The organism is Sphingomonas sp. BK580, assembly GCF_014194975.1.
Taxonomy (GTDB): domain Bacteria; phylum Pseudomonadota; class Alphaproteobacteria; order Sphingomonadales; family Sphingomonadaceae; genus Sphingomonas.
Window position 1 is genome coordinate 396,488 of record NZ_JACIAY010000001.1, and the last position, 55,590, is coordinate 452,077.

General features: G+C 71.2%; 55 protein-coding genes (2 of these 55 only partly in view). 34 read left to right on the plus strand and 21 right to left on the minus strand.

Translation table 11 applies throughout. The features are described from left to right. On the plus strand, window positions 1-169 hold the 3' portion of the coding sequence (locus FHY05_RS01840) for a hypothetical protein (RefSeq protein WP_183942691.1). 95 nt of this gene lie to the left of the window's left edge; only the last 169 of its 264 coding nucleotides appear in the window; the start codon falls outside the window, past its left edge; it ends in the stop codon at window positions 167-169. 137 nt (window positions 170-306) lie between these two features. Here the strand turns inward: FHY05_RS01840 and FHY05_RS01845 are convergent, their stop codons facing one another. Next, window positions 307-1,512 carry an MFS transporter gene (locus FHY05_RS01845; protein ID WP_183942692.1) on the minus strand — a complete coding sequence of 402 codons (1,206 nt, stop codon included), beginning with the start codon at window positions 1,510-1,512 and terminating at the stop codon, window positions 307-309. A 278-nt stretch (window positions 1,513-1,790) separates the two neighbouring features. On the opposite strand from FHY05_RS01845, the gene rimP reads away from it, so the two are divergent. The 14 genes from rimP (at window position 1,791) to pnp (ending at window position 14,987) form a co-directional block, all read left to right on the plus strand. Next, the gene (gene rimP, locus FHY05_RS01850; protein WP_183942693.1) at window positions 1,791-2,429 is read left to right on the plus strand and encodes a ribosome maturation protein RimP; all 639 of its coding nucleotides are present in this window, start codon (window positions 1,791-1,793) and stop codon (window positions 2,427-2,429) included. Beyond that, on the plus strand, window positions 2,429-4,090 hold the full coding sequence (gene nusA / locus FHY05_RS01855) for a transcription termination factor NusA (RefSeq protein ID WP_183942694.1): 1,662 nt from the start codon (window positions 2,429-2,431) through the stop codon (window positions 4,088-4,090). The genes rimP and nusA overlap by 1 nt, the downstream gene beginning before the upstream one ends. Continuing rightward, window positions 4,090-4,338 (plus strand): 4-oxalocrotonate tautomerase family protein, encoded by a 249-nt coding sequence (locus tag FHY05_RS01860; RefSeq protein ID WP_183942695.1) that lies wholly within the window; start codon window positions 4,090-4,092, stop codon window positions 4,336-4,338. Before nusA ends, FHY05_RS01860 begins: the two co-directional genes overlap by 1 nt. Window positions 4,339-4,500: 162 nt before the next feature. Continuing rightward, window positions 4,501-5,208, plus strand: coding sequence for a DUF448 domain-containing protein (locus FHY05_RS01865; protein WP_183942696.1), 708 nt, complete (start codon window positions 4,501-4,503; stop codon window positions 5,206-5,208). Further along, complete coding sequence (gene infB / locus FHY05_RS01870) at window positions 5,205-7,952, plus strand: translation initiation factor IF-2 (protein ID WP_183942697.1); 2,748 nt, start codon at window positions 5,205-5,207, stop codon at window positions 7,950-7,952. The genes FHY05_RS01865 and infB overlap by 4 nt, the downstream gene beginning before the upstream one ends. Before the next feature lie 200 nt (window positions 7,953-8,152). Next, window positions 8,153-8,548, plus strand: coding sequence for a 30S ribosome-binding factor RbfA (gene rbfA / locus FHY05_RS01875; RefSeq protein WP_183942698.1), 396 nt, complete (start codon window positions 8,153-8,155; stop codon window positions 8,546-8,548). 31 nt (window positions 8,549-8,579) lie between these two features. Further along, window positions 8,580-8,855 (plus strand): AbrB/MazE/SpoVT family DNA-binding domain-containing protein, encoded by a 276-nt coding sequence (locus FHY05_RS01880; protein ID WP_183942699.1) that lies wholly within the window; start codon window positions 8,580-8,582, stop codon window positions 8,853-8,855. A gap of 31 nt (window positions 8,856-8,886) precedes the next feature. Continuing rightward, a complete protein-coding gene (locus FHY05_RS01885; RefSeq protein WP_183942700.1) occupies window positions 8,887-9,246 on the plus strand; it encodes a type II toxin-antitoxin system VapC family toxin in 360 nt (119 codons plus the stop codon). Next, a complete protein-coding gene (locus FHY05_RS01890; protein ID WP_183942701.1) occupies window positions 9,246-9,827 on the plus strand; it encodes a thymidine kinase in 582 nt (193 codons plus the stop codon). The genes FHY05_RS01885 and FHY05_RS01890 overlap by 1 nt, the downstream gene beginning before the upstream one ends. Before the next feature lie 20 nt (window positions 9,828-9,847). After that, a complete protein-coding gene (locus FHY05_RS01895; protein ID WP_183942955.1) occupies window positions 9,848-10,288 on the plus strand; it encodes a VOC family protein in 441 nt (146 codons plus the stop codon). Window positions 10,289-10,435: 147 nt separating this feature from the next. After that, on the plus strand, window positions 10,436-11,128 hold the full coding sequence (locus FHY05_RS01900) for a site-2 protease family protein (protein WP_183942702.1): 693 nt from the start codon (window positions 10,436-10,438) through the stop codon (window positions 11,126-11,128). A gap of 4 nt (window positions 11,129-11,132) precedes the next feature. Beyond that, on the plus strand, window positions 11,133-12,143 hold the full coding sequence (truB, locus tag FHY05_RS01905) for a tRNA pseudouridine(55) synthase TruB (RefSeq protein ID WP_183942703.1): 1,011 nt from the start codon (window positions 11,133-11,135) through the stop codon (window positions 12,141-12,143). 25 nt (window positions 12,144-12,168) lie between these two features. After that, entirely contained in the window at window positions 12,169-12,438 is a 270-nt protein-coding gene (gene rpsO / locus FHY05_RS01910) for a 30S ribosomal protein S15 (RefSeq protein ID WP_132910206.1), read from the plus strand. Window positions 12,439-12,635: 197 nt separating this feature from the next. Then, window positions 12,636-14,987, plus strand: coding sequence for a polyribonucleotide nucleotidyltransferase (gene pnp / locus FHY05_RS01915; RefSeq protein WP_183942704.1), 2,352 nt, complete (start codon window positions 12,636-12,638; stop codon window positions 14,985-14,987). Window positions 14,988-15,170: 183 nt separating this feature from the next. Here pnp and egtD read toward each other — a convergent pair whose 3' ends face one another. The 6 genes from egtD to FHY05_RS01945 form a co-directional block, all read right to left on the minus strand. Then, the gene (gene egtD, locus FHY05_RS01920; RefSeq protein WP_183942705.1) at window positions 15,171-16,148 is read right to left on the minus strand and encodes an L-histidine N(alpha)-methyltransferase; all 978 of its coding nucleotides are present in this window, start codon (window positions 16,146-16,148) and stop codon (window positions 15,171-15,173) included. Window position 16,149: 1 nt separating this feature from the next. Further along, window positions 16,150-17,409, minus strand: coding sequence for an ergothioneine biosynthesis protein EgtB (egtB, locus tag FHY05_RS01925; protein ID WP_183942706.1), 1,260 nt, complete (start codon window positions 17,407-17,409; stop codon window positions 16,150-16,152). Window positions 17,410-17,475: 66 nt separating this feature from the next. Further along, on the minus strand, window positions 17,476-18,033 hold the full coding sequence (locus tag FHY05_RS01930) for a cob(I)yrinic acid a,c-diamide adenosyltransferase (protein WP_183942707.1): 558 nt from the start codon (window positions 18,031-18,033) through the stop codon (window positions 17,476-17,478). A 9-nt stretch (window positions 18,034-18,042) separates the two neighbouring features. Further along, window positions 18,043-18,276, minus strand: a complete 234-nt coding sequence (locus FHY05_RS01935; RefSeq protein ID WP_183942708.1) for a twin transmembrane helix small protein — start codon at window positions 18,274-18,276, stop codon at window positions 18,043-18,045. Continuing rightward, window positions 18,273-19,118, minus strand: a complete 846-nt coding sequence (gluQRS, locus tag FHY05_RS01940) for a tRNA glutamyl-Q(34) synthetase GluQRS (RefSeq protein WP_183942709.1) — start codon at window positions 19,116-19,118, stop codon at window positions 18,273-18,275. The genes FHY05_RS01935 and gluQRS overlap by 4 nt, the downstream gene beginning before the upstream one ends. A 107-nt stretch (window positions 19,119-19,225) precedes the next feature. Next, window positions 19,226-22,426 (minus strand): TonB-dependent receptor domain-containing protein, encoded by a 3,201-nt coding sequence (locus FHY05_RS01945; protein WP_183942710.1) that lies wholly within the window; start codon window positions 22,424-22,426, stop codon window positions 19,226-19,228. 221 nt (window positions 22,427-22,647) lie between these two features. On the opposite strand from FHY05_RS01945, the gene FHY05_RS01950 reads away from it, so the two are divergent. After that, window positions 22,648-23,181 (plus strand): hypothetical protein, encoded by a 534-nt coding sequence (locus FHY05_RS01950; RefSeq protein WP_183942711.1) that lies wholly within the window; start codon window positions 22,648-22,650, stop codon window positions 23,179-23,181. A 1-nt stretch (window position 23,182) separates the two neighbouring features. On the opposite strand, the gene FHY05_RS01955 is transcribed toward FHY05_RS01950, so the two are convergent. From FHY05_RS01955 to xseA, 3 genes are read right to left on the minus strand one after another with little or no spacing between them, the layout of a single operon-like run. After that, window positions 23,183-24,112, minus strand: coding sequence for a M23 family metallopeptidase (locus FHY05_RS01955; RefSeq protein ID WP_311732342.1), 930 nt, complete (start codon window positions 24,110-24,112; stop codon window positions 23,183-23,185). Then, window positions 24,109-24,309, minus strand: a complete 201-nt coding sequence (locus FHY05_RS01960) for a DUF2093 domain-containing protein (protein ID WP_183921222.1) — start codon at window positions 24,307-24,309, stop codon at window positions 24,109-24,111. The genes FHY05_RS01955 and FHY05_RS01960 overlap by 4 nt, the downstream gene beginning before the upstream one ends. An 11-nt stretch (window positions 24,310-24,320) precedes the next feature. Next, complete coding sequence (xseA, locus tag FHY05_RS01965) at window positions 24,321-25,730, minus strand: exodeoxyribonuclease VII large subunit (RefSeq protein ID WP_183942712.1); 1,410 nt, start codon at window positions 25,728-25,730, stop codon at window positions 24,321-24,323. Between xseA and purD the strand changes: the two genes are divergently transcribed. Genes purD through FHY05_RS01980 form a run of 3 tightly spaced genes read left to right on the plus strand, consistent with a single transcriptional unit; the run spans window position 25,729 to window position 28,169 of the window. Continuing rightward, on the plus strand, window positions 25,729-26,988 hold the full coding sequence (purD, locus tag FHY05_RS01970) for a phosphoribosylamine--glycine ligase (protein WP_183942713.1): 1,260 nt from the start codon (window positions 25,729-25,731) through the stop codon (window positions 26,986-26,988). The genes xseA and purD overlap by 2 nt on opposite strands. Before the next feature lie 33 nt (window positions 26,989-27,021). Further along, window positions 27,022-27,717 (plus strand): hypothetical protein, encoded by a 696-nt coding sequence (locus FHY05_RS01975; RefSeq protein WP_183942714.1) that lies wholly within the window; start codon window positions 27,022-27,024, stop codon window positions 27,715-27,717. Beyond that, the gene (locus FHY05_RS01980; protein WP_183942715.1) at window positions 27,714-28,169 is read left to right on the plus strand and encodes a GreA/GreB family elongation factor; all 456 of its coding nucleotides are present in this window, start codon (window positions 27,714-27,716) and stop codon (window positions 28,167-28,169) included. The genes FHY05_RS01975 and FHY05_RS01980 overlap by 4 nt, the downstream gene beginning before the upstream one ends. A gap of 485 nt (window positions 28,170-28,654) precedes the next feature. On the opposite strand, the gene FHY05_RS01985 is transcribed toward FHY05_RS01980, so the two are convergent. Then, the gene (locus FHY05_RS01985; RefSeq protein WP_183942716.1) at window positions 28,655-29,950 is read right to left on the minus strand and encodes a hemolysin family protein; all 1,296 of its coding nucleotides are present in this window, start codon (window positions 29,948-29,950) and stop codon (window positions 28,655-28,657) included. Between the two features lie 145 nt (window positions 29,951-30,095). Between FHY05_RS01985 and FHY05_RS01990 the strand changes: the two genes are divergently transcribed. Continuing rightward, on the plus strand, window positions 30,096-30,779 hold the full coding sequence (locus tag FHY05_RS01990; protein ID WP_183942717.1) for an OmpA family protein: 684 nt from the start codon (window positions 30,096-30,098) through the stop codon (window positions 30,777-30,779). 328 nt (window positions 30,780-31,107) lie between these two features. On the opposite strand, the gene FHY05_RS01995 is transcribed toward FHY05_RS01990, so the two are convergent. Next, complete coding sequence (locus FHY05_RS01995; protein ID WP_183942718.1) at window positions 31,108-31,770, minus strand: hypothetical protein; 663 nt, start codon at window positions 31,768-31,770, stop codon at window positions 31,108-31,110. Window positions 31,771-31,978: 208 nt separating this feature from the next. On the opposite strand from FHY05_RS01995, the gene FHY05_RS02000 reads away from it, so the two are divergent. After that, window positions 31,979-34,492 (plus strand): beta-glucosidase, encoded by a 2,514-nt coding sequence (locus FHY05_RS02000; RefSeq protein WP_221190933.1) that lies wholly within the window; start codon window positions 31,979-31,981, stop codon window positions 34,490-34,492. Between the two features lie 88 nt (window positions 34,493-34,580). Here FHY05_RS02000 and FHY05_RS02005 read toward each other — a convergent pair whose 3' ends face one another. After that, on the minus strand, window positions 34,581-35,138 hold the full coding sequence (locus tag FHY05_RS02005; RefSeq protein ID WP_183942719.1) for an FxDxF family PEP-CTERM protein: 558 nt from the start codon (window positions 35,136-35,138) through the stop codon (window positions 34,581-34,583). A gap of 620 nt (window positions 35,139-35,758) precedes the next feature. Between FHY05_RS02005 and FHY05_RS02010 the strand changes: the two genes are divergently transcribed. From FHY05_RS02010 to FHY05_RS02030, 5 genes are all read left to right on the plus strand, one after another. After that, window positions 35,759-36,505 carry an N-acyl amino acid synthase FeeM domain-containing protein gene (locus FHY05_RS02010; RefSeq protein ID WP_183942720.1) on the plus strand — a complete coding sequence of 249 codons (747 nt, stop codon included), beginning with the start codon at window positions 35,759-35,761 and terminating at the stop codon, window positions 36,503-36,505. Between the two features lie 152 nt (window positions 36,506-36,657). After that, entirely contained in the window at window positions 36,658-37,287 is a 630-nt protein-coding gene (locus FHY05_RS02015) for a LysE family translocator (protein ID WP_183942721.1), read from the plus strand. A gap of 46 nt (window positions 37,288-37,333) precedes the next feature. After that, entirely contained in the window at window positions 37,334-38,362 is a 1,029-nt protein-coding gene (locus tag FHY05_RS02020; protein WP_183942722.1) for an oxidoreductase, read from the plus strand. 60 nt (window positions 38,363-38,422) lie between these two features. After that, window positions 38,423-39,361 carry an esterase family protein gene (locus FHY05_RS02025; RefSeq protein ID WP_183942723.1) on the plus strand — a complete coding sequence of 313 codons (939 nt, stop codon included), beginning with the start codon at window positions 38,423-38,425 and terminating at the stop codon, window positions 39,359-39,361. Window positions 39,362-39,443: 82 nt separating this feature from the next. After that, on the plus strand, window positions 39,444-40,217 hold the full coding sequence (locus FHY05_RS02030; RefSeq protein WP_183942724.1) for an SDR family oxidoreductase: 774 nt from the start codon (window positions 39,444-39,446) through the stop codon (window positions 40,215-40,217). 28 nt (window positions 40,218-40,245) lie between these two features. On the opposite strand, the gene FHY05_RS02035 is transcribed toward FHY05_RS02030, so the two are convergent. Genes FHY05_RS02035 through FHY05_RS02045 form a run of 3 tightly spaced genes read right to left on the minus strand, consistent with a single transcriptional unit; the run spans window position 40,246 to window position 42,835 of the window. Beyond that, a complete protein-coding gene (locus FHY05_RS02035; protein WP_183942725.1) occupies window positions 40,246-40,740 on the minus strand; it encodes a DUF427 domain-containing protein in 495 nt (164 codons plus the stop codon). Beyond that, complete coding sequence (locus FHY05_RS02040) at window positions 40,737-41,090, minus strand: thiol-disulfide oxidoreductase DCC family protein (RefSeq protein ID WP_183942726.1); 354 nt, start codon at window positions 41,088-41,090, stop codon at window positions 40,737-40,739. Before FHY05_RS02040 ends, FHY05_RS02035 begins: the two co-directional genes overlap by 4 nt. Next, a complete protein-coding gene (locus tag FHY05_RS02045) occupies window positions 41,087-42,835 on the minus strand; it encodes a tryptophan-rich sensory protein (RefSeq protein ID WP_183942727.1) in 1,749 nt (582 codons plus the stop codon). The genes FHY05_RS02040 and FHY05_RS02045 overlap by 4 nt, the downstream gene beginning before the upstream one ends. Window positions 42,836-42,970: 135 nt before the next feature. Here FHY05_RS02045 and FHY05_RS02050 point away from each other — a divergent pair, with 135 nt between their 5' ends. Beyond that, the gene (locus FHY05_RS02050; protein ID WP_183942728.1) at window positions 42,971-43,279 is read left to right on the plus strand and encodes a hypothetical protein; all 309 of its coding nucleotides are present in this window, start codon (window positions 42,971-42,973) and stop codon (window positions 43,277-43,279) included. Here FHY05_RS02050 and FHY05_RS02055 read toward each other — a convergent pair. Beyond that, window positions 43,177-44,703, minus strand: a complete 1,527-nt coding sequence (locus FHY05_RS02055) for a sensor histidine kinase (RefSeq protein WP_183942729.1) — start codon at window positions 44,701-44,703, stop codon at window positions 43,177-43,179. The genes FHY05_RS02050 and FHY05_RS02055 overlap by 103 nt on opposite strands. Further along, window positions 44,693-45,358: a response regulator transcription factor gene (locus tag FHY05_RS02060; protein ID WP_183942730.1), complete on the minus strand. Its 666-nt coding sequence runs from the start codon at window positions 45,356-45,358 to the stop codon at window positions 44,693-44,695. Before FHY05_RS02060 ends, FHY05_RS02055 begins: the two co-directional genes overlap by 11 nt. Window positions 45,359-45,459: 101 nt before the next feature. On the opposite strand from FHY05_RS02060, the gene FHY05_RS02065 reads away from it, so the two are divergent. The 4 genes from FHY05_RS02065 to FHY05_RS02080 are packed head-to-tail and all read left to right on the plus strand — an operon-like array spanning window position 45,460 to window position 50,035. Further along, window positions 45,460-46,527, plus strand: coding sequence for an ABC transporter substrate-binding protein (locus FHY05_RS02065; protein WP_183942731.1), 1,068 nt, complete (start codon window positions 45,460-45,462; stop codon window positions 46,525-46,527). Further along, complete coding sequence (locus FHY05_RS02070) at window positions 46,524-48,014, plus strand: OprO/OprP family phosphate-selective porin (RefSeq protein WP_183942732.1); 1,491 nt, start codon at window positions 46,524-46,526, stop codon at window positions 48,012-48,014. The genes FHY05_RS02065 and FHY05_RS02070 overlap by 4 nt, the downstream gene beginning before the upstream one ends. Window positions 48,015-48,041: 27 nt before the next feature. Further along, window positions 48,042-49,343, plus strand: coding sequence for a CitMHS family transporter (locus FHY05_RS02075; RefSeq protein WP_183942733.1), 1,302 nt, complete (start codon window positions 48,042-48,044; stop codon window positions 49,341-49,343). Window positions 49,344-49,378: 35 nt separating this feature from the next. Next, entirely contained in the window at window positions 49,379-50,035 is a 657-nt protein-coding gene (locus tag FHY05_RS02080; RefSeq protein ID WP_183942734.1) for an alpha/beta fold hydrolase, read from the plus strand. Here FHY05_RS02080 and FHY05_RS02085 read toward each other — a convergent pair. Genes FHY05_RS02085 through FHY05_RS02095 form a run of 3 tightly spaced genes read right to left on the minus strand, consistent with a single transcriptional unit; the run spans window position 50,032 to window position 51,189 of the window. After that, a complete protein-coding gene (locus FHY05_RS02085; protein ID WP_260181142.1) occupies window positions 50,032-50,316 on the minus strand; it encodes a helix-turn-helix domain-containing protein in 285 nt (94 codons plus the stop codon). The genes FHY05_RS02080 and FHY05_RS02085 overlap by 4 nt on opposite strands. 58 nt (window positions 50,317-50,374) lie before the next feature. Next, complete coding sequence (locus FHY05_RS02090; RefSeq protein WP_183942736.1) at window positions 50,375-50,902, minus strand: hypothetical protein; 528 nt, start codon at window positions 50,900-50,902, stop codon at window positions 50,375-50,377. Between the two features lie 17 nt (window positions 50,903-50,919). After that, window positions 50,920-51,189 carry a GlsB/YeaQ/YmgE family stress response membrane protein gene (locus tag FHY05_RS02095; RefSeq protein ID WP_183942737.1) on the minus strand — a complete coding sequence of 90 codons (270 nt, stop codon included), beginning with the start codon at window positions 51,187-51,189 and terminating at the stop codon, window positions 50,920-50,922. 158 nt (window positions 51,190-51,347) lie between these two features. Here FHY05_RS02095 and FHY05_RS02100 point away from each other — a divergent pair, with 158 nt between their 5' ends. From FHY05_RS02100 to FHY05_RS02110, 3 genes are all read left to right on the plus strand, one after another. Continuing rightward, window positions 51,348-52,814: a PAS domain S-box protein gene (locus FHY05_RS02100; RefSeq protein WP_183942738.1), complete on the plus strand. Its 1,467-nt coding sequence runs from the start codon at window positions 51,348-51,350 to the stop codon at window positions 52,812-52,814. Beyond that, complete coding sequence (locus FHY05_RS02105) at window positions 52,811-53,143, plus strand: hypothetical protein (protein WP_183942739.1); 333 nt, start codon at window positions 52,811-52,813, stop codon at window positions 53,141-53,143. Before FHY05_RS02100 ends, FHY05_RS02105 begins: the two co-directional genes overlap by 4 nt. A gap of 391 nt (window positions 53,144-53,534) precedes the next feature. Next, a protein-coding gene (locus FHY05_RS02110; RefSeq protein ID WP_183942740.1) for a bifunctional diguanylate cyclase/phosphodiesterase crosses the window boundary here: on the plus strand, window positions 53,535-55,590 show its 5' portion. It continues 119 nt past the right edge of the window; the window shows 2,056 of its 2,175 coding nt (coding positions 1-2,056); its start codon is at window positions 53,535-53,537; its stop codon lies off the right edge, out of view.

Below are 55,590 nucleotides of genomic sequence, written 5' to 3' on the forward strand. Positions count from 1 at the left end.
CTCGGCGCAGGTCGAGGCGACATGGAAGGACTATCGCGACGACGCGATCGCGGTGCTCCACACCCTGCGCGCGCCGAGTCCGGCGATGGCGGCGGCAGGGGACGTCGCGGTGTGGGAGCGGATGGTGCTCGCCGCGATCGCGGAGGCGAAGCCGGGTATCGTGATGTGAGATCGAGGCGGTGCCGAGCAGCCTGGGCGTGAGCAGGCGGACGTCGGTGGCCATCGCCGCGTCCGCTGATCCGACCCGTGGCGACGTGCTCGCGGGCGACGCCGCCGGACCGCGAGACGGCGCTCGCCAGCCGGCGCTCAGATACGTACAGGCTGCGCCCGGGGTGACGATCGCTCGACCGCGACGGACGCGGCCAGCACCGCCAGCCCGCACAGCGCCAGCACCGCGCCGACATAGCCGGTCGATGTCCAGCCATAGCCCGCCGCGATCACCATTCCCCCGAGCCACGGCCCGAGCGCGTTGGCGGTGTTGAAGGCCGAGTGGTTGAGCGCCGCGGCCAGCGCCTGCGCGTCGCCCGCCACGTCCATCAGTCGCGTCTGCAACACGCTGCCGAGCGCGCCGCTCACCCCGATCGCGAACATCGCCGCCAGCACCGACCAGAGGTGCGGCGCCGCCAGCGGCCAGAGCAGTAGCGCGACGAGCGCCCACACCAGCACCGCCGCCGCGGTCGGCAACAACGCGCGGTCGGCGAAGCGCGGCACCACGATGTTGCCCAGGGTCATCCCGACGCCGAACGTCATCAGCGCGAGCGGCACCATGCGCGGCCCGACCTGCGTCACCGCCGCCATCGTGTCCGCGAGATAGGTGTAGACCGCGAAGAGACCGCCGAAGCCGATCGCGCCGATGCCGAGCGTGAGCCATACCTGGGTGCGGCGTAGCGCCTGCAGCTCGCGCAGCGGGCTCGCCGCCGGGTCGCCGCGGTCGCGCGGCGCGAAGGCGGCCACCAACGCCGCGGTCAACCCCGCCAGCGCGGCGACGACGATGAAGCACGACCGCCAGCCGATCAGCTGCCCCATCAGGTTGGCGAGCGGCACGCCGACGATCGTCGCCACCGTCAGGCCTAGCATCACGCGCGCCACCGCCTGGGTGCGCTTGCCCTGCTCCACCAGCGACGCGGCGACCAGCATGGCGATGCCGAAATAGGCGCCATGCGGCAGCCCGGCGAGGAAGCGCGCCAGCATCATCGTCGGATAGCTCGGCGCGACCGCGGACAGCGCGTTGCCGAGCGCGAACAGCGTCATCAGCGCGATCAGCAGCGTTCGCCGGGCCAGCCGCGCGCCCAGCACCGCCAGTGTCGGCGCGCCCACCACCACGCCCAGCGCGTAAGCGCTGATGACATGGCCCGCGGTCGGCGCGTCGACGTGGAGGCTGCGTGCCATGTCGGGCAGCAGGCTCATGGTCGCGAACTCGGTGGTGCCGATCGCGAATCCGCCGACCGCGAGCGACAGATGGATCAGCCCGACGGGCGCGCGGCGCACGTCAGCGGTGGCGGCAGTCGCCATGTCGAGTCCCCGATGGTTGTGCTGTGGCACCAGAAGTCGCGATTGTGCGGTGCAGCGTCAAGGGCCAGGACGTGCCGCTGCCGTGTCGCCCCCTCGAAGCGAGCGCCTGCGATGGTCGGTGACGACGCCGATGCGGTGAATTCATCCTTCCCGCTGCCTGAGCTTGCGGCGAAGCGAGGACACCGCTATATCCGCCGTGCTTTCTCTTACATCGCGAGGTGCAAGGGGCTGCGGGGCTCGCTCCGCGGCGGCGACCAACGCATGTCCGGCAGGTGCACTTGAGCGACAACGACTCCCTCTACCGACTGATCGAACCCGAGGCGCAGGCGCTCGGCTTCGCGCTGGTGCGCGTGCGGCTGTTCGGCAAGGGCGACGAGCGCACGCTCCAGGTGATGGCCGAGCGCCCCGACACGCGCCAGCTCACCATCGACGACTGCGCCGAGCTGTCGCGCCGGCTCTCCGACATGCTCGACCAGCTCGAGCTCGAGGGACGCGACCCGATCGAGGGCGCGTACCGGCTGGAGGTTTCGTCGCCCGGGATCGATCGACCGCTCACGCGCCGCCAGGATTTCACCGACTGGGCCGGCCATGAGGCGCGCATCGTGCTCACCGAGGCAGTGGACGGGCAGAAGCAGTTCAAGGGCGACCTGGAAGGCATCGACGCCGACGGCCAGATCGCGATCCGCCACTCGCGCACCCACGAGCTGGCGCGCGTGCCCTTCGCGCTGATCGCCGATGCCAAGCTGGTGCTCACCGACCGGCTGATCGCCGCGACGGTGCCGCTCTCGATGGAGGGCGCCGACGAAGAGATCGAGGACCTGTCCGCGGACGCGGACACCGATGACATGTCCGCGGACGCGGACACCGATGACAAGTCCGCGGACGCGGACGGCGTGAAAGAAGAGGAATCGAACTGATGGCCACCGGGGTCACCGCCAACCGTGCCGAGCTGATCGCGATCGCCAACTCGGTCGCGTCGGAGAAGATGATCGACAAGGGCATCGTCATCGAGGCGATGGAGGACGCGATCCAGCGCGCCGCGCGCACGCGCTACGGCCAGGAGATGGACATCCGCGCGAAGCTCGATCCCAACAACGGCGACCTGCGGCTGTGGCGCGTCGTCGAGGTGGTCGAGCTGGTCGACGACATCTACAAGCAGGTCGATGTCGCCGGCGCGCAGAAGCTCCAGCCGGGCGCGAGCGTCGGCGACTATCTGGTCGACCCGCTGCCCCCGATCGAGTTCGGCCGCATCCAGGCGCAGGCCGCCAAGCAGACGATCTTCCAGAAGGTGCGCGACGCCGAGCGCGAGCGCCAGTATGAGGAGTTCAAGGACCGCGCCGGCGAGATCATCACCGGCGTCGTCAAGCGGGTCGAGTTCGGCCATATCGTCGTCGACCTCGGGCGCGCCGAGGGCGTGATCCGGCGCGACGCGCAGATCCCGCGCGAGGTGGTGCGCGTCAACGACCGCATCCGCTCGCTGATCCTCAAGGTGGTGCGCGAGAACCGCGGGCCGCAGATCTTCCTCAGCCGCGCGCACCCCGACTTCATGAAGAAGCTGTTCGCGCAGGAAGTGCCCGAGATCTACGACGGCATCATCGAGATCAAGGCGGCCGCGCGCGACCCGGGCAGCCGCGCCAAGATCGGCGTGATCTCGCACGATTCGAGCATCGACCCGGTCGGCGCCTGCGTCGGCATGAAGGGCAGCCGCGTCCAGGCGGTGGTGCAGGAGATGCAGGGCGAGAAGATCGACATCATCCCCTGGTCGCCCGACACGGCCACCTTCGTCGTCAACGCGCTGCAGCCCGCCAACGTCGCGCGCGTGGTGATCGACGAGGAGGAGGACCGCATCGAGGTCGTCGTCCCCGACGATCAGCTGAGCCTCGCGATCGGCCGCCGCGGCCAGAACGTGCGGCTGGCGTCACAGCTCACCGCCAAGGCGATCGACATCCTCACCGAGACCGACGCCAGCGAGAAGCGTCAGCAGGAGTTCGTGAAGAACTCCGAGCTGTTCCAGAACGAGCTCGACGTCGACGAGACGCTCGCGCAGCTGCTGGTGGCCGAGGGCTTCGGCGCGCTGGAGGAGGTCGCCTATGTCGAGCTCGACGAGCTCGCCGGGATCGAGGGCTTCGACGAGGATCTGGCGCAGGAGCTGCAGAGCCGCGCGCAGGAGGCGCTCGACCGCCGCGAGCAGGCCGCGCGCGAGGAGCGCCAGGCGCTGGGTGTCGAGGACGCGCTGGCCGAGCTGCCGTATCTCACCGAGGCGATGCTGGTCACGCTCGGCAAGGCGGGCATCAGGACGCTCGACGACCTCGCCGATCTCGCCACCGACGAGCTCGTCGAGAAGAAGCGCGCCGAGCCGCGTCGCCGCAACGACGACGCGCCGCGCCGCGACTCGCGCAACGACGGGCGTGGCAACGGCGGCGTGCTCGGCGAGTACGGACTGAGCGACGAGCAGGGCAATGAGATCATCATGGCCGCCCGCGCGCACTGGTTCGCCGACGAGGACGGCGCGGCGGACGAGACCGCCGACGCGGACGGCGCCGGCGACGAGACCGCCGAGCCGGAGACGCAGGCCTGATGCCGTTCGTCTCGATCCGATTGGCGGGCAGCGCGACGCGCGAGCAGAAGGCGGGGATCGTGGCCGATGTCACGGCCTCGCTGGTGACGCGGCTGGGCAAGAACCCGGCCGCGGTGCAGGTCGCGATCGAGGAAGTGTCGACCGAGAACTATGGCGCCGGTGGGCAGCTGCTCGCCGACCGCGACGCGGGCGCCGCGGGTGCCGCGTCTTCCAGCCAGGGAGACGCGCATGCGGCACCCGGGCGATGAGACTCTAGGCGGCCTCGCGCAGCGTCGTTCCCCCGCCCGCGTCGCCTGTTGTGGCACGGCGGGCGGGGGCACGTCCTCGGCGTTTGCGCAGGTGGGGCGCTCGCGGCGCCATGGATCCCGGGTCGGGCCTGGGATGACGCAGCATCGCCAGGAGCACGCCGCATGAGCGACCCCGTCCGCTCCTGCATCCTCACGCGCGAGCGTGCCGACCCGGCACGGCTCATCCGGCTCGCGCTCGCGTCGGACGGGCGCGTGCTGCCCGACGTCCGCGCCAAGGCGCCGGGGCGCGGCGCGTGGATCGGCGTCGCGCGCGCCGAGCTCGAGCAGGCGGTCGCCAAGGGCAAGCTGCGCGGCGCGCTCGCGCGCGCGTTCAAGACCGGTGATCTCGCCGTCCCCGACGACCTGCCCGACCTGATCGCCGCCGCGCTGGAGCGCAACGCGCTCGACCGACTCGGGCTCGAGGCGCGCGCCGGCACGATCGCGACCGGCGCGGAGCGGATCGAGACCGCCGCGCGCGCGGGCAAGCTGCACGCGCTCTACCATGCCGCCGACGCGAGCGAGGACGGGCGCCGCAAGCTGGCCCAGGCGTGGCGCGTCGGCAGCGAACGCGAAGGAAGTGACCTGAAGGGCTTGGCGTTGCCGGTCGAGCGCCCCATATTGTCGTTGGCGCTGGGCCGCGAGAATGTGGTACACATTGGCGTCATAGACCGCACCGCGGCCGGACGATTGGGCGAAGCGCTCGACCGCTGGCTGCACTTTATCGGCCCTGAACTGACCTCCGCACCTTGCGCTACGGCCGCGCAAGGCGCATCGGCGCCCGGCACCGCCGGGCCCGCTTCGGCCGTGAGATTGCACGAGGAATTTGAGTGAGCGAGACCGACAACGACAAGCCGAAACTCGGGATGCGCGCGCCGCTGGGGCTGAAGCGCACGGTCGAGACCGGCAAGGTGAAGCAGAGCTTCAGCCACGGCCGTAGCAATACGGTGGTGGTCGAGGTGAAGCGTCGCCGCGTGCTCGGTCCGCAGGGCACGCCCGAGCCGACGCCGGCGCCGGCACCCGAGCCGGTCGCCGCGACCGCCGCGCCCGCCGCGGCGCAGCCCGCGCCGCGCCCGCCGGTCTCGAACGAGACCGCGCAGGAGCGTCAGGCGCGCCTGCTGCGCGAGGCCGAGGACCAGCGCATGCACGCGCTGGAGGAAGCGCGTCGTCGCGAGGAGGCCGAGCGCCAGCGCGCCGCCGAGGACGAGCGCCGCCGCGTCGAGGAGCGCGCGCGCGCCGAGGCCGAGGCGCGCGCCGCGGCTGAGGCGCCCGCGCCGGAACCGACCCCGGCGCCCGAGCCGACCCCCGCACCGATCGCGCAGGCGCCGAGTGCACCGGCCGAGCCGGCGGCCCCGGCCGAGCCGGTCGCCGTCGCGCGCGCGACGCCGGCCCCCGCTCCGACGCCGGCTCCGGCGGCTCCCCCGCCCCCGCCGCCAGTGCTCGAGCTGGCGCGTGATCCGGCGATGCCGGCGCCGCGGCGCTTCTCGCCGGTCGCACGTCCCGAGATCCCGAAGCCGCAGCCCAAGCCCGAGCCGAAGCCGGCCGCGGCGCCGACCGCGAGCGCGGCCCCGGCGACGAGCACCGGCGCCGCGGGCAGCGCACCGCGCAGCCTGCCGAGCGGCCAGGCGACGCCGCGAAATGCCACGCCGGCGCGGCCACAGCAGCGCGACCGCAAGGGCGACGAGCGTCGCGGCGGCAAGCTGACCGTCACGCGCGCGCTCAACGAGGACGGCGCGCGCGCGCGCAGCCTCGCCGCGCTGAAGCGCGCGCGCGAGAAGGAGAAGCGCGGCTTCTCCGGCCCGCGCGAGCCGCAGGCCAAGCAGGTTCGCGACGTCCAGGTGCCCGAGGCGATCACCGTGCAGGAGCTCGCCAACCGCATGGCGGAGCGCGGCGCCGATCTGGTCAAGACGCTGTTCAAGATGGGCATGCCCGTCACGATGACGCAGACGATCGACCAGGACACCGCCGAGCTGCTGGTGACCGAGTTCGGCCACAACATCGTTCGCGTCTCCGACTCGGACGTCGACCTCGCGCTCGACACCAGCGAGGACTCGGCCGACCAGCTCCAGCCGCGTCCCCCGGTCGTCACGATCATGGGTCATGTCGACCACGGCAAGACCAGCCTGCTCGACGCGCTGCGCGGCACCGATGTCGCCAAGGGCGAGGCCGGCGGCATCACCCAGCATATCGGCGCCTATCAGGTGACCCTGAAGGACAAGTCGAAGATCACCTTCCTCGACACGCCGGGCCACGAGGCGTTCACCGCGATGCGCGCGCGCGGTGCGGACGTGACCGACATCGTGGTGCTGGTGGTCGCCGCGGACGACGGGCTGATGCCGCAGACGATCGAGGCGATCAACCACACCAAGGCGGCGGGCAAGCCGATGATCGTGGCGATCAACAAGATCGACAAGCATGACGCCAACCCGCAGCGCGTGCGCGAGCGCCTGCTCGAGCATGACGTCCAGGTCGAGATGATGGGCGGCGAGACGCAGGACGTCGAGGTCTCGGCGCTCAAGCGGACCGGGCTCGACGAGCTGATCGAGAAGATCCAGCTCCAGGCCGAGTTGCTCGATCTCACCGCCAACCCCGATCGTGCCGCTGAGGGCAGCGTGATCGAGGCCAAGCTCGACAAGGGCCGCGGCCCGGTCGCGACCGTGCTCGTCACCCGCGGCACGCTCAAGGTGGGCGACGTCTTTGTCGTCGGCGCCGAGAGCGGCAAGGTGCGCGCGCTGGTCGACGACAAGGGGCGCCAGCTCAAGCAGGCGGGGCCGTCCACGCCGGTCGAGGTGCTCGGCATCTCGGGCACGCCGTCGGCGGGCGACCAGCTTCAGGTGGTCGAGAACGAGGCGCGCGCGCGTGAGGTCGCCGAGTATCGCCAGAGCGTGCTGCTGCAGAAGCGTACCACGGCGGCGCCGACCAGCCTGGAGAACATGTTCTCGGCGCTGCGCGCCAACGCCGCGATCGAGTATCCGCTCGTGGTCAAGGCCGACACGCAGGGCACGGTCGAGGCGATCGTCGCGTCGATCAACAAGATCTCGACCGATCTCATCAAGGCGCGGGTGCTGCACTCGGGCGTCGGCGGGATCACCGAGAGCGACGTGACGCTGGCAGGGGCATCGGGGGCGCCGATCATCGGCTTCCACGTCCGCGCCAACGCCAAGGCACGCGAGATCGCCGAGCGGCAGAAGGTGGCGCTGAAGTACTACGACGTCATCTACGACCTGATCGACGAGATCCGCGCCGGCATGGCGGGCGAGCTCGGGCCGGAGGCGTTCGAGACCGTGGTCGGCCGCGCCGAGATCCGCGAGGTCTTCTCGGCGGGCAAGCACGGCAAGGCGGCGGGTCTGCTCGTCACCGAGGGCGTCATCCGCAAGGCGCTCAAGGCGCGCATCACGCGCAACGACGTCATCATCTACCAGGGTGAGATCGCGTCGCTGCGTCGCTTCAAGGACGACGTCGCCGAGGTGCGCGCGGGCCTGGAGTGCGGCGTGACGTTCTCGCAGAACTTCGTCGACATCAAGGCCGGCGACTATCTCGAGACGTACGAGGTCGAGCTGCGCGAGCGTACGCTCTGAGGCGCCGCGACGGCCTTCCGCGGAGGGCCGTCGCGAGTGTCCCGTCATCCCGCGGCCTTGAGCCGGGATCCATCGTCCAGCGCGCGCATCGATCGTCGCGCTAACGGCGCGACGGATCCCGGCTCATGGCCGAGATGACGGCATGTCATCGGGCGTCGACGCGCGGTGGCCGCGCTCCTTGCGAGGGGGAGAAGAACGAGATGAACCAGCCGCAGGAAAAATCGGTGCGCACGCTGCGCGTCGGCGAGCAGGTGCGTCACGTGCTGTCGGAGATCCTTCAGCGCGGCGACGTGCACGACGACACGCTCGCCTCGCACATGGTAAGCATCACCGAGGTTCGCATGTCGCCCGACCTGCGCCACGCCACCGTGTTCGTGAAGCCGCTGCTCGGGCGCGACGAGGAAGCGGTGCTCAAGGCACTGCGCACCAACACCGCCTATCTCCAGCGCGAGGTCGCGCACCGGGTGCGAACGAAATACGCCGCCAAGCTCAAGTTCCTGCCGGACGAGAGCTTCGACGAGGGCAGCCACATCGACTCGCTGCTGCGTCGCCCCGAGGTCGCGCGCGACCTTCCCGCGGAGGGTGGCGAGGATTGACCGAGACGCCGGTAAGACGCACCTCACCGGTATGAACGCGATCACGCGACTCTCCGAGAAGGTCCAGGTCGTTGTCCCCGAAGCGATCCGTGACCTGAAAGGCTGGGCGCCGGGGCTCGCGCTTGAAGTCGTCGACGCCGGCGGCGGTGTGCTGCTGCGGCCGCGCCGTCGGGTAAAGACGCTGACCCCATCAGTGGCGGTCGCGCGCTTCAAGGACATCTACCGGCATCAGGGCCCGCGCGTCACGCTCGAGGAGATGGACGAGGCGATCGCGGAGGGGGCCGCTCGTCGAGCCGGGCGCCGGTGACCACCGCGGTCGACACGAACGTGGTGCTGCGATGATCACGCGCGACGATCCGGTACAGGCTGCGCTTGCCGACGCCATCTTCGACGTGCCGGTCGTGATCACCACGACGGTCTTGCTCGAGGCGGAATGGGTTCTGCGCGGGCGACGCTATGCGACGCGACGCGACACCACCGCGACCCTGCTCGAGCAGATCGCCGAGACGACGACGGTGACGATCGAGCATGAGGAAGGCGTGCGCTGGGCGACCGGCCGGTACCGCCTGGGCGCCGACTTCGCGGACATGATCCACCTTGTCGTGCCCGCGGACGCCACACGCTCCGTCACCTTCGACCGCCGACTCGCCCGGCACGCCGGCACCGACGCCCCGCTCGCGATCGAGACGCTCGCCTGATGGCCAAGCTATACTTCTACTACGCCAGCATGAACGCCGGAAAGTCGACCAACCTGCTCCAGGCCGACTTCAACTATCGCGAGCGCGGCATGCGCACGATGCTGTTCACCGCGGCGGTGGACGATCGCTTCGCCGCGGGCACCATCACCTCGCGCATCGGCCTCGCCGCGCCCGCGACGATGTTCGACGCCGCCACCGACCTCGCCGCCTTGGTCGCGGCCGAGCACGCGCGCGCGCCGCTGGCGTGCGTGCTGGTGGACGAGGCGCAGTTCCTCACCGCGGCGCAGGTCGACCAGCTCGCCTGGCTCGCCGACGTCGAGGACGTGCCCGTGCTCGCCTACGGCCTGCGCACCGACTTTCTCGGCCAGCTCTTCGCGGGCTCGGCGCGACTGCTCGCGCTCGCGGACTCGCTGGAGGAGATCAAGTCGGTGTGCGCGTGCGGGCGCAAGGCGACGATGAACCTGCGCGTCGACGCCGACGGCCGCCCGGTCACCGCCGGGCGCCAGACCGAGATCGGCGGCAACGACCGCTATGTCGCGCTGTGCCGCCGCCATTTCAGCGCGGCACTGGCGGAGGGGTGAGCGCCCCGCCGATCCCGCGGGTGAGCGGCATCAACCATGTCACGCTCGCGGTGAGCGACGTGGCGCGCTCGCTCGCCTTCTACCGCGACGTGCTGGGCTGCACGGTGCGCGCGCGCTGGGCGGAAGGTGCCTATGTCGAGGCGGGCGCGCTGTGGCTGTGCCTGCTCCACGACGACGCCGCGCGGATGGCGCCGCACCCCGACTACACCCACCTTGCCTTCAGCGTGTCCGAGCCGGACTATGCGGTGCTCAGCGCGCGCCTGGCCGCCGAGTGCGTGATCTGGAAGACCGATCGCAGCGAGGGCGCGTCGACCTATTTCCTCGACCCCGACGGGCACAGGCTGGAGATCCACCTCGGCACGCTCGAGACGCGATTGGCGCACTATCGCGAACATCCCGGCAAGGGTGTGACCGTGTTCGATGGCGACGCGCCCGCCACGAGTTCGATCCATCCCGAGTAATCCGTGCTCCGGCGACCGCCGGAGCCCAGGGCCGCGGGCGTGACACTCGTGGCTCTGGGCTCCTGCGTGCGCAGGAGTACCTCGCTGGTTCGAACCACGTGGATCACACGCTAGCCGAACCGCCCTCCCTCGCCTATCTCGCGCGCCATGGACCCTACCGGCATCGTCTGGCGCGCGGCAGTGTGGATTATCCCGCTGGTGCTCGCGATCGTCTTCCACGAGGTGAGCCACGGCCTCGCCGCGCGCGCGCTCGGCGACCCCACCGCCGCCGAGCAGCGCCGGCTGTCGCTCAACCCGCTGCGCCACGTCGACCCGGTCGGCACCGTGGTCCTGCCGCTGCTGCTCGCGCTCGCCAAGGCGCCGGTGTTCGGCTGGGCCAAGCCGGTCCCGGTCGACTCGCGCCGCCTGCCCCATCCGCGGCGCGACATGATGCTGGTGGCGCTCGCCGGGCCGGGATCGAACCTCGTGCTCGCGCTGGTGGGCGCGGTACTGCTCGGCGCGCTGACGCCCAGCCTCTACGGCATCGCGCCTGGCAGCCTCACCGCCTTCGTCGCGGCCAATCTGCTCAACTTCGTGATGATCAACGTCTTCCTCGCGATCTTCAACCTCATCCCGCTGCCGCCGTTCGACGGCGGGCACGTCGTCGCCGGGCTCCTGCCCGAGCGGCTGGCGCAGCGCTGGGACCAGCTCGCGCGCTACGGCCTGCTGCTGTTCATGCTGCTGCTGCTGGTGCTGCCCTCGATCGTGCCAGGCGCCAACATCGTCCAGCGGCTGGTGGCGCCGCCGGCGCAGGCGCTGACCGAATGGTATCTCGGCCTCGCCCAGTCGATCGCGGGCTGATCGCGTGCACGGCTGGCTGATCCTCGACAAGCCGCTCGGGCTGGGATCGACGCAGGGCGTCGCCGCGGTGAAGGGCGCGCTGCGCACCGCCGGCGCGGCCAAGCTGAAGGTGGGCCACGGCGGGACGCTCGACCCGCTCGCCACCGGCGTGCTGCCGATCGCGATCGGCGAGGCGACCAAGCTCGCCGGGCGGATGCTCGACGGCGACAAGGTCTATGACTTCATGATCCGCTTCGGCGAGCAGACCGACACGCTCGACGCCGAGGGGAAGGTGATCGCGACCAGCGCGGCGCGGCCGACGTCCGAGGCGCTGGAGGCGGTGCTGCCGCGCTTCACCGGGCCGATCGCGCAGGTGCCGCCCGCCTATTCGGCGCTCAAGGTGGACGGCGCGCGCGCCTATGACCTGGCGCGCGCGGGGGAGGAGGTGGTGCTCGCGACGCGCGACGTGACGGTGCATGGGCTGGGGGTATGCCAATCCTCCCCGGCACGGAGGGGCGGACCATCGGGTAGCGACGGTAGAGGGGGGGCCGCCACGAGCGACTCGGTGGCGGCGAGCCCCCTCCACCACCGGCCTGCGGCCGGCGGTCCCCCTCCCCGTGCCAGGGAGGGATTGGAAGAGATCACCCTCACCGCGCACGTCTCCAAGGGCACCTACATCCGCAGCCTGGCGCGGGACATCGCGCTGGCGCTCGGCACCGTCGGCCACGTCACCTATCTGCGCCGCACCAGGGCCGGCCCGTTCACGCTCGCCGAGGCGATATCGCTGGACAAACTCGACGAACTCGCTAAGGCGCGCGGTCTTGAACACTCCCTCCTGCCGCTGGGCGCGGGGCTGGACGACATCCCGGCTCTCTCGCTCACTCCCGACCAGGCAGGGGCGCTCCGTCAGGGGCGAGTGCTGGCCGGGATCGCCGCCGACGACGGCCAGGCTTTCGCGCTGCTGGGTGAGACACCCGTCGCGCTGGTCGAGGTGGAAAGCGGGCTCGCCCGCGTCGTCCGCGGCTTCAACCTGTAACGCATCGATGTCGATAGGAACGTACATGACGATCACCGCCGAACGCCGCCAGGAAGTCATCAAGGATCACGCCCGCGCCGATGGCGACACCGGGTCGGTCGAGGTCCAGGTCGCGATCCTGACCGAGCGGATCAAGAACCTGACCGAGCACTTCAAGGGCCACGCCAAGGACAACCACTCCCGCCGCGGCCTGCTGATGATGGTCAACAAGCGGCGCTCGCTGCTCGACTATCTCCGCAAGAAGGACGGCGATCGCTACGTCGCCCTCATCGCGAAGCTCGGTCTTCGCAAGTGACATAAAGGCGCCGCGAGGCGCCTTTATTTCATCCCGGACGCCGATCCGGGATCCAGCAAGAAGGGGCGCGGGAGCGCCCGGCCGGTCCGCTGGAGCCGGCGCGGGAGGACGGACAATAAGGTCCGCCCTTCCCTGGGCCGCTACTGGCCCACTCGCAGGCCCCCCGGTGATCCGCACCGGGGAGTGAAGGAAACAACATGTTCGATACCAAGAAGGTGGAAATCCAGTGGGGCGGCAAGACGCTGACCCTGGAGACCGGCCGCGTCGCGCGTCAGGCCGACGGTGCCGTGATCGCGACGCTCGGCGAGACGGTCGTGCTGTGCGCGGTGACCGCCGCCAAGACGGTCAAGGAGGGGCAGGACTTCTTCCCGCTCACCGTCCACTATCAGGAGAAATTCTCGGCGAGCGGCCGCATCCCCGGCGGCTTCTTCAAGCGCGAGCGCGGCGCGACCGAGCGCGAGACGCTGATCAGCCGTCTCATCGACCGCCCGATCCGCCCGCTGTTCCCGGAAGGCTTCTACAACGAGATCAACTGCATCGCGCAGGTGCTCTCGTATGACGGCGAGAACGAGCCCGACATCGTCGCGATGGTCGCGGCCTCGGCGGCGCTGACGATCTCGGGCGTGCCCTTCATGGGCCCGATCGGTGCCGCGCGAGTCGGCTACAAGGACGGCGAGTATCAGCTCAACCCGACCGACGGCGAGGTCGCGGAGGGCGAGCTCGACCTGGTCGTCGCCGCGACGCACGACGCGGTGATGATGGTCGAGTCCGAGGCCAAGGAGCTGTCGGAAGAGGTGATGCTGGGCGCGGTGATGTTCGCGCACAAGGCGTCGCAGCAGATCATCGACGCGATCATCGACCTCGCCGAGCAGTCGGCCAAGGACCCGTGGGAGCTCGCCCCGGTCGACGACAAGTCGGCGACCATGGCCAAGCTGAAGAAGGCGATCGGCAAGGACGTCGAGGCGGCCTACAAGCTGACCGACAAGCAGGCGCGCCAGAACGCGCTCAACGCCGCGCGCACCAAGGCGCGCGAGGCCTTCGCCGACCTCAAGGAGAGCGACCCGGCGCAGTATCTCGGCACGCTCAAGCTGGTGAAGAAGCTCGAAGCCGACGTCGTCCGCGGCGCGATCCTCAAGACCGGCCGCCGCATCGACGGGCGCGACACCAAGACGGTGCGTCCGATCGCCGCCGAGGTCCACTTCCTGCCGCGCGCGCACGGCTCGGCGCTGTTCACCCGCGGCGAGACCCAGACGATCGCCACCACGACGCTGGGCACGCGCGACGCCGAGCAGATGATCGACGGGCTCAACGGCCTGTCGTACCAGCACTTCATGCTGCACTATAACTTCCCGCCCTATTCGGTCGGCGAAGTGGGCCGCTTCGGCGCGCCGGGCCGCCGCGAGATCGGCCACGGCAAGCTGGCGTGGCGCGCGCTGCACCCGGTGCTGCCGTCGAAGGAGGAGTTCCCCTACACGATCCGCGTCACCAGCGACATCACCGAGAGCAACGGCTCCTCGTCGATGGCGACGGTGTGCGGTGGCTCGCTGTCGCTGATGGACGCGGGCGTGCCGCTCAAGCGCCCGGTCTCGGGCATCGCGATGGGCCTGATCCTCGAGGGCAAGGACTATGCGGTCCTCAGCGACATCCTCGGCGACGAGGATCACCTCGGCGACATGGACTTCAAGGTGGCGGGCACGTCCGAGGGCATCACCAGCCTGCAGATGGACATCAAGATCGCCGGCATCACCGAGGAGATCATGAAGGTCGCGCTGGCGCAGGCCAAGGACGGCCGCGCGCACATCCTCGCCGAGATGAACAAGGCGCTGGGCGAGACCCGCACCGAGCTGTCGGCGCACGCGCCGCGGATCGAGACGATGCAGATCGACAAGTCGAAGATCCGCGACGTGATCGGCACCGGCGGCAAGGTGATCCGCGAGATCGTCGCCACCACCGGCGCCAAGGTCGACATCGACGACGAGGGCGTCATCAAGATCAGCTCGTCGGACGGCGCGCAGATCGAGGCGGCGATGAACTGGATCAAGGGCATCGTCGAGGAAGCCGAGGTCGGCAAGATCTACAACGGCAAGGTCGTCAACATCGTCGACTTCGGCGCCTTCGTGAACTTCATGGGCGGCAAGGACGGTCTCGTCCACGTCTCCGAGATGAAGAACGAGCGCGTCGAGAAGCCGGGTGACGTCGTCACCGAGGGTCAGGAAGTAAAGGTCAAGGTCCTCGAGATCGACCCGCGCGGCAAGGTTCGCCTGTCGATGCGCGTCGTCGACCAGGAGACCGGCGCCGAGCTGGAGGACACCCGTCCGGCGCGCGAGCCGCGCGGCGAGCGCAGCGATCGCGGCCCGCGCCGCGAGGGCGGCGGGCGTGACGGCGGCCGCGGCGGTGACCGTGGCGGCGACCGCGGCGGTGATCGCGGCCCGCGCCGCGAGGGCCGCGGCCCGCGCCGCGAGCGCAGCGAGGGCGGCGCCAAGGAGGGCGGCGACGAGGGCGACGCGCCCGCGTTCGCCCCGGCCTTCCTCACCGGCGACCGCGACTGAGCCGCTGACGCGCTCCTGCGCACGCAGGCGCCCAGAGCCAGAGCGTTCGCGCTCGCCGCTCTGGGCTCCGGCGTTCGCCGGAGCACGGTCGACTCGGGGCTGCTAGAGCTACCTCACGAACGATAACGGCCCCGGCAGCGATGCCAGGGCCGTCGTCATGTCAGCCTGGCCGCGATCTGCGCGTCACGGCGCCGGCCGCTCGGGCTGCGCCTCGGCCAGGATCACCGCGAACAGGCCCTTGTCGTCGGTCCACTCGCGCACGGGGGTCCAACCGCCGCTGCGGAGCAGGATGCGCGCGTCGCGCTCGCCGTATTTGTGGCTGTTCTCGGTGTGGATCGTCTCGCCCTCGGCGACGTCGAAGGCGCGTCCCTCGACCTCGAACGACACGTCGCGGCGTGCCTCGAGGTGCATCTCGACGCGCGCGCGGTCGTCGTTCCACACAGCGCAGTGGCGGAAGGCGTCGAGCGGGATCGTACCGTCCAGCTCGCGGTTGATCCGCTCTAACAGGTTGAGGTTGAACGCCGCGGTCACGCCCTGCGCGTCGTCATAGGCGGGCAGCAGCACGTCGGGCCGTTTTATCCGGTCCATCCCGATCAGCAGCATCGCCCCCTCGCCCAGCGAGGCGCGCATAGCGCGCAGCAGGTCGACCGCGGCGAGCGGGATCAGGTTGCCGATGGTGGAGCCCGGGAAGAAGCCGAGCTTTGGCAGCGCGGCCACCTGCGCGGGCAGCGTCAGCGGCCGCGTGAAGTCGCCCTCGAAGGGCAGCACCGGCAGGCCGGGGAAAGCCTGCGCCAGCGCCTGCGCCGACTCGCGTAGGAAATCGCCGGAGATATCGATCGGCACATAAGCGGCGGGCTCGACGCAGCGCAGCAGCGTCGGCGTCTTGGTCGACGAGCCCGAGCCGAACTCGACGACGGCGCGCCCCGGCCCGGCGAGCCGGCGCAGTTCGGGGCAGAGATCGTGGAGCAGCGCGGTCTCAGTGCGGGTCGGGTAATATTCGGGCAGTTCGGTGATCTGCTCGAACAGCTGCGACCCGCGATGGTCGTAGAACCAACGCGCCGGGATCGCGCGCGGACGTCGCGCCAGCCCGGCGAGCACGTCGGCGCGGAACTGGGGATCGGCGAGGCTCGCCTGGCCGTCGTCGATCTCGGGCTTGAGCATGTCAGAGATCCTTCGCGAGACGAACGCCGGTGAACTGCCAGCGCTGATGGGGGTAGAAGAAATTGCGATAGCTGGCGCGCGCGTGGCCGCGCGGCGTGGCGCAGCTGCCGCCGCGGAGCACGAACTGGCCGCTCATGAACTTGCCGTTATACTCGCCGACCGCGCCCTCGACCGGGCGGAAGCCGGGATAGGGGCGATAGGCCGAGCCGGTCCACTCCCACACGTCGCCGAAGAAGGCGGGGCCGTCGCTCGCGGGGCGCGGCTCGACCGCGCCGGCCCGGTCCAGCTGGTTGCCACTGGCGGAGTCGTAGCCCACCGCCGCGGCCTCCCACTCGAACTCCGTCGGCAGCCGCGCGCCCGCCCAGGTGGCGTAGGCGTCGGCCTCGTAGAAGCTGACGTGGGTGACCGGCGCGGCCGGGTCGATCGCGCGGCGGCCGTCGAGCCCGAAGCGAGTCCACACGCCGTCGCGCTGTTCCCAGTAGAGCGGCGCGACGATCCCCTCGCGTTGCACCCAGGCCCAGCCGTCGGCGAGCCAGCAGCGCGGCGTGTCATAGCCGCCATCGGCGATGAAGGCGGCCCACTCGCCGTTGGTCACCGTCCGATCGGCGAGCGCGTGCGGCGCCAGCAGCGCGCGATGTCGCGGTCCCTCGCAGTCGAAGGCGAAACCCTCGCCACCATGGCCGACCTCGACCACGCTCTCCGCGCGCTCGATCCACCCGACCGGACCAGGCATCGCCACCGGCACCTTACGCGCCGCGGGCCAGATCGCGGGCTCGAGCGGGTTCTCGCCGAAGAGGTGGAGCATGTCGGTGACGAGCAGTTCCTGATGCTGCTCCTCGTGGTGGCAACCGAGTGAGACAAGGTCGCGCGCCGCCGCGGGAAGGTGAGGCAGCGCGGCGAGCAGCGCGGCGTCGACCGCGGCGCGATAGGCGCGCACCTCGTCGAGCGTCGGCCGCGTGATCATGCCGCGTCGACCGCGCGCGTGGCGGCGGCCCTCGGCCTCGTAGTAGCTGTTAAACAAGAAGGGGAAGCGCTCGTCGTGGCGCTGATAGCCGGCGACGTGGTCGCGCAGCACGAAGGTCTCGAAGAACCAGGTGGTGTGGGCGAGATGCCATTTGGCCGGACTGGCGTCGTCCATCGACTGCACCGTCGCGTCGGCGTCGGAGAGCGGCGCCACCAGCGCCTCACTCAGCGCGCGGACACGGCCGTAGCGCTCGCCCAGCGACTCGTCGCGGGTCATCAGGTCAGGCAGCGCTGCCATCGGATCGTCTCCCACTCGCCGCGCCCGACCCCACGCCCGCGCGACGCGAACGGGAGTTATCCTAGGTTAACGATTAGCCCCCGCGACCCACAGAACGTCGCCACCCGCTCTTTTGTTCACCGCCCGGCACAGGACGAAGAGGAAATCGGACAGGCGGTTCAGATACATCACCGCGCTCGGGTTGGCGTGGGGCAGGACGGCGACGGCGCTGCGCTCGGCGCGGCGCACGATCGCGCGCGCGAGATGGAGCGATGCCGCCGCGCCGCCCGGCAGCACGAAGCTGGTCAGCGGCGGCAAGTCGGCGTTGAGCGAGTCGATCTCGCGCTCGAGCCGCTCGACCTGCGCCGGCACCACGCGCAGCACCATCTCGGACGGCGTGAACGCGTCGCCCGGCGTGGCAAGATCGGCGCCGAGATCGAACAGATCGTTCTGCACGCGCCGCAGCGCCGCCACGTGATCGGCGTCGGCGAGCGTCTCGGCGGCGATGCCGATCGCGCTGTTGGCCTCGTCGACGTCGCCGATCGCGACCATGCGCGCGTCGTCCTTCCGCACACGGCTGCCGTCGACCAGCCCGGTGGTGCCGGCGTCGCCGGTGCGGGTGTAGATGCGGTTGAGCTTGACCACCTCGGCGGATCAGGTGCGGCCGGCAGCGAACAGCAGCACGACGACCACCAGCACCGCGAGCGCCTGGAACAGGATGCGCTGCTGCATCATGCGATTGCTCTTGAGCTGCGCCGCGGTGGGCCCACCGCCCTCACCGCGCGCGGTCGCCGACGCCTCCTGGAGGAAGGAGATGATGCCGCGCACCAGAGCGACGACGGTGGCGATCATCGCCGCCACCAGCAGGATGACGAGGAAGGTGTTCATGCACCGAAGGTAGGGATTGCCGCGCCATTTGGGAAGTCGCCCGCGCGCAGCCGCTCGGCGAGCGCGCGCCCGTCCTCGCCGCGTTCGCGCAGCGCCGCGAGCGCGGGCGCACCGTGGCGCTTCGCGAGCCGCTCGCCGTCCGCCCCGGTGAGCAGCGCGTGATGGTGCCAGCGTGGCACCGGCAGGCCGAGCAGCGCCTGGAGCAGGCGATGGACGTGCGTCGCCGCGAACAGATCGACGCCGCGCACCACGTCGGTGACGCCCTGCGCTGCGTCGTCGACGGTCACCGCGAGATGGTAGCTGGCGGGCGCGTCCTTGCGCGCGAGCACCACATCTCCCTGCGCGAGCGGATCGGCCGCGATGACGCGGTCGCCGTCGCGCCACACGAGCGGCCCGACACGGGCGACCGCGGCAGCCATGTCGAGCCGCCACGCATGCGGGCGCGAGAGGTCGGCCGCGGCGAGCGAGCGGCAGGTGCCTGGATAGAGCGGGAACGCGCCATGGGGAGCGCTCATCGCCTCGGCCACCTCGGCGCGGGTGCAGCAGCAGGGATAGAGGAGACCCATCGCGCGGAGCCGCTCCAGCGCAGCGGTATAGCGGTCCAGCCGCCGCGATTGACGGACCACCTCTCCGTCCCACGTCAGCCCGAGCCAGGCGAGATCGGCGAGGATCGCGTCGATATGCTCCGGACGGCTGCGGGTGCCGTCGATGTCCTCGATCCGCAGCAGGAAGCGCCCGCCGCGCGCGCGCGCGCGATCGTGCGCGCGGATCGCCGAATAGGCATGGCCGAGATGGAGCCGCCCGGTCGGCGAGGGCGCGAAGCGGGTGACCACCGGATCCATGCCCCGCGATGTGCGCGGCCGTGCCCGTCGGCGCAAGCCCGGGGCGAGCGATGCGAAAAGGGGGCGGGCCGAAGCCCACCCCCCATTCGTCTCGTCAGTGCTCGCGATCAGAACTTGATGCGGGCGCCGACGTTGAAGCGGCGGCCCAGCGCGTCGTAGGTCGACGGATAGGTGTTGCCGCTGTTGAACGATGTCGCGCCCACCGTACCGCCGACGAGCGGCGGCTGCTTGTCGAACAGGTTGGTGACGGTCACGGTCAGGTCGAAATTGTCGCTCACGCCGAAGCGGGTCGACAGGTCGAAGTAGTTGTACGCCGGGATCTTCCCGAAGTTGACCTCGCGACCCGCCAGCACGCCAGCGGCGATCGTGCCCTGGAAGGTGGTGACACCCGGCTCGACCTCGACGGCGTCGAGGTGACGCCACAGCAGCGACAGGTCGACGTCACCCACGCTGACCGTGGTGCGCTGGTTCCAGGTGAACTCCGGCTGGATCGAACCCGCCGACGAGCTCGGACCCGCCGAACCCGGAGAACCGCAGTTGCCGCTGTAGAAGCCGACGCACTCGCGATACACGGTGGTCGGCAGCGCCAGACCGGCGCCGATCGGATTGCCCGCCGGCACGGTCGACCCTTCCACCAGCGACTGGAACTTGGAACGGTTGGTCCAGTTGCCGTTGAACGACAGGTTCAGCTTCGCGAAGCCGAGATCACGGCGATAGTTGACGCCGAGATCGATGCCGTCGGTCAGGATCTTGCCCGAGTTGGTCGCGGGGAACAGCAGACCCTGGGTGCTCGCCGGATCGCCGTCCAGCGCGCCCGTCACCGGGTTGCGGCGGAAGAGGCCGCAGATCGGGTTGTTGACGTTCGCCGCCGAGCCGTTGTTGTCGCCGAAGCAACCCGTGACGAGATCGCCCGGAACCGGCTGCGAGATCGCGTTCCGGATCGAGATGTTGTAATAATCGACCGAGATCGTGAAGCCCGGCAGGAAGTTCGGCTGGAACACCGCGCCGATGGTGTAGCTGTCCGAGGTCTCCGGGCGCAGCGTGGTCGAGCCAGCCGTGGTGGAGTTGGCCTGGCCCGCGGTCGGGTTCGCGATCGTGCCGATCGAGGCCACCGGTGCGCCCTGCGCGAGGCAGACCGCCCGCAGCGCCGCATTGTTCACCGGATTGGCACCGCGGCACGGGTCCACCGCGAGCGAGGTCAGGCCGGTGTTGAGCGGCGAGAACAGCTCGGCGATGTTCGGCGCGCGGACGGCGCGCTGATAGTTGCCGCGCAGCTTGAGACCGTCGGCCGGCTCCCAGCTGCCGCCGCCCTTGTACGTCCAGGTGTCGTAGCTGGGATTGCCCGGCGCCTCGACCTTGTAGCTCGAGTAGCGCACGCCGCCCTCGATCGTCAGGCTGTGGAAGAAGGGCTTGTCGCTGACGAGCGGTGCGATCAGCTCGGCATAGCCTTCCTTGACGTCATAGCTGCCGCGATAGTTCGGCGTCGCGCCGCCGGCGCCGCCGAGCTCGCCCGCGGTCTGCGACAGCTCGTCGGCGAACTGCTGCGCGGTGTACTTGCGATACTCCGCGCCGACCGCGAAGCCGATCGGCTCCGAGGCCCAGGGCAGCGAGGCGCCGAGATCGCCGCTGAGCAGCGCGCGGGCCTGTGCCAGCGAGGTGTTCTGCGATGTGGTCGCCGCCGCGGTCAGATAAGGAATCTGGTTGGGCGAGATCGAGCCGTCGGCACCGAAGATGTTGACCGGGACGCAGCCCGTGCCCGCGTTGGTGCCGGCGCCAGCATTGGCGAGCGGCGGCAGCGCCGGGTTGGGGTTGAGCACCGCCGGGGAGGAGCCCAGGCAGGTCGAGGTGTTGGTCGCGTACACTGCCGAGCGCAGCCGCGAGATCAGGACGTAGCCCGACTGCGTCTGGCGGTTCTCCGACTCACCATAGGCACCCGACAGGTCGAGCGAGATCGAGTTGGTGATGCCCAGCTTGATGCCCGCGCGATAGTCGAACATCGTCGTGACATAATCGGAGACGCGCGGCCCCACCTCGGTGAAGCGACGGCCCGCGGTGGTGGTGAAGGTGCGGAAATTGGGGTCGCTCGGCGAGGTCGCCGCGGCGGCGGCGGCGCACTGTGCCGCGGTCAGCGTCTGGATGCCCGCGGTGTTGGGATCGAAGTCGTTGTTCGCGCAGAACTGCGCGCGCGCGGCGGCGGGGAGATACGGGTTGCTGACAGGGATCGTCAGCAGCTGGCCGAACACGCCCGACGGCGCGATGATCGTGCTCACGGTGTTCTTCGAGAACATCCCGCGGCCATACACCTCGATCTTGTCGGAGAGCTCGTAGTGGCCCGCGCCGTAGATGTTGTAACGCTTGAACGGCGTCTGGAACACGTTGTACGGGTTGAAGTTGAAGCCGTCGCGCGAGCCGACATAGGGCCGCAGCGTGCCGGTATCGGGCACGATCGTGTTGTACGCGCTGCCCAGCGTGAAGCGACCCGGTACCGTGGTGCCCGAACCGCCGCGACCGCCCGAGGTCGACGTGTAATTGTTGCGCGAGAAGTCGCGTGCGCCCTGGTAGACCGGGTCAACGTCCTGGTAGCCGAACGACACCACCGCGTTGCCGCGGCCGTCGTCGAAATTGGCGCCCAGCGTCAGGTCGGCGCGGAAGGAAGCGCCGTCACCCTGCTCGGTGATGCCCTGCGAGACGTTCGCTTCCATGCCGGAGAAGTCTGAGCGCGTGATGAAGTTGACCACGCCCGAGACTGCGTCGGCACCGTAGGTGGTGGCCGCACCGCCGGTCAGCACGTCGGTCCGCTCGATCAGCGCGAGCGGGATGTTGTTGAGGTCGACGCGGCCCACCGTGCTCGACGGGGTGATGCGCGCACCATCGAGCAGCACGACGTTGCGGAAGTTGCCGAGGCCGCGAAGGTCGACGTACGACGATCCGCCGTTGCCGTTGTTCACCGACGAGCCGATCGAAGGCGCCACGCCCGGCAGGTCGCGCAGCAGTTCCTCCGCGGTGTTGCGCTGACGCAGCTGGATCTCCTCCGCCCCGATCACGGAGACCGGGCTGGACGAGACCAGGTTCGGGTTGCGGATCAGCGTGCCGGTGACGACGATGTCGCCCGAGCTGGTCTCACCCGCGGGCGGGGCGGCCTCCTGGCTCGAGATGCCGGCGGCGGGCGCGTTGGGGTCGGTGCTCTGCACGCCCGTCTTGGGCTGGCTGGCGGGATCGGCGGTCTGCGCGGTCGCCGGTGCGGCGATCACCGCGGCGCCGACCAGCAGCGTCGAGGCGAGCAGGCGCGAACGATAGGCGTTCAGCATTGAGTTCAGTCCCCTTTTGTGGCCGGTTTTCCGGCATTCACAACATGTGCTCCGGACCGGCGCGGCCGCCCGGGATGCCGATGGCTACCGTGAAGCCACGCTGCACAGCAACATGGCACGCCTGTTACATGGCGTTTTTGAAAGAGTGTAACTTCAACGACACAGATTGAAGAATCATCCGGCGGCTGCTTGGGCTAGGTTAGAGCAGGACGGGTGTGACGATGCGGCGACGGTGGATGGCGATGGGGATCGGTGCGGCGCTGGTCGCGGCACCCGCGGGCGCGCAGCAGGGCAGCGGATCGCAGCGCGTGCTCGACGATCTCGCCGCCTGCCGCGCGATCGCGGACGATACCGCGCGGCTCACCTGTTTCGACAAGGCGAGCGCGGCGCTGGAGCAGGCGGTCAAGGCCAAGGACGTGCGCATCGTCGACCGCGACGAGGTGCGACGCGCCCGGCGCTCGCTGTTCGGGCTCAACCTGCCCGACCTCGGCCTGCTGGGTGGCGCCGACCGCGGCGAGGCCGACCAGCGCGAGGCGTTCAGCGAGATCAACACCACGGTACGCAGCGCGCGCGCGAGCGCCAACGGCCGCGGCGAGATCACGCTGGCGGACGAGGGCAATGCGGTGTGGCAGACCACCGACCCGATGCCCTTCCCGCCCAAGAGCGGCGCCAAGGTGCGGATCCGCAGGGGCGCGATGGGTGCCTTCTTCCTCAACGTCGACGGCCGCAGCTATCGCGCGCAGCGGCTGCGTTGAGCTAGCCCGCCGGCATCGCGCCCGCGACCGGCTGCGGATCGATCCGCGAGCCGCGCCACGTCATCGCCCAGTGCAGGTGCGGCCCCGAGGCGCGGCCGGTGCGACCGACCCGTCCGATCGGCTCGCCCTGGCGGACGTGCTGGCCCACCCGCACGTCGATCCGGGAGAGATGGAGGAAGGCGCTGGTCAGCCCGGCGCCATGGTCGAGGATGAGGAGCCGCCCCTCGAGCGTGAAGGGCGGATCGGCGGCCAGCGTCACCACGCCGTCGGCGGGCGCGATTACCGGCGTGCCCTCGCCGCGCGCGACGTCCACGCCGCCGTGGTAGCTGCCGGGCTCGCCGCGATAGACCCGCTGCGCGCCGAACTGCCCCGAGATCCGCCCCGTCACCGGCCAGCGGAAGCGCTGGCGCCAGCCGTCCGAGACGGCGTCGGCCGCGCGTGCGGCGGCGATCTGCCTCAGCTCGGCGGGGCGGCGGCGCGCGAAGTCGGCGTCGGGCACGGGCACCTTGGCGACCTGGTCGAGCCGCTCGATCCGCCAGGCGCGCGGCGTCACGGGCAGCGTCGCGGTGAGCGTGTGCGCATCGGGCAGCGCCGCGGAGAGCGTCAGCACGCCGGTCGCGTCGCGGTCGGCAGCGACCAGGAAGCGGCCGTCCGGCGCGAGCGATACCGGCGCGCCGTCGAGCGTCAGCCGCGTCGCCCCCGACGGGGCAGTGCCGAGCGCGACGCCGCCCTGCGCGATCGCCGGCGGAAGCCCGAGCCGGAGGGGCGAGACCAGCTCTGGCGGCGGGGGCAGGGTCGGCCGGGGTGCCGGCTCGTCACGCGGGGCCGCCACCGTGTCCGCCGGGGCAGCGAGCGGCGCCGCCGCGGGCGGCACGCAGGCCGACAGCGCCGCCGCGCTCGCCAGCGTCACCGCGAAAGAGCGCCCGCTCACCGCGGCGCCAGGGCCTCGGTCGCGATCGCGGCGCTGGCGAAGGGGCGTTGCGTCGCCGCGTCCCAGTAGCGCAGGTCCTCCAGCGGGATGCGCGCGCCCGATACCGCGCACACCACGTGGTCGCCCGGCACCAGCACGCGGAAGCCGTTGGCGAGATAGTGCAGTTTGGCGGGTCGGTCGGTGTGGCTCATCAACATCGGGACAACTCTCAGAACAGGCGCGGCTGGTCGGGCTTCTCAGGATAGGCACGCGGCGGCTTGGCCTCAAGCTTGGGCGCGCGCGCCGGCGGCGGCCCCTCCCCTACCTGCGCCGGCACCGCGCCGTCGCGGAAGTGGAGCAGCAGCGCCCCCGCGGCGCGCGCCGCGTCCGCGCTGGTCACCGTGCCGCCCCCCGCGGCCTCTACCCGTACATAGCCGCGATCCAGCAGCTTGTCCGGGTTGAGGCTCTCGACCAGCCGGCCCAGATCGGCGAGCCGCGCGCGCCCCGCCTCGAGCCGCCGCTCCAGCGCGGCGGGCCGGATCGCGCCGGCGGTACGATCGAGCTCGCCGCGCGCCCGGGTCACCCGCCGCTCCAGCCCGCGGTCGAGCCGCGCGCCCAGCTCGTCGAGCCGTTGGCGCTGCGGGCCGAGCAGCCGGTCACGCGTCGGCATCACGCGCGCGAGCGCGTCGAGCCGCTCGCGCCCGCGCTCGACGTGGCGGCGCGCACAGCGCTCGCTGCGCTGGCGCATCGCGTCGAGCGACAGCCGCAGCTCGGCGAGCACCGGTACCGCGATCTCCGCCGCCGCGGTGGGGGTCGGCGCGCGCAGGTCGGCGGCATGGTCGCACAGGGTCGTGTCGGTCTCGTGCCCGACCGCGGAGATGATCGGGATCGAGCAGGCAGCGACCGCGCGCACCACCACCTCCTCGTTGAAGGCCCACAGGTCCTCGATCGAGCCGCCGCCGCGCGCGACGATCACCAGGTCGGGGCGGCGCACCGGACCGTCCGCGGGAAGCGCGTCGAACCCGCGCACCGCCGCCGCCACCTCCTCCGCGGCACCCGCGCCCTGCACCTTCACCGGCCAGACGATGACGTGCGTCGGGCAGCGGTCCTCGAGCCGGTGGAGGATGTCGCGGATCACCGCGCCCGTCGGCGAGGTGACGACGCCTATCGTGCGCGGCAGGAACGGCAGGCCGCGCTTACGCTCGCGGTCGAACAGCCCCTCCCCCGCCAGCTTGAGGCGCAGCTTCTCCAGCAGCGCCATCAGCGCGCCCGCGCCGGCCAGCTCCATTCGCTCGATCACGATCTGATATTTCGAGCGGCCCGGATAGGTCGTCAGCCGCCCGGTCGCCACCACCTCGATGCCGTCCTCGGGGCGGAAGGCGAGCCCGGCGGCGCTGCCCTTCCACATCACGCCGTCGATCACCGCGGCATCGTCCTTGAGGCACAGATAGGCGTGCCCCGAGGTCGCGCGCTTGTAGCCGGAGATCTCGCCGCGCAGGCGGACATGGCCGAACTCGCCCTCGACCATGCGCTTGAGCCGTCCCGAGAGCTCGCTGACGCTGACCGCCATCGCATTGTCGCCGGGCGTGGCCTCGGCTACCAGCCGGCCCGCCTGAGTATCGTAGAGGGGGTCGGCCATGAACATCCTGCTGGTGGGATCGGGGGGACGCGAGCACGCACTCGCGTGGAAACTGGCGCAATCTCCCCGTCTCGATACGCTCTTCGCGGCGCCGGGCAACCCCGGCATCGCGCGGCACGCCACGATCGCGGAGCTGGACGTCGACGATCACCGCGCGGTGATCGACTTCGTCCGCCGTCACCAGATCGGGCTGGTCGTAATCGGGCCGGAGGTACCACTGGTGCGCGGCCTGGCCGACAACATCCGCGCGATCGGCGTGCCGGTGTTCGGCCCCGGGCGCGAGGCGGCGAAGCTGGAGGGGTCGAAGGGCTTCACCAAAGACCTGTGCGCGCGCGTCGGCATCCCCACCGCGCGCTATTTCAAGGTGACGACGCGCGACGGCGCGCTCGCCTGCCTCGACGATTTCGGCGAGACCTGCGTGATCAAGGCCGACGGGCTCGCCGCGGGCAAGGGCGTGGTGGTGGCGATGTCGCGCGCCGAGGCCGAGGCGGCGATCCGCGACCTCTATGCGCAGGGGCCGGTCGAGGCGGTGATCGAGGAGCGGCTCGAGGGGCCGGAGGCGAGCCTCTTCGTGCTGAGCGACGGCACCTCCACCGCCTCCTTCGGCTCGGCGCAGGACCACAAGCGCGTCGGCGAGGGCGACACCGGGCCCAACACCGGCGGCATGGGCGCCTACAGTCCCGCGCTGGTGCTCACCCCCGAGCTGGAGGAGCAGGCGCTGGGCGAGATCGTGCGCCCAACCATCGACGCGCTCGCCGCCGCGGGCACGCCCTATGTCGGCGTGCTCTACGCCGGTCTGATGCTGACCGCAGACGGCCCCAAACTGATCGAGTACAACGTTCGCTTCGGCGATCCCGAGTGTCAGGTGCTGATGGCGCGCTTCGCGGGCGACCTGGTCGAGGTGCTGCTCGCGGTGGCGGAGGGGCGGCTCGCCGACCTTCCCGCCCCCGCCTTCGCGCACGACGCCGCGTTGACCGTGGTGATGGCGGCCGAGGGCTATCCGGGCGCGCCGCGCACCGGGGGCGCGATCGGCGCGATCGACGCCGCGGAGGCGACCGGCGCGACCGTGTTCCAGGCCGGCACGCGGCGCGACGGCGACGCGCTGGTGGCGAGCGGCGGTCGCGTGCTCGCGGTGACCGCGACCGGCGCCGATGTCGCCGCCGCGCGCGCCGCGGCCTATCGCGCGGTCGCGGCGATCGACTTCCCCACCGGCTTCTTCCGCCGCGACATCGGAGCGAAGGCGCACGCCGATGGTTGACGCGCAGATGCTGGCCGCCGTTAGGACTCGCCGATGAACTCTTCCAGCTTTGCCCTGGAACCGATCTCGCAGGATCAGGTGCTCGTCACCGTCGCGCTCGCGCTGGCCGCGTTGCTGGCGGTGCTCACCGTCATCGGGATGATCTGGGGCGCGCGGCTCAAGGCCAAGCGCCGCGCCGCCGAGGCCGAGGAGCAGCAGCGTATCGAGGAGCTGCGCGCCGACGGCGTCGAGGTGACCAACACCGCCGACGGCGTACCGCCGATCGTTCGCGGCGACGACGCCGCGCGTGAGGACCGGCGCGACGCAGTGCCGGAGCAGGCAACGCGACCGGCTCCCCACCCTGTGCCGATCCGTGAGTTGCCGGCCGACGAGGCGCCGTCCGAGCCGCCGCTCGCGGGCGAGCCGATCGTCGCCGCCGCGCCGCTCGACGCCTCGCCCGCCAGCACAGCGGCGGACACGCCGCGCGCGGTGGCGGACGAGACCCCGGGAGCGCAGCCGATCACGCTGCTCAAGGGTCTCGGCCCGAAGATCGCCGCGCGGCTGGGCGAGCTCGGCATCACGCGCGTCGATCAGCTCGCCTGGCTCGACGACGCGGAGGCGGCGCAGCTCGATTCGCAGCTCGGCGTCTTCGCCGGACGGATGGAGCGCGATCGCTGGCGCGAGCAGGCGCGGCTGCTGGCGCAGGGCGACCGCGCCGGCTACGAGGCGCAGTTCGGGAAGCTGGGATGAGCGTCGCCTTTCGCCGCGAGAGCGACGACGAGCATCTCGAGCCGCGCTTCGAGCTGCCGATCCCGCCGGGACCCAATCTCGTGACCGCGCGCGGCCGCGCGCTGATCGAGGAGCGGGTCGCGGCGCTGGAACACGCGCTGGCCGCGGCCGACGACGAGGAAGCGCGCAAGGCAGTGGCGCGCGACCTGCGCTACTGGAAGACGCGCCGCGCCACCGCGATCGAGACCGCCGCGCGCGCCGACGGGGTGGTCGGCTTCGGCACCACCGTGTGCTTCACGCTCGACGGGCGCGAGCGGCGGGTGACGATCGTCGGCGACGACGAGGCCGATCCCGCCGCCGGTCTGCTCGCGCTGTCGGCACCGCTCGCACGCGCGCTGCTCGGCGCGAGCGAAGGTGATGCCGTCGCCTTCAACGGCCGCGAGGAAGCGCTCGAGGTGCTGAGCGTCGGCTGAGGCGAGCCGATGCTTCGGAGGGGTGGCTAGCGCATGTCCTGGCCGAACCGGCGCGACGCCGCCGATGCGATCCGCCATCGCGCATCGTCGTCGGCGCGGTGGTCCCCATGTCGTGCGGTCGCTCGCGCCGCTGCGTCTGCGACACAGCGACACCAACCTGCTAGCAGCGGAGCCGGTCAACTGTGCCGCGGGCTTCCGCTACCGCGATCAGGGCGAGGCGTGCTGGCGAGGCGCGCTACGATCCGGAGCGCGCGGCGACGCTGCCACGTCCGCCGTCTCCTCCGCGACGATCACCCACTCGCTCTTTTCCGTCGTCCTGAACTCCTACGAGGACTCACCCCGCTGGAGGTCCCGCGGCCCGCGCGTGAGAGGCTGTGTGGATCCTGAACCACGCGCAGGATGACGCCGGGGAAATCGCGGTCGTGGCGGCGAGAGGACGAGGCCCGGGGACGGGTCCGGCCATGCCCCTTCGCCGGAACGTTTCCTTATGCCTCGCTGACGAGCAGCTTGTCGATGCGGCGTCCGTCGAGATCGACGACCTCGAACTTCCAGCCCTGCTCCTCGAAGCTCTCCCCCTCCTCGGGCAGCTTGCGGAACGCCGCCAGCGCCAGGCCGGCGACCGTCGCATAGTCGCGATCCTCGGGCAGGTCGATGCCGAGCCGCTCCGCCAGCGCGTCGGCCGCCATCGTGCCCGCCACCAGCAGCGAGCCGTCGTCGCGCTCGACCACGTTGGGCGCCTCGTCCGGGTCGGCGTCGGAGACGAACTCGCCCGCGATCGCGGCGAGCAGGTCGGCGGGCGTGACGATCCCCTCGAAATGGCCGTATTCGTCGTGGATGAGCGCCATCGGCACCTCGGCGCGGCGCAACGCGTCGAGCGCGTCCATGGCATCGATCTGGTCGACCACTACCGGGGCGCGGCGCATCAGCCGCGCCACGTCGAGCGTCTCGCCGCGGAACAGCGCCATCGCCACGTCGCGCGCCTGCACCACGCCGATCACCGAGTCGATCGAGCCCTCCGCCACCGGCAGCCGGCTGTGCGCGACATCGAGCAGCTTGGCGCGGATCGCAGCATCGTCGAGCGAGACGTCGATCCACTCCACCTCGGTGCGCGGCGTCATCACCTCGCGCACCGGCCGGTCGGCGAGCCGCACCACGCCCGAGATGATCGAGCGCTCATGCTCCTCGATCACCCCCGACTTGCTCGCCTCGGCGACGATGAGGTGGAGCTCCTCGGCGGTGACCTGATCCTCGTTCTCGCGGGTGAGGCCGAGCAGGCGGAACGCCAAGGCGCTCGTGGAGTCGAGCAGCCACACCAGCGGCTTGGTCACGCGCGCGAGATAGGCCATCGGCAGCGCGATCAGCGCCGCCACGGTCTCGGGCTTGCGCAGGGCGAACTGCTTGGGGACGAGCTCGCCGATGATCAGCGAGGCGTACGTGGTGAGCCCAATCACCAGGATATAGCCGAGCCGCTCGGCCGCGGCATGGCCCAGCCCCAGCGCCTCCAGCCTCGCCGCGGTGGGCGTACCGAGACTCGCGCCCGAGTACGCGCCGGCGACGATGCCGATGAGCGTGATGCCGATCTGCACGGCGGAGAGGAACTTGCCCGGATCGGCGGCGAGCTCGATGGCGGTGGCGGCGCCGCGCCGACCGCTGCGCGCCATCGCCTCCAGCCGCGCCTTGCGCGCCGACACGATCGCCAGCTCGCTCATCGCGAACACGCCGTTGAGCGCGACCAGCGCCAGGATGATGACGACGTCGATCCAGGGGAACGGCGGTAGCATGTTCGTGCTGTCTCTCTTGGCGGCAAAGCGTGCGCGCGACAATCCGCAAAGTGGCGGTTGGCTCCGTCATCGCGCGTTCAGCGCGGCAGGAACAATGGTCACGCGCGTCGGGTTGTCCGGCATTGATCTGGGGAAAGGGAAGACAATGAAGCTCTCGTCCAAGCTGGTCGCGGCCGCGTCGGCGCTGTCGCTGGTGTCGGTCACGGCCTGCACCACCGATCCGGAGACGGGCGAGCGGCGCGTGTCGAAGACCGCGATCGGCGGCCTGGGCGGCGCGCTCGGCGGCTATCTGCTCGGCGACTTGGTGGGCGGGCGGCGCGACCGGACCGAGAAGATCCTGGGCGCGGGCATCGGTGGCATCGCCGGGGCGGGCGTGGGCGCGTACATGGACAAGCAGGAGCGAGAGATGCGCGAGCGCACCCGCGGCACCGACGTGCAGGTGACGCGCCAGGGCGACGACCTGCTGCTCAACATCCCGTCCGGGATCAACTTCGCGTACAATTCCGCGAACGTGCAGCCGCAGTTCCGCGGCACGCTCGACAAGGTGGCGAGCGTGCTGGCGGATTACCCGCAGACCTATATCGACGTGTACGGCCACACCGATTCGACGGGCAGCGACTCGTACAATCAGGACCTGTCCGAGCGGCGGGCGACCTCGGTGGCGGACTATCTTTCGAGCCACGGCGTCCAGGCGGCGCGGATTGCGACGCGCGGTTTCGGCGAGACCCAGCCGATCGAGACCAACGACACCGAGCAGGGCCGCGCCGCCAATCGTCGCGTCGAGATCAAGGTGGTGCCGATCTCGCAGAACGACGTGCCGCCGCGGTGAGGCTTCACGCGTGGGCGCGGCGACGGGCCGCGCCGGCGCGGGTCGGTTCGAGCGAGCGGTTGTGGATGAACGAGAACGGCGAGGTCAGCTGCGCCCTCACCATCCCGGTCCTCGTCGAGATCAGCGGGACGCCGTAGGACACGACGCCGGGATCGCGCCGCCCTGACCACGCCCCGCTCCCGGGCCGGACGCGAGACGTCCGTCGGCTGGCTCGTGGTTGGGGTGAAACCCGACTTCGACGTGACCGCATACGCTCGCCGGCGCGGGTCAGCTCTCGGCCGCCCCCCCCCTGGGCTCCCGCATGCGCAGGAGCACGGCGGGCGCCCGATCAGCGCGGCGGCAGCAGCTTCGCCCAGCGCGCGTCGAGCCGTGCCTGTGCACTGGCGCGCGGCACGCGCGTGACCAGCGAGAGCCCGCGCAGGCTGATGCTGTGCCCGCTGAACAGGTGGCCGCTAATGGAGTAGCCGATGTCATAGAGCGCCACGTCGTCGTGCGCCGCGCCGTCGACGAGATAGCGCGTGACGATCGCGACCGGCATCCGCTCGTCGCCGCGGCTGTCGTCGGGCAGGTGCGCCGCGGCGCGCGCCTTCTTCAGCGCGCCCTCGAACCAGTCGCCCTCGATCCGCGGCTCGCCCGTGGTCTCGACCGGGTCGAGGCCGAGCGCGGCGGGGAACAGCAACGTCTGGCTCTGCACCGACTGCGTGTCCGCGGCCGGTCGCAACGTGAGGCGGTCCTTCGACGCTGCCGACGCCACCAGCGTCAGCGTGGTCGCGCGCGAGGAGGCGCGGGTCGACTCCTCCGCCTTGGCGACCTTGTCGTCGCGCCGATCGCTCCAGTTGCTCCACAGCGTCAACGCCGAGATCACCACCGCGACCAGTGCGAGCACCTCGCCCAAGGTGATCCAGCGGCGCCGGATTGCCGCCGCCTCGACCGCGCGCTGCTCGGCGCGGGTTCCCGCTTCGCTGTTCTGGTTCGACGGACGCTCGCTCATGCTCGCCTTCGATCACCGCGCAACGTCCCGGTCAAGCCGGCGCGAGGCGCCGCCGCCGTCGCCGCTCGAGGGTCACGGGACTTCGCCGCGGCGCGCGACCACACCGATCGGCCTTGCAGCTGGTTCAAGCGGGGACACTGTGCAACCTGCCTGACATCTGGTAAGGCCAATGCCGACCGGCACAGCCGGCGGTGATGGGAGGAAGAGGATGGCGACCCGGTCTCGTCGTGGCGCGATCGCGCTGCTGGTCACGTCGGCGCTCGCACAGCCGCTTCTGGCGCAGGCGCCGGCGCCGCTCGCCTGGATGGCGCCCGCGACCGTCGCACGCCAGCGCGCCGCGCCATCTGACGAGGCGCGGGAAGCCGTGGCCCGGGAGCGCGCGCGCGCGTTGGTCGCCGCCATGACGCTGGCCCAGAAAATGCAGCAGCTCACCGGCGCTCTGCCCTCGGTACTGCCCGAGCTGCCGAACTGCTACGGTGCGCGCCACGTCAACGGCATCGCCGCACTCGCCATCCCGACCTTCCGCATCACCAACGGGCCGGTCGGCGTCGGCCAGAACGACTGTGTCGCGGTCCCCGTGCGCGACGCCGCGCCCGGCGACCGGCGCGCGATGTACCGCGCGTACAGCGATCCCAGCTCGGCCAAGGCGACAGCGTTGCCGTCCGCGATGGCGGTCGCCGCCTCGTTCGACCCTGACGTCGCGGCCGATTTCGGCGCGGTGATCGCGCGCGAGATGAACAACCTCGCGCTGCACGTCTTCGAGGCGCCGGGAATGAACCTGGCGCGACTGCCGATCCTCGGCCGCAATTTCGAGTATTTCGGCGAGGATCCCTACCTCGCCGGCACGATGGCGGTGGCCGAGATCCGCGCCGTCCAGGCCGGCAACATCATCGCGATGGCCAAGCATTTCGTCGCCAACGAGCAGGAGACGAATCGCATGACCATCCAGGAGACGGTGGATGAGCAGGTGCTGCGCGAGCTCTATCTGCTGCCGTTCGAGATGAGCGTGAAGGACGCCAAGGTCGCGGCCGTCATGTGCTCGTACAATTTCCTCAACGGTCTGCAGGCATGCGCCAACAAGCCGATGCTGACGGGCGTGCTGCGCGACGACTGGGGCTTCACCGGATACGTCCAGACCGACTTCTTCGCGCAGAAGAGCACCGCTGCCGCGCTGGACGCCGGGCTCGATCACGAGATGCCGACGCCGATCTACTGGGCGCCCGACAAGCTGACCGCGGCCTTGGCAGAGAACGCGATCGCGCCCGCGCAGATCGATCGCGCCCTGGAACGCCGCTACACGCAGATGTTCAAGGCCGGTATCTTCGATCGCGCGCTGCGCCAGACGCCGATCGACTATGCCGCCGGTGGGCGCGCCGCGCGGTCGATCGGCGCCCGCGCCGCGGTACTGCTGCAGAACAACGGCGCTCTGCCGCTGGCGCGCGGCGCGCGCACGATCGCGCTGGTCGGCAAGGCCAGCCAACCCTATGCCCAGCAGGCGATCGCGGGCGGCGCGATCCTGGGCAAGCCGATGGGCGCGGGCGGTGGCAGCTCCGACGTGGTGCCCGATCGGACGGTCAATCCGCTCGATGGCCTGCGCGCCGGCCTGCGCGCGACGGGACGGGCCGGCGCGAGCGTCAGCCTCATCTTAGTCGACGACGCCAACCGAGCCGCGACGATCGACGGTGCCGCCGTGTCGTTCGACGCGGCGCTCGCGCGAGTCGCCGCGGCGGACGCGGTGGTGGTGATGGCGGGTACCAACGCGGAGGAAGGCGCCGACCGCGCCAGCTTCACGCGCAAGGACGGACATGAGCTGGCCCAGCCCGCCGCGGCCGGCCTGTCGCTCGACTGGTACGTGGCCCGGCCGAGCGCGATCGCCACCGCCGATGGCGAGGTGGCCAACCCCGCCCGGTCGAGCGGCACGGTCGCGATGCTGGCCGCGATCCTCGCGGCGCGCTCCACCACGGCGGTGGCGATGCCGGGCAAGACGGTGCTGGTGCTCAAGGACAATGCCGGCGTCGCGCTGGACCCCGCGCTGCTCGGTGCGCGCGGCCCATCGATCCTCGAGGTCTGGTTCCCCGGACAAGAGGACGGCCATATCGTCGCGGACCTGTTGCTGGGCCGCGCCGAGCCGACCGGGCGCCTGCCCGTGACCTTCCCGATCGCCGGGCGCGGCTTCCTCGACGCGATCACGCCGGCGCAATTCCCCGGCCTCCCCGCCGGCGACGGCAACACGCAGACGGTGACCTACAGCGAGGGGTTGGCGATCGGGTACCGCTGGTACGATTCGCGCTGCGGTTCGGCACGGTGCGTCGCTTTCCCGTTCGGCCACGGCCTGTCGTACACGCGCTTCGTGAACAGCGCGCCGCGGCTGGAGCCGGCCGGCGGAGACAAGGTGCTACGCGCGAGCATGACGGTGCGGAACGTCGGCGCGCGCGCGGGTACCGAGGTGGTGCAGGCGTATATCACCCTTCCCCCGGACGCCGACACGCTGGGCGCGGTTCAGCCACCGCGCCGACTGGTCGGCTTCGAGCGGATCACGCTCGCCCCCGGCGAGGCGCGGCGCGTGACGATCGCGATCGACCCAGCGGCGAACCACCACCCGCTCAGCGTGTGGAGCAAGGCACGGCATGCCTGGGTGACGCCACCTGGTCGCTACGTGCTGCGGCTCGGCACGTCGTCGGCGCTCGGCGACCTGGTCGAGGCGGGCAGCGTCGTCCGCTGAACCGCCCCGTAAACGAGAAGGAGGACGGCGCCACGAGGCACCGTCCTCCCTTGCTCCGGCAGCCGGCGGGCAACCCCGCCGGCGCCGATCAGATCGCCTGGCTGAAGCGCACCGCGGTGCGACGGCGGCGCATCGCGTAGCCGACCACGCCGAAGCCCATGATCATCATCGCCCAGGTGGCCGGCTCGGGCACCGCCGAGCTGATCGGGGTGAAGGTCGCCTGGCCGCCGTACGCGCCGTTGCCGCGCGAGTAACCCGTCACGACCAGCTCGTTCAGCTTACCGGCGGTGATCGGAACGCTGTTGACGAAGGCGACCTCGTTCTGACCGCCCCCGGTCTTGGTGATCGTCGCGGCGATGCCGTTGATCGTCACCGAGTAGAAGTCCAGATCGTTGACCGAGAACAGGTCGGTCACGCTGGTCGTCACCGTGCCGCTGCCCAGACCGTTGGTCGGCAGCGTGAAGGTGAAGGTGTCCGAGAAGTTGCCCAGCGCGAGGCCGGTCACCTGGAACGCACCCGAGAAGGTGCCGCCGGCGCCCGGGGTCGCCTTGAAGTTGTCCGAGCCGACCGGATAGGTCGTCGCTTCGGCCGAGACAGCGCCCAGCGCCGCGGCGGCCGCCATGGTGATGGCAACGAGGCTTTTCATAGGAACTCCCTTTGATTCGAGTTGGCCTGATTTCATCTGCCTGATCGCGCTATGACACAGGCCCGGCGAAAGGATGAACAAAAAATTAACGATAGCTGCTCCCATTCGGGGCATCTGTGTCGCGACAAAAATTTGTTGCGTTGCGGAACTTTGGCGCGGCGGTTGCCAGCGTCCATCCGAGAAATCGCACGACTCACCTTTCGGCGCCTCGCACCGACTAGGAGCTGTTAACTAAATCTGCTCTAGCGAGAACGCCGTAACGAACTCGCTCAACGTGCTGATGAAACGCGAACGATAAAACAGGGGTCTAAGTAAGTTCCGACGCGCACCATCCGCGCGCCTGTCCTGGCGCCGGCTGAGAGGATTAGCCTGTCAGTAACGTACGTACGATATCTGGCGTAACTGCCGGGTTTCGAGCGAGGTCGTGTGCCTGCGGGGAGCATCGCGTCCGCAGTGATGAACCCGCGTGTCCGAAATCCAGTTGCTCGAATGGTTCCTCGATCCAAAGGTGATGTATGCCGCCACGTTCCATTGACCTGGGCCGAGACATCGACGGCTCATCCTCGAAGCTGCTTGAGAGCGCGCTGGCTCCATTGCGGCAGACCTTTCATTTCTCGACCATGATCGCTGGCAACGACGGCCAGAAACACGCGCTGGTGATCAAGGTCGCAGCGGGTGAGGCCGATCGCGCCGCGGCACGATCGCTGCTCAATAAGCGGTACGGCTGGCGCGGCTACGGCGAGACGCACAGCATTCCCACCAGCGCGACCCACTCCACCTTCACCGCCTACATCGACGGCGCGCTGGTCGGCACGCTCACGCTCGGGGTGGACTCGTCGGCCGGGATGGAGATCGATCACACCTTCCGCAACGAGCTCAACACCTATCGTCGCGTGCCCGGCGCGCAGCTGTGCGAGCTCACCAAGTTCGCCTTCGAGACATCGGTGCAGTCGAAGGCGATCCTCGCCGCCTTCTTCCACTTCATCTTCATCTACGGCGAGTGCCGCTACGACTGCACCGACCTGTTCATCGAGGTGAACCCGCGCCACCGCCGCTTCTACGAGGCGATGCTCGGCTTCGATCGTGTCGGCGGGCTGAAGGAGAACGAAGGGGTCGGCGCGCCGTCGCAGCTGATGCATCTCGAGGTGGCGCAGATCCGCGCGCAGGTCGACGAATACACGCGTGCGGCGGGCGGCGTCAGCGAGCGCTCGCTCTATCCTTTCTTCCTCTCGGGTGAGATCGAGAGCGACGTGCGGCTGAAGATGGAGCGCGGCGGCCTCTCCGCCGCACAGGCTCATCGCGCCGCCGCCGTCACCAGCCAGCGGCAGCCGAACGCGATCGACGCCGTGGGGATCGGTCACGCCTGAGAGGTGGCCGGTGGCGCGCGAGTCGCCGGCCGATCCGCGACCCGCTCACCGCGGCGGTCGCAGTACGCCCGAACACCGCTGGTCGCGCCTCGATCCGGACACGGTCGTCCCCTAGAAGCCTGGTCGATCGCACGACGAGGAAGGACGAGAGGTTGGCGCTTCACACCTGGTGGCTGTTCGTCGGCGCGGTGTTCCTGCTTTCCGGCACGCCAGGGCCGAACATGCTGCACGTCATGTCGCGCTCGGTGCAGCTGGGCATGCGGCGCAGCGTCGCCGCGATGGCGGGCTGCCTCACCGCGGTGGTCTCGGTACTCGCCGCCTCGGCCGCGGGGCTCTCCACGCTGCTGCTCGCGGTGCCCGGTGCCTTCACGATGCTGCGCTACGCCGGCGCTGCCTACCTGATCTACCTGGGGATCAAGGCCTGGCGCGCCGAGGCGGCGCCGCTCGACGTCGGCGCGACCGAGCTCGCGCCGCGGCAGTCGCGCGCGGCGCTGTTCCGCGGCGGTCTCGCGATCGGCCTCAGCAATCCCAAGCTCATCCTGTTCGCCGCGGCGTTCCTGCCGCAGTTCATCGATCCGGCACGCCCCAAGCCGCCGCAGTTCCTCGTGCTGGTGCTGAGCTTCGCCGCCGTCGAGGCGGGCTGGTACGCGGCCTATGCGATCGGCGGACGGTCACTGGCGCGCTACCTGATCCGCCCGACGATCCGCCGCGGCTTCGACCGGCTCACTGGCACGATTTTCATCGGCTTCGGGCTCGCACTGCTGCGCGTGAAGCCGGCTTGATCGACACCGCGACGTCGTCCTACGCTGGCGCGGGGGAGCGACGCGCATGACAAGCACGATCGGGGTCGGACTGATCGGCTACGGCCTCGGCGGCCGCGCCTTTCACGCGCCCTACATAACGGCGACGCCGGGGCTTGCGCTGCGCGGCATCGTCTCGCGTGACCCCGCCAAGGTGCACGCCGACTGGCCGGCCGCGCTGGTCGCCCCCGACGTGGCGACGCTGCTGGAGGACGACTCGCTCGCGCTGATGGTCGTCTCCAGTCCGGACCATCTCCACGCCGAGCATGCTCACGCCGCGCTCGCCGCGGGCAAGCACGTGCTGGTCGACAAGCCCTTCGCCACTTCGCTGACCGACGCGCGCGCGCTGATCGCGGCGGCCGAGCGCGCAGGGCGGCTGCTCACCGTCTTCCACAACCGGCGCTGGGACGCGGACTTCCTCACGCTGCGCGGGTTGATCGACGAGGGGATCCTGGGCGAGGTGGTGAGCTGCGAGAGCCGCTTCGACCGCTGGCGCCCGGTGCCCGCGGCGACCTGGAAGGAAGCGCGCGCGGGCGGCTCGTGGCTCGACCTCGGGCCGCATCTGGTCGACCAGGCGCTGCGGCTGTTCGGCCGTCCGATCGCCATCACCGCCGATATCGCCACCCTGCGCCGCGACGCGCCCGCGCCCGACTATTTCCACGCGACGCTGCGCTACCCCGAACGGCGGGTGACGCTGCAGTCCAACAAGCTCGCCGCCGACCACGGCCTGCGCTTCGCGGTCCACGGCACGCGCGGCAGCTGGATCAAGCACGGCCTTGATCCGCAGGAGGCAGCGACGATCGCCGGGCGGCGGCCGGGCGGCGACGACTGGGGCCATGACCCGCGCGAGGGGCTGCTCACGCTCGGCGATGCGAGCCGCGCGGCGACTCGCGTGCCGAACCGGCGCGGCGACTATCGCCTGTTCTGGTCGGCGCTGACGGCGGCGATCCGCGGCGACGGACCCAACCCCGTCCCCGCGGACGAGGCGTTGGCCGTCATGGCGGTGCTCGACGCGGGGCTGCGCAGCGCGACCGAGCGGCGCGAGATCCCGCTCTGATACGGCGGCGCGCTGTTCTCCGCCGCGCGCTTCGCTAGGCTGGAGTAGAAGGGGAGAGAGATGCGCGCGATCCTACTGACGGCGACACTGGCGATCGCGACCGCGGCGAGTGCGGTCGCGGGCTCCGCGGCCGATGCTCGTTCGGCGGCAGCGTCCTTCCGGCTGGAAGGTCCGTTCGAGCTCCACTCGCGCGTCTACCCCGGCACGGTGCGGCGATACTGGGTCTACGTCCCGCCTCATTATGACAGGACGAGCCCCCCCAACCTGCTGCTGTTCCAGGACGGCCAGCGCGCGACCAACCCGGCCGGCTCGCTGAAGGTACCGACGGTGCTCGACGCCCTGATCCGCGACGGCACGCTGCCGCCGACGCTCGCCGTCTTCGTCACGCCGGGACATCGCGCTGCCACCTACCCGTCCGACCTCGGCATGCAGAACCCCGACCATCGCGTCGAGGAATACGACGCCCTGTCAGACGATTATTCGCGCATGACGCTGGGCGAGCTGTTGCCGGCGGTGGCGCATCGCTGGCGCTTCACCGATGATCCGCGCCGCCGTGCGATCGGCGGCACATCGAGCGGCGCGATCGCCTCCTGGACGGTAGCGTGGCGTCACCCGGAGGCGTTCGGCAACGTCCTCAGCTTCATCGGCAGCTACACCTCGATCGGGCTCCGCCTCGGGCCCGATGGCGCGCCCGTCGCGCTCGGCGGCGACCTCTATCCCGGGCTGATCCGCAAGTCGCCGATCCGTCCCATCCGCGTCTTCTTCCAGGACGGCAGCGCCGACCTCGACAACGAGCACGGCAACTGGTTCCTGGCCAACCAACAGATGGTCAAGGCGCTCGCCTGGGCCAACGCGCATGCCGACGAGCAGCACCAGCCCGGGCCGCGCTATGACGTGCGGTACCAGTGGACCGCCGGCGGCCATTCGGACGCGGACGGCGGCGCCCTGCTGCCCGAGGCGCTCCGCTGGATCTGGCGGGACCAGCCCGCGCCGCGATGAGCACGGCGGCGGGCGGTGAACGATCCGCCGCGTCGATCATTGTGCGGCGGTTCATCCTTCAGCGATCCGGAGCGAACCGACCATGAAGACCAGCGGCAACACGATCCTGATGACGGGCGGCGGCAGCGGCATCGGCGAGGCGCTCGCACACCGTTTCCACGACCGCGGCGACACCGTCATCATCGCCGGCCGCCGTCGCGACGCGCTCGAGAAGGCCGCCGCCGGACGCGAGCGGATCCACATCGTCACGCTCGACGTCGAGGACCCGGCCGCGGTGGACGCGTTCGCGCGTCAGGTCGTCGCCGACTTTCCCGCGCTCAACGTCCTGTTCAACAACGCCGGAATCATGAAGTTCGAGGATCTGACCGGGCGGCGCGACCTAGCCGACGCGGAGGCGACCGTCGCGATCAACCTGCTCGGCCCGATCCGGCTCACCAACGCACTGATCGATCACCTCAGCGCTCAGCCCGACGCGGCGATCGTCACCGTCACCTCGGGGCTCGCCTTCGTCCCGCTGATAGCGGCGCCGACCTATTCGGCGACCAAGGCGGCGATCCACTCCTATACGGTCTCGCTGCGCACGCAGCTGGCGGGCAAGGTCGAGGTGATCGAGCTGGCGCCGCCGGGCGTGCAGACCGACCTGACCCCGGGCCAGGCCAGCCGGCCAGGCTATATGCCGCTCGAGGCCTTCGCCGATGCGGTCGCCGCGCAGTTCGCGCAGCAGCCGACACCGCGCGAGATACTCGTCGATGAGGTGCAGTTCCTCCGCCAGGCCGAGCGCGAGGGGCGCTTCGACGAGACGCTGAAGACGCTCACCGAGCGCGCCGCCCAGCAGCGCGCGGTGGGCGGGTCCTGAGCACGCGCGGCAGCATGGATCGGTGTGCTCACCAGCCCATGCTGCCGGGCACACCCTTGAACGGGCCCACCACGTCGGGTGTGATCCAGCCGCCGTGAAAGCAGCCCGGCTGCGGCGTCGCGGGCTCGCCGTCGATGGTGCATCGGTCCAGCGGCGCGGCGTAGAAGGCGAGATGATCGCGCAGCGACGCGAAGCCGGGCGTCGGATCGGGGTAGCTCCACGCGACGTCGCGCAGCAGCGTGTCGCCGACCGCGAGATGCCAGTAGACGGCCTCGCCCTTCCACTCGCAGAAGGAGCGTCGCGTCGACGGCCGCAGCAGCTCGCGCGCGACGTCGTCGGGCGGCACGTACCAGCTCGGCGGGTGGCTGGTCTCCAGCGTGCGGACCGCGGCGCACGTGTCGGCCACGGTCTCGCCGCTGTGGACGATCCGGACACGCCGGTCGCTCCGCTCCGCCACCGCCGGGCGTGGATAGTCCCACACGCTCTCCTGCTCCGGCCCTACCGGTTCGCGCACCGGCCTCATGCGGCCCAGCGCCCAGCCCAGCGCTGCAGCCGCGGGCGAACCCGCAGGAAGCCGAGGTACAGCCGCTCCAGCAAGGCCAGCACCGCCGGGTGCCGCGCCGCCAGCCCGAGCGGGCGCAGCAGCGGAATGGCGCGCCACATCGCCGCGAACGCCGCCGCGCCCGAGACGATCGGCCCGCCCTCCTCGCGCGCGTGAAAGCGCGCGAGCATCGCCGCGCGGTCGAGCGGACAGGTCGCCGCCGTGGCGTCGACGAAGTCGATCCGCCCGCGCCGGTCGAGCCGGCGCATCAGCGCGATCTCGCGTTGACACAGCGGGCACGCGCCGTCGTGCCAGACGGTGACCCGGCTCATCGGCCCCGCGCGGGATTGTCGCGGCGGATCCGCTCGGCCAGCAGCGTGGCGAAGCCGAGCCAGCCGGCATAGGGCAACGCCGTCATCGCGGCGGTACGGTCGACCCGCGCCGCGGTGGCGACGAGCGCCGTACCCGAGGCGAGCATCGCGCCCGACGCCGCGGCGCTGGCGCCGAGCCGCTGACGGCGGAAGAACAGCTCGCTCCAGCCGCCGATCATCGCGCTGTTGGCGAGCCACAGCGCGACCGCGGCGTTGCGCCGCCCGCTCGCGGGCCGGCGCAGCAGCCGATAGCCCCCGATCGCGAGCCCCACCTCGAGCGCCGGCCAGACCGCGCCGAACACCGCGTCCGGCGGCGTGACGTCGGGCTTGTCGAGCCGCTGATACCAACGCCGGATCGCCGGGTGCGTGCGGTCGGGCGCGTTGCGCCGCCCCAGCACCGCGCTCGCCCCGAGCACCAGCCCGACGAGCCCCAGCGCCGCCACGGGCGACCAGCCACCCGGGTCGGCCGCCGCGGCGTCGGCCGCCTCCGACGCGCGCGGCGCCTCCGTGACGCCCGGCGGCGGGTAACGCGAGAGATCGGGTTCGGCCTCGTCGCCGCCGCCGAACAATCGGCCCGTCACCGCGCTGACCGCCGGCTGGCTGGCGAGCGCCATCGCGGCGTGCAGCAGGCGGATGCCGAGGCGGCTGTGCGGGTTGGCGAGTCGCGGCGCCAATTTGGGCACGCCCTGCGCCTTCTCGACCATCGGCCGCATCGCCCGCTCGTAAGCGGCGAGGGCGGCGGGAACGTCGCGCGCGCGGGTCAGCTCGCCCGCCAGCACGCGCGCGCCGGTGACCGCGAGCGTCGTGCCGACGCCGCCCAGCGGGGTCACGCACCAGGCCGAGTCGCCGCACAACGCAACCCGGCCCGACGACCAGCGCTCCATCCGCACCTGGCGCAGCACGTCGAGGTAGAAATCAGCCGTGTCCCGCATCCCCGCGAGCACGCGCGGCGCCTGCCAACCGGCATCGGCGAAGGTCTCGGCCAACCACGCCTTCTGCCGATCGCCGTCCCACTCCTGCTCGCCCTCCGGCGGCTTCTGTACCGTCAGCATCGCGCGCGTCGTGCCGTGGCGGTCAGGGCGGAGCGACACGCTGCGGCCCCCCGGCGCGTGATACCAGCGCCACAGCCGATCGTCGTCCGCGGCGCGCGGGATCGTGAAATAGGCGATCGTCATGTCCATCCAGCGCGGCCGGTTCTCGCCCGGAAAGACCAGCTCGCGCGTCGCCGAGCCGACGCCCTCGGCGACGATCACCGCGTCGTAGCGCTCGCGCGTACCGCCGGCGAAGCTGACCTCCGCCGCTTCCTCATCCTGGTCGATCGCGACGACATGGTCGTCGAAGCGATAGCGCGCCCGCTCGCGCGCGCCGTCGTACAGCAGACTCGCGAGATCGCCGCGCAGGATCTCCATCTCCGCGGTCGGCCCGTCCCGCCCCAGATCGTCGGTGAGGAATTGTGCCGCGATGCGGCCGTCCGCCTCGACCCAGGCGGTCCCCTCCTCGCCGGTACCCTGCGCGAGGGCGGCCTCTTCGAGCCCCATCTGCCGCATGACCGCCCGCCCGACACCGCGGACGTCGACGTTCTGGCCGCCGTCGCGGAACGCCGGCGCGCGCTCGACCACGGTGACATCGAACCCGGCGCGCTCGAGCCACCAGGCGACCGTGTTGCCGGCGACGCTCGCGCCGGTGATCAGGACCTTGCTCGACACGCGCTGTTCTCCTTCGCGCCGCCAACGCGGCAGCGCGCGAAAGGGGCCGCGGCCCCCACGCCCTCGCCCTCGCGCCGCGCGCAGGCAGCGGAGGCGGCCTCTCGTGCGTTCCACCCGACGGAGAGGAGAGATCGTATGTCATCGATCGACAAGCAGAAGCGGCTGCACTTCGACGTGGTCAACGTCGGCCTGCGCGCGCAGGCCACCGCGGTGGGGCTGGTGCAGCTCTGCGTCGAGCTGCGCGCCGCCGGCGTGCTGCCCGAGGCCGCGCTCACCCGCATCAAGGACGCGATCGCCGACGAGGTCTCTGTCGCCGGGCCGCGTCGCCGCGACCAGCAGGACTACCGCCGCGAGGTGCGCGAGCGGCTCGACCAGCTCTTCGCCGGCGAGACGAGGGTCGGATCGGCCGAGGCGCTCTCGTTCGGCGAGCGACCCGACGTGTGACCTTCCCGCCGCGGCTCAGCGCCGGCCCCGTCCGCCGCCGGACCGCACGCTTCTTCCGCGAAGCGCAGCGTGACCCGGAGCCCGGGATGCGTGTTCTCGATCTCGACCGATGCGCCGAGCCGCTGCGCCGCCGAGCGCACGATCGCCAGCCCCAGCCCGCTGCCGTCTACCCCGGCGCTGGTCGCCAACCGCGCGAAACGCTCCCCCGCCCGCGCGATGTCCGCGTCCGACAGCCCGGGACCGTCGTCCGCGACCGACAGGATCACGCCGGCGGCCGCGCGCTCGATCGCGATCATCACGTTGCCGCCGCGGCGGTGATAGCGGATCGCGTTGTCGACCAGGTTCGACAGGATCTCGAACAGCAGGGTGCGGTGGCTCGCGATCGTCACCCCCTCCGCCGGCGCGCGGAGATCCACCTCGACCCCCGCCTCGATCGCCTGCGCGATGCGGCGGTTGAGCACCACGATCGCGAGCGCGCGCAGCTCGACGGGCTCGAGCGGCGGCGAGGTACCCGCCTCCTCCGCGCGCGCCAGCGCCAGCAGCTGCGCGACGAGATGCTCGAGCCGGTCGGCCGCGTCCGCGATCTCGGGCAGCGCCGCGGGATCGCCGCGCCGCGCGAGCGCGACCTGGATCTTGAGCACCGACAAGGGCGTGCGCATCTGGTGCGAGGCGTCGGCAGTGAACCGCCGCATCCCCGCGGTGGCCGCGTCGAGGCGCGCGAGCAGGTTGTCGAACGCGTCGGCGAGCGGCAGCAGCTCGGCCGGGAGCGGCCCGGGGTTGAGCGGCGAGAGGTCGGGCGTGGCGCGGGTGTCGCGCGCCGCCACCACGCCGCGCAGCCGCGCCAGCGGGCGCAGGCTCCAGGCGAGCGCGGGGCGGAGCAGCAGCAGCGCGACCCCCACCAGCACCGCTTCGCCGCCGAGCAGTGCGCCGAGCAGGCGGCGGCGAAGCGCGGTGCGGCCGTCCAATGTCTCGGCCACCTGCACGATCACCGGCACGTCGACGCGCGGCAGCTCGCGCCGCACCTCGGCGATCCGCACGGCCTGGCCGCGGAACTGCGCGTACCGGAAGCGCGGCGTCTCGGCGGCCAGCTCGTCGACGCCCGGCGCGGGCAGGTCGTCGTAGCCGGTCAGCACACGGGTGCCGACCGCGATCCGATAATAGACGTTGTCGCGCTCATTGTTCTCCAGCATGCCGAACGCGGCGGGGGGAAGGTCGAGCGTCACCTCGCCGCGTTCCACCTGCACCGTCTCGGCGATGGCGCCGAGCGCGCCGCCCAGCACGCGATCGTTGGTCCGCCGTACCACGTCGCTGATCAGCGCCGCACCGGCGAGCCCGAGCAGCACCGCGATGGCGAGCAGCGGCGCCAACAAGGCGGCGAGCAGCCGCGTGCGCAGCGCGACCGCGCGCGGCCGGTCAGCCCGCATCCAGGATATACCCCACGCCCCGGACCGTGCGGATCGCGGGGCCCTCCGGCGTCAGCTTGCCGCGCAGCCGCGTGATGTTGACCTCGAGCGCGTTGGGCCCGACCGGCTCGTCGAAACCGAACACCTCCGCCAGCAGCGTCTCGCGCGGCACGATCTGGCCGGCCCGGGTCGCCAGGGCGTCGAGCACCGCCCACTCGCGCCGGCGCAGGTCGAGCGCGCGGCCGGCGACCTGCGCCTCGCCGCTCGAGCGATTGAGTACCAGCGCACCGACGGTCAGCTCCGGCGTGGGATCGCCGCCGCGACGCCGCCCCAGCGCGCGGATCCGCGCCTCCAGCTCGACCGGGGCGAACGGCTTGCGCAGATAGTCGTCCGCGCCGAGGTCGAGCCCGCGCACGCGGTCGTCGAGCGCGTCGCGCGCGGTCAGCATCAGCACCGGCACACGCTCGCCGCGCCGTCGCAGCGCCTGCAGCACCGCGAAACCGTCCTGACCCGGTAAACCGACGTCGAGCACCACCAGCGCATACGGCTCGCCCGCGGTGACCGCCAGCGCGTCCTCGCCGGTGGCGACGTGGTCTACCGCGTGGCCGGCGCCGCGCAGCAGCGCCACCAGGCTCCGCGCGAGCGCAGCATCGTCCTCCACGATCAGGATGCGCACGATCCCGCCGCGCGCTGAAAGGTTGCTGACAGGTAGAGACCGTAACCCATGATCGGTGAGCTTACCCGAACGCAGAGGCGGGAAGCGAGAGGAGCTTCGAGATGCGCGTAGCGCTGTTCATCCTGTATCTGTCAGCGCTCGCCGTGCCCGCGGCGGCGCAGCGGCCGGCCGGCTATCCGCGCTCCTACGACGCGCTGATCGCCGAGGCGCGCGCCGAGCGCGGCGTGCGCGTCTATGGCAACGCGGACGCCGCGTCGATGCGGTCGGTGATCGCCGCCTTCCGGCAGCGTTACCCGGGCGTCACCGTCGCCTACGACGACCTCGAATCGCGCGAGATCTATCGCCGCGTCGTGGACGAGCGCCGCGCCGGCGCGGCGCGCGCGGACCTGATCTGGTCCTCGGCCATGGACCTGCAGGTGAAGCTCATCAACGACGGCTACGGCCAGGCCTATCAGAGCCCCGAGAAGCCCGCGCTGCCCGCCGCCACGGTGTGGAAAAACATCGGCTACGGCATCACCGCCGAGCCGGTCGCGCTCGTCTACAATCGCCGCCAGGTCGCGCGCGCGGACGTGCCGCGGACGCACGAGGCGCTCGAGCGCTTTCTACGCGCCGACCCTGCCGGCCGCCGCGTCGCGACCTATGATCCGGCGCGCTCCAACGTCGGCTACCTCTATCTCGCCGAGGACTGGGCGACCACCAACGACACGCGCTCGCTGCTCGCGGCGATCGCGGCGACCCGCCCGCTGCTGGCGGCGACCGCCAGCCCGACGCTCGACGCGGTCGCGGAAGGGCGCGCGGCGATCGGCTACAACGTGGTGACCGCCTATGCACTCGCCCGCGCCGGGCGCGACGCCCGGCTCGGCGTCGCCTTCTTTCGCGACTATTCGATCATCGCCTCGCGCGTCGCCTTCGTCAGCCGCGACGCACCGCATCCCGCCGCGGCACGGCTGTTCCTCGATTTCCTGCTGTCGCGCGCGGGGCAGACGCTGCTGGCGCGCGCCTGGCTGCTGCCGGTCCGCAGCGACGTCCGCGCGCCGCGGCTCAACCCGGCGCACCTCCGCCCCATCCGCGTCGGCCCGCAGCTGCTGGTCAACCTCGACACCATCAAGCGCCGGCGGTTCCTCGCCGAGTGGCGCACCACCCTCGCTCAGGAAACCTCCCGCCCGTGACGACCTTCGCCACCGCCAGCGCGCTCGTCGCGCTGCTCGCCGCCGCGCCCGCGACCGCACAGACCGCCAGCCAGGCCGAGCTGGAGGCGCTGGTACGCGCCCAGGCCGCCGAGATCGCCGGGCTCAAGGCGCGGCTCGACCGGCTCGAGGCCGCCCCGCCAGCGACGGCCGCCCAGGTCGCGCCCCCGCCCGTCGCGCCGGTCACCCCGGCGCCCGCACCGACGCAGCTCGCGCAGCGCGATCGGCCGGCCGTCACCTCTCCCTATGCGCCGCAGCTGGTGCCGCCGGCCCCGGCCGAGCGCGACGTGGCACGCGCGCGCGAGGCGAACGAGGCGGGCGTGACGACGGAATGGGGGGCTGGCCTGCCCGTCTTCCACTCCGCCGACGGCGTCTACACGTTCAAGCCGCGCGGCCGCATCCTCGCCGACGTCAGCTCCTCGTTCGGTTCGCGCGACGCCGGGCGGAACATCACCACCACCGGGATGCGCGCGCTCCGCCTCGGCATCGAGGGCGGCGTCGGCACGCACTTCTTCTACCAATTCGAGACCGACTTCTCCGAGAACGAGGTCGACATCGTCACCGCCTTCATCGGCTGGCGCGACCGGATCGCCCCTGGCCTCGACTATGACGTGCGCGCCGGCCACCTCTTCAACGACCGCGCCTTTGAGGGCTCGACCGGCTCCGATTCGACGCCGTTCCTCGAGCGCAGCACCGTCTCCACCGCGATCATCCCGCAGCGCGGCTTCTACGGCATCGGGATCATGCCGCGGCTGTTCTGGAAAACGGGCCACGCCTCGCTCACCGTCACCGGCGACCGCGTCGACGGCAACCAGTCGGTCAGCGACAGCCGCACCGTGCTGGGACGCGCGCACTGGAACCCGGTCAAGAGCAGCACCGGCGTGCTCCATCTCGGCCTGTGGGGCTTCGACGAGGGGCTGTCCTCCGCCGCCACGACACTGACGCGCAACACCGTGATCGGCGGCCGCTTCAACGGCGCGCTGCGCGTCTCCACCGGGCCGCTCACCGGCGGCACCGGCACGACCGGTTACGGCGCCGAGCTGGGCGGTTATCTCGGCCCGGTGTGGCTGATGGGCGAGGCCGGCGAGCGCCACGCGCGGCTCGACGGCGGCCGGCCCGATTTCGTCAGCAAGGCCTACAGCCTGTCGGGCGGCTGGTTCATCACCGGCGACCTGCCGCCGTACAACCCGCGGCTGGGCAGCTTCGGCCAGCCGCGCGTGCTGCGCCCGATCTTCGAGGGCGGCCCCGGCGCGATCGAGCTGACCGCGCGCTACGAGAACCTCGACTATCGTGATCTGGCGACCGGCGGCCGCGGCTGGGCCGCGACGCTGGGGGCCAACTGGTACCTCAACAGCTTCACCCGCATCCAGGTCAACGCGATCCACTGGGACACCGACGACCGCGCCGGCGCGGTCACCGGCGCCGACGACGGCGAGACCGTCAGCGCGCGCGTCGCCGTCACCTTCTGATCGCCTCTGCTCACAGGATTCCCCGCGATGAACCTCGCCCTGCTCGGCTTCCTGATGGTGGCCACGTTCATGACGCTGATCATGACCAAGCGCATGACCCCGCTGGTCGCGCTGATCGTCGTCCCCACCGCCTTCGCGCTGATCGCCGGCTTCGCCGCCGGGCTGGGCGAGATGATGATCGACGGCATCAAGAACCTCGCGCCCACCGGCGTGATGCTGCTGTTCGCGATCCTGTTCTTCTCGACCATGACCGACACCGGCCTGTTCGATCCCCTGGTCAACCGGCTGCTGCGACTGGTGCACGGCGACCCGCTCAAGATCCTGGTCGGCACGGTCGCCCTGTGCGCGATGGTGAGCCTCGACGGCGACGGCTCGACCACCTACATCATCACGATCGCCGCGCTGCTGCCGCTGTACAAGCGCTACGACATGAACCGGCTGTACCTGTGCTGCCTGCTGATGACGACCAGCGGCATCATGAACCTGACTCCCTGGGGCGGCCCGACCGCGCGCGCGGCGAGCGCGCTCAAGCTCGATCCCGCGACGCTGTTCCTGCCGCTGATCCCGGGCATGATCGCGGGGCTCGCCGGGCTGGTCGCGCTCGCCGTGTATTTCGGCCGCAAGGAACGCCGCCGCATCGGCCAGCTCCACGCCGAGGCGCCGACGAGCTTCACCGGCATGGCGGTGTCGCAGTTCCCGGAGGCACGCCGGCCGCGGCTGCGCTGGTTCAACGCCGCGCTGACGGTGGCGCTGCTCGCCGGGCTCGTCTCGGGCGTGCTGCCGCTCTCGGTCCTGATGATGCTGGCCTTCGCGGTGGCGATGATCGTCAACTACCCGCAGGTGGCCGAGCAGAAGGAGCGCATCGCCGCGCACGCGGGCAACGTGCTGTCGGTGGTGTCGCTGATCTTCGCCGCCGGCATCTTCACCGGCATCCTCTCGGGCACCGGGATGGTCGAGGCGATGAGCAAGGAGGTGGTCGGCGTGATCCCGCCCGCGCTCGGGCCGTACATGGCGCCGATCACCGCCGCGCTGAGCCTGCCCTTCACCTTCTTCATCTCGAACGACGCTTTCTACTTCGGCATGCTGCCGATCCTCGCCGAGGCGGGAGCGCATTACGGCGTCGCGCCGATGGCGATCGCGCGCGCCTCGCTGATGGGCCAGCCGGTCCACCTGCTCAGCCCGCTGGTGCCCTCGACCTATCTCCTCGTGAGCCTCGCCGGGGTCGACCTTGCCGACCACCAGCGCTTCACGCTCGTCCCGGCCGCGGCAGTCTGCGCGCTCATGACGATCGTCGGCATGCTGGCGCTCGCCTTCCCGCTGGTCGGCTGATCCTTCCCCCGTCGTCCCGTATCGGAGAATCGATCATGACCGCCAAGCCGATCCCGCTCGTCCTGCTGCCGGCGATGGGATGCGACGGCCAGCTCTGGGCGCGTCAGGTGACGGATCTCGCCGACCTGGCGCATCCCGAGCTGGGCGACCTGACGGTCGACGACACGCTCGAGGCGATGGCGGCGCGCGTCCTCGCGCATGCGCCGCCGCGCATCGCCGTCGCAGGGGTCAGCCTCGGAGGCTATGTCGCGCTGGAGATGATCCGTCAGGCGCCCGAGCGCGTCGAGCGGCTCGCGCTGTTCGGCACGCGCGCCTCGATGCAGATGCGACCGCGCAGCGTGCGCGAGCAGGGCCTGCTCGCCACCGCACCGCACGCCGATCCGATGCTCACGCCGATCGTCAGCGGCCCGGTCCAGGCGATGGCCGAGCGCGTCGGCGCGGCGATCTTCGAGCGCCAGCAGCGCGCGCTGCTCGCCCGCCCCGACATCGCGCCCGCGATCGCCGCGGTGCGCGTGCCGACGCTGGTGGCGGTGGGCGACCGCGACCGGATCTGCCGGCCCGAGGACGCGCGTGGCCTCGCCGAGCGGATCCCCGGCGCGCGCTTCCATACGATCCGCCACTGCGGCCATCTCGCGCCGATGGAGCGGCCGGGCGAGGTCACGATGCTGCTGCGCGAGTGGCTGCGGCGCTAGCCGCGCTCGCCGCTCGCGCTCACGAGATACCAGACGCCGTCCACCAGCCGCACGCTCGTCGGCGCCCTACTCACGGCGTCCGCGCGGGATCGCGGCGGCGGCGTGCGCGGCACGACGTCCACCTCGATCTCGAAGCGCTTGATCAGCCGGTACAAAGTGGTCCGCCCGACGCGCAGTTGGCGCGCCGCGTGCGAGAGGTTGCAGCGATTGTCGCGCAGCGCGGCCTCGACCGCCGTGCGCTGCGCGAACGCCATCGTGCCCTCGATCTGGCATTCCTTCATCGTCACGATGTTCCTCGCTTGGCTGTCGCTGCTCGTTGCGCGCTCGCGCGCCGGACGGTCACTCCAGCAGCGCGTTACCCGGACGCCGGGGGTCGTGCCCCCCGTTGCGGTACAGGATGTCGACGATCGTCTCGACGGGGACCGCCGGGTCGCTGCCGACCCAGAGCAGCACCCCGCCGCGCCCGAGGCGGCGATCGTAATAGGCGGCCTCGTCCGCCGAGACGCCGTGCGGCGCCAGCAGCTCCGCGAGACTGGTCGCCAGCGCCCCTGCCGCGGCGCCGAGTGCCATCGCGCCCGGTACCGCCGAGGCGGCGATCGCTCCGGCCGCCACCAGCGGGCCGACGCCGGGGAGCGCGAGCGTCGCGACGCCGACGCCGGCGCCGAGGGCACCCCCTCCGAAAATCGCGCGCAGCACGCCGGCGCCGTCCTCAGCGGCGCTCGCGCCCGAGTGACCGCCGTCTTCTGCCGTGACGCGTCGTATCATGACCGACATCTCGCGGTCGCGGACGCCGACGCCACGCAGGTCGGACACGGCGTGATGCGCGTCCGCCTGCGTGTCGAAGATGGCCGAGGCGATGCGCGGCATCGTCCCCGCCGCCCGCCTCAGCGCACCGTGCCGCGGCGAAAGAGGTTGACGATGCCGAGCAGCACGATCGCGCCGAGCAGCGAGACGAGCACCGACTGGATGCTGAGCACGCCGCTGGTGATCGGCGCGCCACCGATCAGCGGGGTGACGACGAAGCCGGCGAGCACCGCGCCGACGATGCCGACCACGACGTTGAGGAAGACGCCTTGTTGCCCATCGGTCCGCATGATCACGCTGGCCAGCCAGCCGATCACGCCGCCGACGACGAGAAGTATGATAAGGCCCATGACGATGACTCCGTTAGTGGGTTGGTGCCGCATCAACGGGAGGCGCGGACGACAAGTTCAGCGAGCGCCGCGCCGGTCGGCCCACGCACTAGTGCGGCTGCACTAGTGCGTCTGGTGTCACACCCGGAACGGTACGGGGACGACACGGTTGATGGCGGATGCCGAGCGCCGCTCCTCTCTCCGCCTCGCCGACGCTCCGCCACCTTGAGCAGCTGATCGCGCAGCTGCTCGACGGCGTGATCCTGCTGGACCCGAGCGGGACGCTGCTCACCGCCAACGCCGCCGCGCTGGCGATGCACGGCGTGAGCGAGCTGGGCGAGCTGGGCGCCACCGCCGACGATTATGCGCGACGCTTCACCATGTGGGACACCGAGCACCGGCAGCTCAAGCATCGCGAATATCCGCTCTTCCGCGTGCTGGCCGGCGAGCCGATGCCCGACCTGATCGTCGAGGTCGCGCCGGCGGGGTGCGACGAGGCGCGCTGGGTGCACCAGGTGCGCGACGTCGTCATGGACGTCGACGGCGGCGAGCCCGACTATCTCGCGGTGGTGCTGTGCGACGTGTCGAAGCGGTTCGATGCCGAGGCGCGGTTCCGTGCCATGTTCCGCGCCAACCCCGCGCCGGCGCTGATCGTGCGGCAACGCGATCTCAGGATCGCCAATGCCAACCCGGGCTTCCTCTCGCTCACCGGTTTCGCCTGCGAGCAGCTGGTCGAGCGCTCGCTGTTCGGGCTCGGCCTGCTCGGCGGGCTGCCGAGCCGCGCCGAGGTGCGCGGCATGATCGACGCCGGCGCGGTGATCCCGCAGACCGAGGCGGAGCTGCTCTGTGCCGACGGTGCCAGGCGCCTCGTCATCTTCGCTGGCCAGCCGATCGACGTCACCGACGAGGATGCGCTGCTGCTCACCTTCGCCGACCTGCAGCCACGCCGCGAGGCGGAACGGTCGCTCGCGGTGAGCGAGCGCAACCTAGAGGCAGTCTTCGATCTGGCGCCGGTAGCGATGGTGATCACCGACGAGGCGCATCGCGTGCTGCGCGTCAATGCCGCCTTTCGCGCGCTCTCCGGCGCCGCGGTCGCGCCTGGTGTCGACACGGCGATGGGGGATCTCGGCTGGTGGCAGAGCGACGCGGCACGCGCGACGATGGAGCGCGAGGTCGCGGAGCACGGCGCCGTTCACGCCGGCGAGGCCGAGTTCGTCACCCGCGACGGCAGCGAGCTACGGTGCAGCGTTGCCGCGGAGCGGATCCGCGCCGGCGCGGCGACGCGCGTGATCTGGGTGTATCAGGACGTCACCGAGCGGCGCCGCAGCGAGGCCGAGCTCGCGGCGGCGATCGACGAGGTGCTCAAGGACACGCGCTGGCTCAGTCGCTCGATCCTCGACAAGCTCGCCACCCTGCGTCGACCGACCGCGCAACTGGCGCCCGCCGACCTGACCGCGCGCGAGCGCCAGGTGCTCGACCTGATCTGCGACGATCTCGACGACGCCACCATCGCCGAGCGGCTGGCCATCTCGCGCAACACGGTCCGCAACCATGTCGCGCGTATCTACGAGAAGACCGGCGCCACCCGCCGCAGCGGTGCCGTGGTCTGGGGACGGGAGCGCGGCATGGGGACGCATCGGCCGTGAGCGACGACGGGGCGAAGCGCGCGGCCAGTGCGCCGCGCCGGCGCACGCGAGATCTTCCTCTGGCGGGAGAGGACAGGTCGGTGGCCGCGGTCTGGGACGAGCATGCGGTGGCCTCGGTGATGGGCGTCGACGGCTTCCGGATCATCGTCGACGAGGGGCGGCTCGATCGAGTCGTCGACCGGATCCTCGAACAACGGCTCAGCCCGCGCGAGATCCGCGTGTCGCTGCCGAACTGCCGGAGCCGTCCGTCGAGCTTCGTCGACGGCGAGCTGGCCGAATTGGTCCGCCAGCGGCGCCTCTTGCTGGCCGAGCGCGGGCGGACCGGCTGAGCCGTCCTCTGCCGCGCGCGACCCGCCGCGATCGGTCACGTTCGCGGCGATCCTCCTCGCGCGTGACGGACCACCCTCGATGGATCACGCCGAGGCGCAGGGTCGAGGCGCAGGGTGAAGGCGGGCATCGTCGCGCCGGTATCTGCCTCGCCTCCACGGTGCGAGCGCCGCGTGCGCCCGCCCCCTCCGCAGGCTTGATCGACGGCGCTCGGAACCCGCGTCGCGTCAGACTCATGTCTAACGGATTGCTCCTCTTCGACGGCGCGATCGGCCGCCGCTAACCAATCCTAAAGCGTTGCTATACATAGCTTTCTTCGGAGCCACATGGCAATCTGCTGACGGTTGGACGGGGAAAGGCGGGCGAAGGGTCGGTTCGATGCAGCGCTCACGCATGAAGCACAGTATCGCCTGCGCGCCGCCGGCCACCTCGGGTTCGCTGCTGGACGCGCTCGCCGCCGCACAGCACGAGGCCGATCACTTCCGCACCAGCGTGGAGATGGCACGCCATATCAGCTGGAGCGCAGACGCTAACGGCGCGATCCGCACCGTCAGCGCGCGATGGACCGAGGTCACCGGCATCGATGTGGCCAAGGCCCTGGACAGTGGCTGGCTTGACGCGCTTCATCCCGACGACGTCGAGCGAACCCTGCAGATCTGGCACCGCGCGCTCGAGACGGCAGCGTCAACGGACGTCGACTATCGATTGTACACGCCCTGCGGTTATCGCTGGTTCCGCGCCTGTGCGTCTCCGCGGTGTGATCGCGACGGCGCGGTGCTCGCCTGGTTCGGCACGCTGGAGGACATCGACGATCGAAAGCGTGCCGAGACGGCGCTGCAGGCGAGCGAGGAGCGGTTCCGCATGGCCGCCGAGGCGGCGGGGATCGGGATCTGGGACTATGACGCCCTGCGCGGCAAACGACTCTGGTCCGACGTCTTTCGCGCCATGCTCGGCCTCGCCGCCGACGCGCCGGCGGAGCCTGCCACCGCGCTCGCCCTGGTCGTTCCCGAGGACCGGCCGATCTTGCAGCAGCTGGTCGACTCCATCGGCCATGGCGACACCCACCCCCGCTTCGAGCTGACGGTGCGCATCCACCGCGCCAACGATGGTGCTCTGCGCTGGATGCAGACCAGCGGTTGGCGGGTCAAAGCGGCGAACGGGCGGATGGAACGCATCCTCGTCACGGTCCGCGACGTCACCGAGCAGCTCACCGCCGAGCAGCGCGTCCGCTGGGCGGCCGAGCACGACCCCCTGACCGGGCTCGTCAACCGCGCCGCTTTCAATCGCCTGCTGGAGGATGCGATCGAGCGAACGACGCGCGCGACCGACGCGGTGCTCACGCTCGCGTTATTCGACGTCGACCATCTGAAGGAGACCAACGACACGGTCGGGCACGAGGCCGGCGACCTGCTGCTCAGGACGGTCGCCGAGCGGCTCGTCGACGCCCTGGGCAGCGATGCCGTCGTCGCGCGCCTGGGCGGGGACGAGTTCGCCGCGATCGTGGAAGACGCGCCGGACGCCTTGGCGGAGGATCGCCTTCGATCGGCGCTGCGCGCGCTGCGCGAACCGGTGGTGATCGACTCGATCACGCTCGACTGCCAGGCCACCGCTGGCATCGCCTCCTACCCGCGGGATGGGCGCGGCGGACGTGATCTGCTCAAGACGGCGGATCTCGCGCTCTACGATGGCAAAGCGAGCGCGCGCGGCGACCTCTCGCGCTTTCGTCCGGAGATGCGCGCGAACATGCAGCGTCGCACCTCGATGCTCTCGGTCGCGCGCATGATCGCGCGCGACGATCGCGTGATGCCCTTCTACCAGCCCAAGGTGAGACTGAGCGACGGGACGCTGTCCGGTTTCGAGGCGCTCCTGCGCTGGCGGCATGACACGCTGGGCGTGCAAGGACCCGACACGATCGCGGCGGCGTTCGACGATCTCACCGCGGCGATCTCGCTCGGTGAGCGGATGCTCGAGCGGGTCTGTGCCGACCTGGCGCGCTGGCGCGACCAGGGCCTGGTGCTCACGCGCGTGGCGCTGAACCTGTCACCCGCCGAGTTTCGTCGGGACGACCTGTTCGACCGCATCATGGGGCAGCTCCACCGGCACGACCTTCCCGCCGAACTGCTCGAGCTTGAGGTGACCGAGACGGTGTTCCTCGGTCGCGGCGCGGACAGCGTCGGCGACACGCTGGCCGCCTTTCACCGGGCCGGCGTCACCGTCGCGCTCGACGACTTCGGCACTGGCTATGCCTCGCTCAAGCACCTGCGCGAATATCCCGTCGACGTCATCAAGATCGATCGCAGCTTCGTCGCTGACCTGCTGACAGACCCGGGTGACGCTGCGATCGTCCAGGCGGTATTGGGCCTGGCGAACCAGCTCGGCATCGCGGTGGTCGCCGAGGGCGTGGAAACCGCCGAACAGGCGGCCTATCTGCTCGCGCGGGACTGTGAAC

What these genes read in the sequence shown, in the direction of transcription:
- FHY05_RS01845 (WP_183942692.1), bottom strand. Translation starts at nt 1,512, where the DNA reads ATGGCGACTGCCGCCACCGCTGACGTGCGCCGCGCGCCCGTCGGGCTG.
- nusA (WP_183942694.1), top strand. Translation starts at nt 2,429, where the DNA reads ATGGCCACCGGGGTCACCGCCAACCGTGCCGAGCTGATCGCGATCGCC.
- FHY05_RS01860 (WP_183942695.1), top strand. Translation starts at nt 4,090, where the DNA reads ATGCCGTTCGTCTCGATCCGATTGGCGGGCAGCGCGACGCGCGAGCAG.
- FHY05_RS01865 (WP_183942696.1), top strand. Translation starts at nt 4,501, where the DNA reads ATGAGCGACCCCGTCCGCTCCTGCATCCTCACGCGCGAGCGTGCCGAC.
- rbfA (WP_183942698.1), top strand. Translation starts at nt 8,153, where the DNA reads ATGAACCAGCCGCAGGAAAAATCGGTGCGCACGCTGCGCGTCGGCGAG.
- FHY05_RS01880 (WP_183942699.1), top strand. Translation starts at nt 8,580, where the DNA reads ATGAACGCGATCACGCGACTCTCCGAGAAGGTCCAGGTCGTTGTCCCC.
- FHY05_RS01885 (WP_183942700.1), top strand. Translation starts at nt 8,887, where the DNA reads ATGATCACGCGCGACGATCCGGTACAGGCTGCGCTTGCCGACGCCATC.
- FHY05_RS01890 (WP_183942701.1), top strand. Translation starts at nt 9,246, where the DNA reads ATGGCCAAGCTATACTTCTACTACGCCAGCATGAACGCCGGAAAGTCG.
- FHY05_RS01900 (WP_183942702.1), top strand. Translation starts at nt 10,436, where the DNA reads ATGGACCCTACCGGCATCGTCTGGCGCGCGGCAGTGTGGATTATCCCG.
- rpsO (WP_132910206.1), top strand. Translation starts at nt 12,169, where the DNA reads ATGACGATCACCGCCGAACGCCGCCAGGAAGTCATCAAGGATCACGCC.
- pnp (WP_183942704.1), top strand. Translation starts at nt 12,636, where the DNA reads ATGTTCGATACCAAGAAGGTGGAAATCCAGTGGGGCGGCAAGACGCTG.
- egtD (WP_183942705.1), bottom strand. Translation starts at nt 16,148, where the DNA reads ATGCTCAAGCCCGAGATCGACGACGGCCAGGCGAGCCTCGCCGATCCC.
- egtB (WP_183942706.1), bottom strand. Translation starts at nt 17,409, where the DNA reads ATGGCAGCGCTGCCTGACCTGATGACCCGCGACGAGTCGCTGGGCGAG.
- FHY05_RS01935 (WP_183942708.1), bottom strand. Translation starts at nt 18,276, where the DNA reads ATGAACACCTTCCTCGTCATCCTGCTGGTGGCGGCGATGATCGCCACC.
- gluQRS (WP_183942709.1), bottom strand. Translation starts at nt 19,118, where the DNA reads ATGGATCCGGTGGTCACCCGCTTCGCGCCCTCGCCGACCGGGCGGCTC.
- FHY05_RS01945 (WP_183942710.1), bottom strand. Translation starts at nt 22,426, where the DNA reads ATGCTGAACGCCTATCGTTCGCGCCTGCTCGCCTCGACGCTGCTGGTC.
- FHY05_RS01950 (WP_183942711.1), top strand. Translation starts at nt 22,648, where the DNA reads ATGCGGCGACGGTGGATGGCGATGGGGATCGGTGCGGCGCTGGTCGCG.
- FHY05_RS01960 (WP_183921222.1), bottom strand. Translation starts at nt 24,309, where the DNA reads ATGTTGATGAGCCACACCGACCGACCCGCCAAACTGCACTATCTCGCC.
- purD (WP_183942713.1), top strand. Translation starts at nt 25,729, where the DNA reads ATGAACATCCTGCTGGTGGGATCGGGGGGACGCGAGCACGCACTCGCG.
- xseA (WP_183942712.1), bottom strand. Translation starts at nt 25,730, where the DNA reads ATGGCCGACCCCCTCTACGATACTCAGGCGGGCCGGCTGGTAGCCGAG.
- FHY05_RS01975 (WP_183942714.1), top strand. Translation starts at nt 27,022, where the DNA reads ATGAACTCTTCCAGCTTTGCCCTGGAACCGATCTCGCAGGATCAGGTG.
- FHY05_RS01980 (WP_183942715.1), top strand. Translation starts at nt 27,714, where the DNA reads ATGAGCGTCGCCTTTCGCCGCGAGAGCGACGACGAGCATCTCGAGCCG.
- FHY05_RS01985 (WP_183942716.1), bottom strand. Translation starts at nt 29,950, where the DNA reads ATGCTACCGCCGTTCCCCTGGATCGACGTCGTCATCATCCTGGCGCTG.
- FHY05_RS01990 (WP_183942717.1), top strand. Translation starts at nt 30,096, where the DNA reads ATGAAGCTCTCGTCCAAGCTGGTCGCGGCCGCGTCGGCGCTGTCGCTG.
- FHY05_RS01995 (WP_183942718.1), bottom strand. Translation starts at nt 31,770, where the DNA reads ATGAGCGAGCGTCCGTCGAACCAGAACAGCGAAGCGGGAACCCGCGCC.
- FHY05_RS02000 (WP_221190933.1), top strand. Translation starts at nt 31,979, where the DNA reads ATGGCGACCCGGTCTCGTCGTGGCGCGATCGCGCTGCTGGTCACGTCG.
- FHY05_RS02005 (WP_183942719.1), bottom strand. Translation starts at nt 35,138, where the DNA reads ATGAAAAGCCTCGTTGCCATCACCATGGCGGCCGCCGCGGCGCTGGGC.
- FHY05_RS02010 (WP_183942720.1), top strand. Translation starts at nt 35,759, where the DNA reads ATGATCGCTGGCAACGACGGCCAGAAACACGCGCTGGTGATCAAGGTC.
- FHY05_RS02020 (WP_183942722.1), top strand. Translation starts at nt 37,334, where the DNA reads ATGACAAGCACGATCGGGGTCGGACTGATCGGCTACGGCCTCGGCGGC.
- FHY05_RS02025 (WP_183942723.1), top strand. Translation starts at nt 38,423, where the DNA reads ATGCGCGCGATCCTACTGACGGCGACACTGGCGATCGCGACCGCGGCG.
- FHY05_RS02030 (WP_183942724.1), top strand. Translation starts at nt 39,444, where the DNA reads ATGAAGACCAGCGGCAACACGATCCTGATGACGGGCGGCGGCAGCGGC.
- FHY05_RS02035 (WP_183942725.1), bottom strand. Translation starts at nt 40,740, where the DNA reads ATGAGGCCGGTGCGCGAACCGGTAGGGCCGGAGCAGGAGAGCGTGTGG.
- FHY05_RS02040 (WP_183942726.1), bottom strand. Translation starts at nt 41,090, where the DNA reads ATGAGCCGGGTCACCGTCTGGCACGACGGCGCGTGCCCGCTGTGTCAA.
- FHY05_RS02050 (WP_183942728.1), top strand. Translation starts at nt 42,971, where the DNA reads ATGTCATCGATCGACAAGCAGAAGCGGCTGCACTTCGACGTGGTCAAC.
- FHY05_RS02055 (WP_183942729.1), bottom strand. Translation starts at nt 44,703, where the DNA reads ATGCGGGCTGACCGGCCGCGCGCGGTCGCGCTGCGCACGCGGCTGCTC.
- FHY05_RS02065 (WP_183942731.1), top strand. Translation starts at nt 45,460, where the DNA reads ATGCGCGTAGCGCTGTTCATCCTGTATCTGTCAGCGCTCGCCGTGCCC.
- FHY05_RS02075 (WP_183942733.1), top strand. Translation starts at nt 48,042, where the DNA reads ATGAACCTCGCCCTGCTCGGCTTCCTGATGGTGGCCACGTTCATGACG.
- FHY05_RS02080 (WP_183942734.1), top strand. Translation starts at nt 49,379, where the DNA reads ATGACCGCCAAGCCGATCCCGCTCGTCCTGCTGCCGGCGATGGGATGC.
- FHY05_RS02085 (WP_260181142.1), bottom strand. Translation starts at nt 50,316, where the DNA reads ATGAAGGAATGCCAGATCGAGGGCACGATGGCGTTCGCGCAGCGCACG.
- FHY05_RS02090 (WP_183942736.1), bottom strand. Translation starts at nt 50,902, where the DNA reads ATGCCGCGCATCGCCTCGGCCATCTTCGACACGCAGGCGGACGCGCAT.
- FHY05_RS02095 (WP_183942737.1), bottom strand. Translation starts at nt 51,189, where the DNA reads ATGGGCCTTATCATACTTCTCGTCGTCGGCGGCGTGATCGGCTGGCTG.
- FHY05_RS02100 (WP_183942738.1), top strand. Translation starts at nt 51,348, where the DNA reads ATGCCGAGCGCCGCTCCTCTCTCCGCCTCGCCGACGCTCCGCCACCTT.